Consider the following 56,252-nt stretch of genomic DNA (forward strand, 5'->3'; position numbering starts at 1 on the left):
AGGACGTAGTCGCCGATGGAGACCTCGTACACGGGCAGCCGGGTCGCGTACTCGTCGACGACGCGGCGGTCGATGCCCTCGTAGCGGGCCGGGGTGAAGATCAGCCAGGGGCGCTCGGAGAGTTCGACCGCGAGTTCCTGGGTGAAGGGCCGGCCGCTGGGTGTGGGGACGACCAGGGCGGGGCCGTGCGCGCCGGCCTCGTAGCCCGAGGCCAGGACCTCGTCCAAGGCGTCGCCCCAGGGCTCGGTCTTCATGACCATGCCGGGGCCGCCGCCGTAGGGGGTGTCGTCGACCGTGTTGTGGCGGTCGTAGGTCCAGTCGCGCAGGTCGTGCACCTGGACGCCGAGCTGTCCGCGGGCGCGGGCCTTGCCCACCAGGGAGACGTTCAGCGGCTCCAGGTACTCGGGGAAGATCGTGACGACGTCGAGCCGCATCAGGAGCCGTCCCCGGCCTTGCCGTCGGAGTCCGGGCCGCGGGAGCCCGGGGAGCCTGCCGGGTCCGGGGAGCCCGAGGCGGCCTCGGCACCGGTCTCCGCACCGGCACCGGTGTCCGCGTCGCGCGCGGAGGCGATCTCCGCCTCGCTGTCGTCGATCAGCCCGGGCGGCGGGGTGATGACCGCGCGCTGCTCCTCCAGGTCGATCTCGGTCACGATCTCCGCCACGAAGGGGATCATGACCTCGCTGCCGTCGGGCCGTTCCACGATGAACAGGTCCTGGGAGGGCAGATGGCTGATCTCGGTGATCCGGCCGATCTCCGTGCCGTCCGCCAGGACCACATCGAGGTCCATGAGCTGGTGGTCGTAGAACTCCTCCGGGTCCTCGGGGAGTTCCTCCGGGTCGACCTCGGCGATCAGGAGGGTGTTGCGCAGCGCCTCGGCGGCGTTGCGGTCGCCCACGCCCTCGAAGCGCAGCAGCAGCCGGCCGCTGTGCACCCGGCCCGCCGCGATGGTCAGCGGTCCGGCCGCGGCCGGGTCGGTGGCCAGCACCGCTCCGGGGCCGAGCCGCAGTTCGGGCTCGTCGGTGCGCACCTCGACGGTGACCTCGCCCTTGATGCCATGGGCGCGGCCGATCCGCCCCACTACAAGCTGCACGCTTGCCTCTCCTCACCACGGATGGTCCGCACGGGCACGCCGGACCGCGAAACGACAAGGGCCGGGCAGGACCGGTGGCCCTCCCCGGCCCGAGCCGGTGTTCAACTTCGGATCAGTGGACCTGATCCACGTCGACGAGGTCGACGCGGATACCACGTCCGCCGATGGCGCCCACGACGGTGCGCAGGGCGCGCGCGGTGCGGCCGTTGCGGCCGATCACCTTACCGAGATCGTCGGGGTGCACCCGGACCTCCAGCACGCGGCCGCGGCGCAGATTCCGCGAAGCCACCTGCACGTCGTCCGGGTTGTCGACGATGCCCTTCACGAGGTGCTCGAGAGCCTCCTCGAGCATGCTCAGGCCTCGGTGGACTCGGCGGCCTCGGCCTCGTCCGCCTTCTTCTCGGCCTTCTTGGCCTTCGGCGTGATGGCCTCACCCTTGGCGTCGTCACCCTCGAGGGCCTTGGCGAAGGCGTCGAAGGAGGCGCGCTTGTCCTCCTTGGTCGCCGGGGCCAGCAGCGGCTTCTCCGGGGCGGGCAGGCCCTTGTGCTTCTGCCAGTCACCGGTGAGCTTCAGGATGGCGAGAACCGGCTCGGTCGGCTGGGCGCCGACGGAGAGCCAGTACTGGGCACGCTCGGAGTCGACCTCGATGCGCGAGGGGTTGTACGTCGGGTGGTACAGCCCGATCTCCTCGATGGCCCGGCCGTCACGGCGGGTACGGGAGTCGGCGACGACGATGCGGTAGTGGGGCTGGCGAATCTTGCCGAGACGCTTCAGCTTGATCTTGACTGCCACGGGAGTGGTGTCTCCTGGTGTTGACGTGGTTGGGCACAACGAGATGCCACGTGGGGTTGCGGTACTCGGGTGCCCGATGGACGCGTCAGCCGGAGGCGAGAGGGTTCCTGTGCGGCTGTCGAGTACAGCTAGCCATTGTGCCACACCCCCGAGGCCCCTTCTCACCCGCCCGCGGCGCTCCCGTCAGCCGCCCGCGGCGCCCACGACCTCCGGGATGCGGAACGGTTTTCCGCAGCCGCCGCACATGATCGGGGCCTGTGCGAGGACCGACGGGACGACTCTCACGTTCCGCCCGCAGTCGCACACGGCCTTCACCCGCACACCGCCCCCGGAGGAGCCGTGCCGCGCCGCGGGGCCGCGGAAGCTGCGCTTGGTGTCGGACGCGGTGGCCACGGTGTGCGCCTTGAGGGCGCGCTGGAGCCGCTCGATCGTCTGGCGGTACCGGCGCTTGGCCTCGGGATTGAGCGTGACCAGGGAGAAGCCGCTGCTGGGATGCGGCTCCTCGGGATGGTCCAGGCCCATCTCCTCGGCGATCGCGAGGAAGCGGCGGTTGTGGTAGCGGCCGGCACGCGAGGTGTCACGGACTCCTCGGGCGGCGGCGATGCCGTGGACTGCCTCGTGGAGCAGTCGCTCGAAGGAGAGTTCGGCGCCGCAGGCGGACGACGACTCTCCGATCAGGGACTCGGGCGCGGCAAGATCGGGCAGTTCGGGGTGGTGCCGTTGAATGTCGGCCCACGCCTGTGCCAGCTCTGCGGCGAGGACAGGTGGTGTCGTGCTCACGTCGTGATAACGAGCCGGAGGCCGCCCGGGTTCCATTCCGGGGCATCCCAAATAATTTGCACGTACCAGTCAGTTGCCGTCGATGGACCCGACGGGGGCGGGTGCGCCGAACTGCACAGAAGAGCCGCAGGTCACACCATGGCGGGATACGGGAGGCGGGCGGCGCCGGGGCGGGACGCGGGCCACGACCGCGACAGTACCGGGGCGGCCGCCGCCCGGGGGCACCGCCCCGTCCCCGAGGTGCCCGGCCTCCCGAGTCGGGTCAGACTGGTGGACGGCTCCCGAGGCCGGAGCCGTACGGCACGCAGCCCCGGCGGCGACGCGGACAGGGGCGGGATCCGGCCACGCGACCCGGGGCGCACTCGCCGGGCGCACAAGGAGTGCCGCACGACCCCTGGACGCGGGGGCGCACACGCAGTTCCCTGGCATACGGGGTCGGTGCGAAACGCACACGGGGCGCCCCTTGCGGACATGCACGGCATGCGTCGCACACACGGGCACGCCCGGCGCGCTCGGGCACGCACGGCACACGACTCACTCGGCGGAATGGGGCGTATCGATGGCATCCACGCTCGTCCGGCACCGGCCCCGCGCGGCGTCGGCGTCCTCACCTCGCGCGGACCGGGACTCCCGGGCCTCGGAACGGGCCCGGGACTGGGCCGAGATCCAGGAGCGCATGCTCGTTCCGCTCTACGAGGCGGTCTACGAGCGCCTGGAGGTCGGGCCGCACTCCCGGCTGCTGGGCCTGGGCTGCGGGTCCGGTCTGGCCCTGCTGATCGCGGCGGCGCGCGGCGCGTCCGTGACGGGCGCCGACCCCGACCCCGCCCGGCTGGAGCTGGCCCGCGAGCGCCTGGCGGCGGCCGGCGCGACGGACGCCCGGCTCCACGCGGACGGGCCCGGCGGCACGGGCGAGACGGTCCCGGGCCTCCCCTACACCCTGGTCACCCTCTTCCAGCCGCTCGGCGGCGAGGGGGACGCGGCCGGGCTCGACGAGGCCCTGCGCGAGGCGGCACCGCGGGCCGAGCGCGGCGCCGCCGTGGTGCTCACCGGCTGGGGTCCGCCGGAGCGGTGCGCCACCTCCGGGGTGCTCCGGGTCGCGGACAGGGCCACCGGCCGGGCGCCGTCCCCGCGCGACGAGCTGGAGGAGGTCGCGGCCCGCGCGGGCCTGCGCCCGGACGGCTCGGGTCGGGTCGCCTGCCCCTTCGGCTACGCGGACACCGACAGCGCCGTCCGGGGCCTGATGTCGACCGGCCTCTACGACGCGGCGGTACGCGAGTCGGAGCGCGCCCAGGTGGAGAAGGAGATCGCGGAGGCGCTGCACCCGTATGTCCGCCTGGACGGCACGGTCTGGATGCCGAACGTCTTCCGGTACCTGATCGCCCGCACCCCCTGAGGGCACGTACGGAAGGGGCCCGCGACCGTGGTGGTCGCGGGCCCCTCGCGTGTACGGGCGGGCCGGAGCCGTCAGCCCATGAACTTCTTGAACTCGTCCGGCAGTTCGAAGTCCTGGCCCGGCTGTCCGGCCGGCAGGCCGAACGCGCCGCCCTGCTGGGCCTGCTCGCGCCGGGCGGCCTCCGCCGCCTCCTCGGCCTTCCGCTTCATCGGGTTGCCGCTCTTGCGCTTGCCCTTGGCCTGCTTCTGCTGCTTCTTCTGGCGGCCCGGGCCGCCGCCCATGCCCGGGATCCCCGGCATACCGGGCATCCCGCCGCCCTGCGCCATCCGGGACATCATCTTGCGGGCCTCGAAGAACCGCTCGACCAGGTTCTTCACGGCGCTGACCTCGACACCGGAACCCCGCGCGATACGGGCGCGGCGGGAGCCGTTGATGATCGTCGGGTCCTGGCGCTCGCCGGGCGTCATCGACTTGATGATCGCGGCGGTGCGGTCCACGTCGCGCTCGTCGATGTTGTTGATCTGGTCCTTCATCTGGGCCATGCCGGGCAGCATCCCGAGCAGCTTGCTGATGCTGCCCATCTTGCGGACCTGTTCCATCTGGGCCAGGAAGTCGTCGAGCGTGAACTCCTTGCCCTTGCTGCTCGCCAGCTTGGAGGCCATCTTGGCGGCCTCTTCCTGGCTGAAGGTCTGCTCGGCCTTCTCGATCAGGGAGAGCATGTCGCCCATGCCGAGGATGCGGGAGGCCATGCGGTCCGGGTGGAACGCGTCGAACTCGTCCAGCTTCTCGCCGTTGGAGGCGAACATGATCTGCTTGCCGGTGACGTGCGCGATGGAGAGCGCGGCACCACCGCGGGCGTCGCCGTCCAGCTTGGAGAGGACCACGCCGTCGAAGCCGACGCCGTCGCGGAACGCCTCCGCGGTGTTGACCGCGTCCTGACCGATCATCGCGTCGACGACGAAGAGGACCTCGTCGGGGCTGACGGCGTCGCGGATGTCCGCGGCCTGCCGCATCAGCTCCTGGTCGATGCCGAGGCGGCCGGCGGTGTCGACCACCACGACGTCGTACTGCTTGGTGCGGGCGTACTCGATCGAGTCCTTCGCCACCTGCACGGGGTCGCCCACGCCGTTGCCGGGCTGCGGCGCGTAGACGCCGACGCCGGCGCGCTCGGCGACCACGGAGAGCTGGTTGACGGCATTGGGGCGCTGGAGGTCGCAGGCGACCAGCAGCGGGGAGTGGCCCTGGCTCTTCAGCCAGAGGCCGAGCTTTCCGGCGAGGGTGGTCTTACCGGCGCCCTGGAGACCGGCGAGCATGATCACGGTCGGGGCGGTCTTGGCGAACCGCAGCCGGCGGGTCTCGCCGCCGAGGATGCCGATGAGCTCCTCGTTGACGATCTTGATGACCTGCTGGCTGGGATTGAGGGCCTTGGAGACCTCGGCACCGCGCGCCCGCTCCTTGACGCTCGCGATGAACGCGCGGACGACGGGGAGGGCGACATCCGCTTCCAGGAGGGCGATACGGATTTCGCGGGCCGCCCCGTCGATGTCAGCCTCGGACAGGCGTCCCTTGCCCCGGAGGGTTTTGAAAGTCGCGCTGAGGCGGTCGGAGAGCGTATCGAACACGGTGGTCGCGATTCCTCGGGTGTAGGCGGCGGGCGGACAATCGCCCCCCAGGGTATCCGGACACCGCGAGCGGGGAGCAGCCCCGCGGGTACGGGGACCGCGGGAGGCCCCGGGAGCCCGCCGGGCCGGTCAGCGCAGCGCCTCCTCCAGCGCCGTCGCGAGGGCCGTCGCCGCCGTGGGTGCCAGCGGGGCGCCCTCGGGGCCGGTCACATAGAAGGCGTCGACCGCGTTGGCGCCCAGCGTCGAGACATGGGCGCTGCGTACCCGTACATCGGCCCCCTCCAGGGCGCGCCCGATGTGGTGCAGCAGGCCGGGGGCGTCCTGGGCGCGGACCTCGATCACGGTGGCGCGGTCGGAGACGGCGGGGGCGACCCTCACCCGGGGCGGCGGGGCGGTGAGCCCCCGGCGGCGCGGGTAGGCGGCCTCCCGCTCGGCGAGGCGCCCCCGGATGTCGAGGGAGCCGTCGAGGACGCGGACCAGGTCGGCGCGGAGCCGGGCGGCCTGCGGCAGCGAGCCGTACTCGGCGGCGACCCGCCAGTTCAGCACCAGGACGGTGTCCCGGCCGAGCCCGGTCGGCAGTTGCACCGCGCGCAGTTCGGCGGCGCGGACGGTCAGCCGGTGCAGGGCGAGGACGCCCGCGACGGCGGGCAGGACGCCGGGCTGGTCGGGCAGGGCGATGAGGAGTTCGACGCCGACGGGTTCGGGTGCGTCGTCCTGCGGCGGCTCGGCGGGCTCGGTGCGCAGGGCGAGGACGGGCTCGCCGGTGCGCAGCGCCTCGATGGCGAGCCGTTCCTCCTGGGCGCTGGGCGCGGCCTGCCCGGGGTCGGGCGGCGGGTCCCCGGCGAGGACGGCGGCGACCCGGCGGGCGAGGTCGGCGACGAGGGAGCCGCGCCAGGCGGACCAGGCGGCCGGGCCGGTGGCCAGGGCGTCCGCCTCGGTGAGCGCGTGCAGCAGTTCCAGGGTGCCGGTGGAGCCGACGGCCTTGGCGACGGCCTCCACGGTCGCCGGGTCGTCCAGGTCCCGCCGGGTCGCGGTCTCCACCAGGAGGAGGTGGTGGCGGACGAGGGTGGCGAGGGTGTCGGTGTCGGCGCGGTCGAAGCCGATCCGGCCGGCGATGTCCCGGGCGATGGTCTCGCCGACCTCGGAATGGTCGCCGGGCCAGCCCTTGCCGATGTCGTGCAGCAGGGCGGCGACGAGGAGGAGGTCGGGGCGGCCGACGCGGCGGGTGAGGGCCGAGGCCCGGACGGCGGTCTCGACCAGGTGCCGGTCGACGGTCCAGGTGTGCACGGCGTTGCGCTGGGGGCGGCAGCGCACCCGCTCCCAGTCCGGTACCAGCCGGGTGATCAGGCCCTCCGCCTCCAGGGCCTCCCAGACCGGGACGGTCGCCTCGCCCGCGCCGAGCAGGGTGACCAGTTCCTCGCGGGCCTCGGCCGGCCAGGGCGCGGGCAGCGGGGCGGCGCTCTGGGCGAGCCGGCGGACGGCGTAGCGGGAGAGGGTGAGGCCGGACTGGGCGGCGGCCGCCGCGGCACGCAGCGGGAGCACGGGGTCGCGGTCGGGCCGGGCGGTGCGGGCGAGGACGACCTCGCCGTCCTGTTCGACCACGCCCTCGGCGAGCGGGGTGCGCTCGGGGGCCTGGCCGCGTCCGCCGGAGAGCATGGCGCGCAGCCGGGGCCGGCGGGCGCGGGAGCGCAGCACCCGGCCGACCTCGCGCCAGGTGACGTCGCCCGCGTAGGAGACGGTCCGGGCGGCCTCGTAGACCTGGCGGAGCAGGGCGTCGGCGTCGAGGAGGCCGAGTTCGGCGGCGACCTGGTCCTGGTCCTGGAGGGAGAGGCGGTCGGTGGCGCGGCCGGTGGCGCGGTGGAGGGCGTCGCGGACGTCGAGGAGGACGCGGCGGGCCTCGGCGAGCCCTTCGCGGGGGGCGTCGGCGAGCCAGGAGGCGGCGACGGCGCGCAGCGCGGTGACGTCCCGCAGGCCGCCGCGGGCCTCCTTGAGGTCGGGTTCCAGGAGGTACTGGAGTTCGCCCTGGCGTTCGGCGCGTTCGCGGCAGAGGGCGTCGAGTTCGGGGAGGCGCTCGGGGGCCTGGTTGCGCCAGTCGGCGAGGACGGTGGTGCGCAGGGCGGCGACCTGGCCGAGGTCGCCGGCGACATGGCGGGCGTCGAGGAGGCCGAGCTGCACCTTGAGGTCCTCGGCGGCGGTGGCGCGGGCCTCGGCGGGGGTGCGCACGGAGTGGTCGAGGGCGAGGCCGAGGTCCCACACCGGGTACCAGATCCGGTCGGCGAGGGCGGCGACGGCGCCGGCGTCCGCGTCACCGTCGTGGAGGAGCAGGAGATCGAGGTCGCTGCGGGGGGAGAGTTCGCCGCGGCCGTAGCCGCCGACGGCGACGAGGGCGGCGCCGCGGACCCCGGTCTCGCCGGCCGCGGCGGTGAACAGGGCGGCGAGCCAGGTGTCGGTGAGGCCGGAGAGGGCGGCGCGGCGCGACGGCCCGGAGCCCGTCCCCTCGGAGAGGAGGCGCAGCCGGGCCGCCGCGTAGCCGCCGGGTCCGGAGGCGTCGTTCACATCGGTGGTCTCGGGGCTCGTCACGCCGGCGGCTCCTCTGCTCGGTGCGTGCGCGGTTGCTCGGTGCGTGTGGGGTGTGGGTCGCGGCGGGGGGAACGGGACGCGGCCGGGGCGGCCCCTGGTGGGGCCGCCCCGGCCGGGCGGTTCCTAGAGTGCGTCCGGGCCCCGCTCGCCCGTGCGGACCCGTACCGCGGTGTCGACGGGGACGCTCCAGACCTTGCCGTCACCGATCTTGCCGGTGCGGGCGGCCTTGACGATCACGTCCACCAGCTGTTCGGCGTCGTCGTCCTCGACCAGCACCTCGATGCGGATCTTGGGGACCAGGTCCACGGTGTACTCGGCGCCGCGGTAGACCTCGGTGTGGCCGCGCTGCCGGCCGTAGCCGCTGGCCTCGGTGACCGTGAGCCCCTGGACGCCGAAGGCCTGGAGGGCCTCCTTGATCTCGTCCAGCCGGTGCGGCTTCACGACTGCGGTGATGAGCTTCATGCGTCCACCTTCTTGGATTCTGCCGTCGCTGCCACGGTGTCGGCCGCGGCGGGGGCGGCCTTGCGGGAGCCGGCGCCGCCGCCGGCACCACTGAAGTCGTACGCGGTCTCGGCGTGCTCGACCTGGTCGATGCCCGCGATCTCGTCGTCCTCGTCGACCCGCATCCCGATCGTCTTGTGCAGGACGAGCGCGAGGAGGGCCGACATCACCAGGGAGTAGGCGAGGACCGCGACGACGCCGACGACCTGCTTGCCGAGCTGCTCCAGGCCGCCGCCGTAGAACAGGCCCGCCGCGTCGGACTGTACGCCGCCGGTGGCGAAGAAGCCGACGAGGACGGAGCCGATGACACCGCCGACCAGGTGGACGCCGACCACGTCGAGGGAGTCGTCGTAGTTGAAGCGGTACTTCAGGCCGACCGCCATGGCGCAGACCAGACCGGCGATCGCGCCGACCGCGATGGCGCCGAGCGGGGAGACCGAGCCGCCGGCCGGGGTGATGGCGACGAGACCGGCGACCGCGCCGGAGGCCGCGCCGAGGGTGGTGAACGCGCCGTGGCGGATCTTCTCGTAGGCGAGCCAGGCGAGGACCGCGGCACCGGTGGCGACCTGGGTGTTCACGAACATCACGGCGCCGACGCCGTCGTCGTTGCCCAGCCAGGAGCCGGCGTTGAAGCCGAACCAGCCGAACCACAGCAGGGCCGCGCCGAGCATGACCAGCGGGAGGCTGTGCGGGCGCATCGGGTCCTTCTTGAAGCCGACGCGCTTGCCGATGACGAGGATCACGCCGAGCGCCGCGGCACCCGCGTTGATGTGGACGGCCGTGCCGCCCGCGAAGTCGATGACGCCCATCTCGAAGAGCCAGCCGCCGGAGCCCCAGACCCAGTGCGCGACCGGGAAGTAGACGACGGTGACCCACAGGGCGATGAACAGGGCCCAGGCCGTGAACTTGACCCGGTCCGCCAGGGCGCCGCTGATCAGCGCGGGCGTCAGTACGGCGAACATCAGCTGGAAGACGGCGAAGACGTAGACGGGGATGGTGGTGCCGTCCCACAGCTGGGTGACGCCGATACCGCTGAGTCCGACGTACTCGGAGCTCCAGCCGACGACGGAGCCGATGTCGCTGCCGAAGGCGAGGCTGAATCCGTACAGCACCCACAGGATGCTGACGATCCCGAGGCTGATGAAGCTCATCATCAGCATGTTCAGGGTGGACTTGACCCGGACCATGCCTCCGTAGAAGAAGGCGAGACCCGGCGTCATGAGCATCACCAGGGCGGAACAGATGAGCATGAACCCTGTGTTGGCGGCAGACAGCTCGGGAGCGTCTGCGGCAAGGGTCGAGATGCCTGGGGGCATCGGCGTCTCCTCGTCGTCGTGCGGCCGCGTGCGGGCGGAGCCTTAGCGGACTGCGGGCGGGGCCGTTATGCGCCATGAGGTTGACGCAGCGCGGTTTCCGCAAAGGCCGCTCGATGTTTCGCGGCCGTGACGAAGAGGTCCGGCGTGTTACGCCCCCATGAACGCGCTGATCGTCCGGGGGCCCCGGACGTACCATCTGCCCACATCACCCGCCGGCCGCGGCACTCTCCCGGGTGACCTGGCACGGGGGGAGCCGAGTCGGACAGTACGGGGAGAGGGCCGCGGCCGGGGTGTGCTGCCCCGTCCGCGGGGCCGTGGGGCCCGTGCGGACGGGGGGCTCGTGGGGTCAGACCGCCTCGGCGGTCTCGGGGAGCCGGGCGGCGAGCCGCTCGGTGATGTCGATGACCTGGGGCACGTCGCGGAAGTCCCGGGCGGCGCTGTCGACGGTCTTGCGCAGCCGGGTGTTGACCCGCTCGGAGCGGACCTTGGAGGCGATGCGCAGGGCCTCGTCGGCCAGCGCGGTGGCCGCTTCCGGCTCCCGCTTGAGGAGGTGGACGGTGGCCATGCCGATCAGATTGAGTGCGTACGACCGCTGGTGCTCGCTGTCCTGGCTGAAAAGCTCCACCGCGCGGGCCATCACGGGCTCCGCGAGGGAGGCGTAGGTGGGGCTGCGGCCGGCGACGTAGGCGAGGTCGCGGTAGGAGTGGGCGTTCTCGCCGTTGAGCTCGGCCTCGGAGAAGAAGCGGATCCAATCGGGCTCGGGCCCGCCGTCGAGACCGACGTCGGCGAAGGTGTCCTCGGCCATCCGCACGGCGCGCTTGCACTTGCTGGGCTGGCCCATATTGGCGTACGCGCGGGCCTCCATCGCATACAGCATGGCCTGGGTGCGGGCGGTGGCGCAGTCGCGGCTGCCGTACTGGGCGAGGTGGATGAGCTCCAGGGCGTCGTCCGGGCGGCCGAGGTGGATCATCTGGCGGCTCATCGAGGACAGGATGTAGGAGCCGAGCGGCTTGTCACCGGCCTCCTTGGAGGCGTGCAGGGCGAGGACGAAGTACTTCTGGGCGGTCGGCTGGAGGCCGACGTCGTAGCTCATCCAGCCCGCCAGTTCGGCCAGTTCGGCGGCGCAGCGGAAGAGCCTGCGGCTGGTGGCGGCCGGCTGGGGCTCCTGGAGGAGGTCGGTCACCTCGTGGAGCTGGCCGACGACGGCCTTGCGGCGCAGTCCGCCGCCGCACTGGGCGTCCCACAGGCGGAACATGGCGGTGGTCGACTCCAGGAGCTGGAGTTCCGGCTCGGAGAGCCGGCCGGGCCGCCGGGGCGGGGCGGGCGGCTGGGCCGCGGCCGGTTCGGCGGCGGGTGTGGGGACCAGCCAGCGCTGCATGGGCTCGATGAGGGCGGGCCCGGCGGCGAGGGCGAGGGAGGTGCCGAGGAAGCCCCGGCGGGCGAGCATCAGGTCGCTGCGGGAGAACTCGCCGAGCAGGGCGACGGTCTGGGGCCCGGCCCAGGGCAGGTCGACGCCGGAGACGGAGGGGGCCTGGTGCGCGGTGCGCAGTCCGAGGTCCTCGATCGCGACCACGCTGCCGAAGCGTTCGGAGAACAGCTCGGAGAGGATGCGCGGGATCGGCTCGCGGGGCTGTTCGCCGTCGAGCCAGCGCCGGACCCGTGAGGTGTCCGTGCTGATGTGGTGCGCGCCCATCTGGCGGGCCCTGCGGTTCACCTGGCGGGCGAGTTCGCCCTTCGACCAGCCGCTGCGCAGGAACCACGAACTCAGCTGCTCATTGGGGCGCTTGCCGGTGCTCGAACCGTCTGCGCCGCTGCCGCTCACTGGATTGCCCCCATCCGTCCATGCCCTCGTCGGCCGAACTCTTACCAGAATGCCGCGAATCACGGCTTCCGGTAGCCCACTTGCACTGTCCGCTCGCCCGCACGGTCTCCGTTCCCCGGTTGCCCGGGGCATACCCACCGCGGACTGCAATTGCAGGCTCGCGTACCGAAAGTAGTCCCGCGATCACGCCCTCCGCGAGTGGGATTGCAGAAACGCCACCATTCGCCACCCCTCCGAGTGAACTCACTTGCGGCCGGGCGCGATTCACTTGACACAGCACGATCCAGGGGTGGTGCACCGTTGCACACGCGGGCGCGTGTCGCGCCACGCACTCCCCCGTACGCATCCACGCGCCGCCGGAGACGGAGCAGCGACCACGGAGCGTCACGCTCGCGCTCCTTCACGTAACCACCGGCGTACTCGACCCGTTGGAGGGGGCATGGGCTTCACGATCGGCGGCACCCGGGGGATCGGTCAGATCCGGCCCGGCACCAGGCGCCGCGGGCGCACGACGGAGGCCACCGCGGTGGCCGAGTACACCGGCCTCTGGGGCTGGGCGGTGACGCCGGGCGCGCGCGCCTCGGCCGGCCGCTGCTCCTGCGGCGCGGACGGCTGCCCCGCGCCGGGCGCCCACCCGCTGGACTTCGCCCGCGAGGTGCCGGCCGGGGCCACCCTGGACGAGGCGGGGCGCGCCTGGGCCGAGGTCCCCGGCGCCGCGCTGATGCTCCCCGTCGGGCGGGCCTTCGACGTCCTGGACGTCGCGGCCCCGGCCGGGCGGCGGGCGCTGGTGCGGATGGAGCGGATGGGGGTGCGGCCGGGCCCGGTGTGCCTCACCCCGGACGGGCGCTGCCAGTTCTTCGTCGCCCCCGGCGCGGCGGCCGGACTGCCCCGGCTGCTCTACCGGATGGGCTGGGACGACGCGGACCTGGACCTGCGCTGCCTGGGCCCCGGCGCGTACATCACGGCCCCGCCCTCGGACCGGGGCGGGCTGGGCCCCGTCCGGTGGCTGCGCGCCCCGGCACCCGACACGGCGACCTCGCCCCCGGAGGCCCGGCTACTGGTGGGCACCCTGGCGTACATCTGCCACCGCTCCGCCGGCCGCCGGCCGTAACGACAGGCGGCCGTAGCGCCGAACACTGTAGCGCCCGCCGGCCGTAGCACCCCGGCGACCGCGCGCCCGGTAGCCGTAACGACGCGCGAGGGCCCCGCGACCCGGTCGGGTCGCGGGGCCCTCGTACGCGCGGTGGCGCGGCCCGCCGGCTCAGTCGCCGATGAGCGCGTCCACGAACGCCTCGGGCTCGAACGGCGCCAGGTCGTCCGGCCCCTCGCCCAGGCCGACCAGCTTCACCGGGACGCCCAGCTCGCGCTGGACGGCGATGACGATGCCGCCCTTGGCGGTGCCGTCCAGCTTGGTGAGCACGATGCCCGTGATGTCCACGACCTCGGCGAAGACGCGCGCCTGCACCAGGCCGTTCTGCCCGGTGGTGGCGTCCAGGACGAGCAGCACCTCGTCCAGCGGCCCGTGCTTCTCCACGACCCGCTTGACCTTGCCCAGCTCGTCCATGAGCCCGGTCTTGGTGTGCAGCCGGCCGGCGGTGTCGATCAGGACGACGTCCGCGCCCTCGGCGATACCCTCCTTGACCGCGTCGAAGGCGATCGACGCCGGGTCGCCGCCCTCGGGGCCGCGGACCGTGCGGGCGCCGACGCGCTCACCCCAGGTCTGGAGCTGGTCGGCGGCGGCGGCGCGGAAGGTGTCGGCCGCGCCCAGCACCACGGACCGCCCGTCGGCGACGAGGACCCGGGCGAGCTTGCCGGTGGTGGTGGTCTTGCCGGTGCCGTTGACGCCGACGACCATCACGACGCCCGGGGTGTCGAGGCCGCTCTCGGTCTTCACGGCGCGGTCCGCGTCGGTGCCGATGAGGGCGAGCAGTTCCTCGCGCAGCAGGGTGCGCAGCTCGTCGGGGGTGCGGGTGCCGAGGACCTTCACGCGCTCACGCAGCCGCTCGACCAGTTCCTGGGTGGGCGCCACGCCCACGTCGGCGGTGAGGAGGGTGTCCTCGATCTCCTCCCAGGTGTCCTCGTCGAGGTGCTCGCGCGACAGCAGGGTCAGCAGCCCCTTGCCGAGGGAGTTCTGGGAGCGGGCCAGACGGGCGCGCAGCCGGACCAGGCGTCCGGCGGTCGGCTCCGGGATCTCGATCTCGGGGGCCGGCGGTTCGGCGACGACGGGGTCCTCGACGGCCGCGGGGGTCTCGACGGCCTCCTCGGCCGTCGGGAGTCCGACCTCCTCGATGGTGCGGCGGGACTCGTCGCATGGTGTCTCCGCCTCCTCGCCGACACGGGGTTCGGCGGGCGGGGCGGTGATGGTCGGCGTGCTCGGCGGTGCCGATGGCGGCAGCTTCTGCTTCTTGCGGCTGCTGACCACGAGCCCGCTGATCGCGCCGATCGCGACCAGGGCGATGACTACGGCAAGGATGACGATTTCCATGGTCCGTCCAGTATGCGCGACGCCCGAGGGGCCGGTCCGGCTCCCCGGAGCACGGTGTCGTCACGGCCCGGAGCACGGTGTCGTCACGGCCCCCGGAACGCGAGCACTGCCCCGGCTCACGCGCTGAGCCGGGGCAGTGAAGAGGAGCGGGGCAGCGGGGTTCAGCCCATCTCCTCCAACGCCTTGCCCTTGGTCTCCTTCACGAACTTGAGCACGAAGGGGATCGAGAGCACGGCGAAGATCGTATAGATCACATAGGTGCCGGACAGGTTCCAGTCGGCGAGGCTCGGGAAGCTCGCGGTGATGGCCCAGTTGGCGATCCACTGCGCGGAGGCGGCGACGCCCAGCGCGGCGGCGCGGATCCGGTTGGGGAACATCTCGCCGAGGAAGACCCAGACGACCACACCCCAGGAGAGCGCGAAGAAGAGCACGAAGACATGGGCCGCGATCAGGGCCACGGCCCCCTGGGTCTCCGGCAGCTTCCCGTCAACCAGGTCGGCGGAGAAGGCCCACGCCTCCACGGCCAGGGCGATCGCCATACCGGTCGAGCCGATCAGGGCGAGCGGCCGGCGGCCGATCCGGTCCACGAAGATCATGGCGATCACGGTGCCGATGATGTTGATGATCGATGTGGTGAACGAGTAGAAGAACGAGCCGCTCGGGTCCACGCCCACCGACTGCCACAGGGTCGCGGAGTAGTAGAAGGCGACGTTGATGCCGACGAGCTGCTGGAAGAGGGAGAGGCCGATGCCGATCCAGACGATGGGCAGGAAGTAGAAGCGCCCGCCGAGCAGGTCCTTGAAGGTGGACTTGTGCTCACGGCGCATGGCCGTGCGGATCTCCTCGACACGGGCCGTCAGGTCGATCTTCTTGCCCTCGACCTCCTCCAGCACGGCCTTCGCCTGGTCGATCCGGCCGGCGGAGACGAGGAAGCGCGGGGACTCGGGGATCACGAAGGAGAGCAGCCCGTAGAGCACGGCCGGGACGACCATCACGCCGAGCATCCACTGCCAGGCCTCCAGGCCCGCGATGTCGCCGCGCTGGTCGCCGTCGGCGATCTGGAGGATGCCGTAGTTGACGAGCTGGGAGACGGCGATGCCGATGACGATGGCGCCCTGCTGGAAGGAGGCCAGACGCCCCCGGTAGGCGGGCGGGGAGACCTCCGCGATGTACGCGGGGCCGATGACGGAGGCCATGCCGATGGCGAAGCCGCCGATGACCCGCCACATCGCCAGGTCCCAGAGGGCGAACGGGAGGGCGGAGCCGATGGCGCTGACGGTGAAGAGCACCGCGGCGATCTGCATACAGCGGATGCGGCCGATCCGGTCGGCGATGCGGCCGGCGGTCGCGGCGCCGACGGCGCAGCCGATCAGGGCGATGGCGATGACCTGGGCCAGGGTGCCCGACCCGATGTCGTAGCGGTCGCGGATCGCCTCGACGGCGCCGTTGATCACGGAGCTGTCGTAGCCGAAGAGGAACCCGCCCATGGCGGCGGCTGCCGTGATGAAGACGACGTGCCCGAGGTGTTCGGGGTGTGCCGCGCGGGCTCCCGATCCCGGGGGCTGGGCAGTGCTGGTCACGAATAACTCCTGGGGCCACCGGCAGCGTCGCCGGGTGTGGGGGGCGAGCGAGCCCTTCAAGTGGTGCACAGGTTCCCGCCGCTCACCACTTGAAGGTAAAAGCAACGTTGCAGAGACTATGCCTTCAAGTTTCGAAGTCAAGAGGCGGCCCATGCTCGACGGGAACCACATGGATCACCTAAAGAATTCAAGTCTTGAAGAACTGGTGCAGGGACGGTGACCGTCTACCCCGTTGCACTCAGCGCAGTCGCTGGCTGATGACCTTGGACACGCCGTCCCCCTGCATCGACACCCCGTAGAGCGCGTCGGCGACCTCCATCGTCCGCTTCTGGTGCGTGATGACGATGAGCTGGGAGCTCTCCTGAAGCTCCTGCATGATGCGGATCAGCCGCTGGAGGTTGGTGTCGTCGAGGGCCGCCTCCACCTCGTCCATCACATAGAACGGACTCGGCCGGGCCTTGAAGATCGACACCAGCATGGCCACGGCGGTCAGCGACCGCTCCCCGCCCGACAGCAGGGACAGGCGCTTGACCTTCTTGCCCGGCGGACGCGCCTCCACATCCACGCCGGTGGTGAGCATATTGTCCGGATCGGTGAGGATCAGGCGCCCCTCGCCGCCCGGGAAGAGCCGGGAGAACACCCCCTCGAACTCCCGCGCGGTGTCCCGGTACGCCTCGGTGAAGACCTGCTCGACGCGCTCGTCGACCTCCTTCACCACCTGGAGCAGATCGGCGCGGGTCTTCTTCAGGTCCTCCAGCTGCTCCGACAGGAACTGGTGGCGCTCCTCCAGGGCGGAGAACTCCTCCAGGGCCAGCGGATTCACCTTCCCGAGCTGCTGGTACGCCCGTTCGGCCGCCTTGAGCCGCTTCTCCTGCTCGGCGCGGACGAAGGGCCGGGGCCGGTTGCGGGGGTGCTCCGGGTCCTCGGGCAGCTCCTCCCCCTCGGCGGGCAGGGAGGGCGGCACGAGCTGGTCGGGGCCGTACTCGGCCACCAGTCCGGCCGGTTCCACGCCCAGCTCCTCCAGGGCCCTGGTCTCCAGCTGCTCGATCCGCAGCCGCTTCTCGGCGCCCAGCACCTCGCCCCGGTGCACCGAGTCGGTGAGCTTGTCCAGCTCCCCCTTGAGGTCGCGGCCCGCCGACCGGGCGGCCGCCAGCTCCCGTTCGCGCTCCGCTTTGGCCGCGTCGGCCGCGGCCCGTTCCGCCTCGGCGCGGACGAGGGAGACCTCGACGTGCGCCAGCAGCTGGCGGGCGCCGCTCGCCACGGCCGCCGCGACCTCCGCCTCGTGACGCAGCCGGGCGCGTACGCGCTCGGCGCGCGCCCGTGCCTCGCGCTCGGCGCGCGCTCCCCGGTCGAGTGCGTCGGCCCGGCCCGCGAGCCCCTTCACCCGCTCCTCGTGGGTGCGGACCTGGAGGCGGGCCTCCATCTCCGTCTGGCGGGCGTTGGCGCCGTCGGCGGCGAGCCGGTCGCGCACATGGGTGTCCGGCTCCTCCTCGACGGGCGTCTCCTCGGCGACGAGCAGGCGCTCGGCCAGCTCCTCGACCTCCTCCAGCGCCCGCTCCAGGGCCTCCTGCGCACGCGCCGCCGCCGTCCCGGCCCGCTCGGCCTCCCCGGCGGCCGCCCGGGCCTGACCGGCGAGGCTGCCCAGCCGGCCGGAGACCGCGGACTTCTCCCGGTCGGCGGCCCGCCGCCGCTCCCCCAGCTCCTCCACCAGCGCGGCCCGGGCGCGGCGGTCCTCGGCCGCCCGCTGCTGCGCCCCGGCCAGTTCCTCGCAGGTGGCGTCCAGCCGCTCCAGCTCCGCGGTGGCCTCGTCGACGGAGGCCTGCACCTCCAGCAGGCTGGGCGCGCCCGCCGAACCGCCCTGGGCGAAGTGGGCGCCGAGGACGTCCCCTTCGGCGGTGACCGCGGTGAGCGCGGGCCGGGACCGGACCAGGCTCTCGGCGTCCGCCAGGCTCGCCACGACGACGGTGGTGCGCAGCAGCGCCCGGACGGCGGGCATCAGCTCCTCGGGGCCCCGGACCAGGTCCGCGGCGCACGGGTGGCCGTCGCCGCCCGCGGGGGGTGTGGGCGTGTCCGTCTCCGGGCCGCCCGCGAGGAGCAGGGCCGCCCGGCCGCCGTCCTGCTTGCGCAGCAGGCGGATGGCCTCGGCCGCGGTGGCCGGGTCGGCGACGGCCACCGCGTCGGCGGCGGCACCGAGCGCGGCGGCGACGGGGACCTCGTGGCCGGGGGTCACCGTGAGCAGGGCGGCGGCCGGTCCGAGGAGTCCGTCGAGCCGGTCGCCGGCGGCGAGCAGGGCGCCCGTGCCGTCCTTGCGGCGCAGGCCGAGGGCGAGGGCGTCGCGGCGGGCGGTCACGGCGGCCCGGCCGCGTTCGGCGGCGGTGAGGGCGTCCCGGGCCGCGGTCAGCCCGGCCTCCGCCTCGGCGAGTTCGCGCTTGGCGGCCTCGTGCCGCTCGGCGAGGGCGGTGTCGTCGGCGTCGAGCCCGTCGACCTCCGCCCTGAGCTGTTCGTACTCCTCCTGCGCGGCGGCGGCGCGCTCGTGTGCCTCGTCGCGCGCGGCGGCCAGCCGGTCGATCTCGGACTGGGCGGCGGCGGCACGGGAACGGGCCGCGCCCACCTGCCCGTTGAGCCGGGCCAGCCCCTCGCGCCGGTCGGCGATGGCCCGGGCGGCGTCCTTGAGCCGGCGTTCCTCGGCGACGAGTTGCCGCTCCAGCTCGGCCCGGTGGGCGACGGTGTCCTGCAGCGCGCGTTCGGCGGCCTCCAGCGCGGCCTCCAGTTCGGCCTCCTGCTCCCGGATCCGGGCGGCCTCGCGCTCCATGTCCTCGGGGTCGCGGCCCCGGCGCTCCTCGGCGGGCCGGTCGGTGGCGCTCCTGACCCGGGCGTCGGCCAGCGAGACGGTGCCGCGGATCCGTTCGGCGAGCTGGGAGAGGTCGTACCAGGTCTGCTGGGCGCGCTGGAGACGCGGGGCGAGGCGGCGGACCTCGTCCTCCAGGTCGGCCTCCCGGGCGAGGGCCGCCTTGAGTTCGGCCTCGGCGGCCTCCTTGCGCTCCTTGAGGGCGGCCTCGTCGGCGATCTCGGCGCCGAGGGCCTCGCGCAGCCGTACCAGGTCGTCGGCGAGCAGCCGCAGCCGGGCGTCGCGCAGATCGGCCTGGATCACGGCGGCCCGGCGGGCGACGGCGGCCTGGCGGCCCAGTGGCTTGAGCTGGCGGCGCAGTTCGTCGGTGAGGTCCTGCACGCGCGCGAGGTTGGCCTGCATCGCGTCGAGCTTCCGCAGCGCCTTCTCCTTGCGCTTGCGGTGCTTGAGGACGCCGGCGGCCTCCTCGATGAAGGCCCGCCGGCCCATCGGGTCGGCGTGCAGCACGGAGTCGAGCTGCCCCTGCCCGACGATGACGTGCATCTCGCGGCCGATGCCGGAGTCGGAGAGCAGTTCCTGGATGTCGAGCAGCCGGCAGGTGTCGCCGTTGATCTGGTACTCGCTGCCGCCGTTGCGGAACATGATCCGCGTGATGGTGACCTCGGCGTACTCGATGGGCAGGGCGCCGTCGCTGTTGTCGATGGTGAGGGAGACCTCGGCCCGGCCGAGCGGCGGGCGGCCGGTGGTCCCGGCGAAGATGACGTCCTCCATCTTGCCGCCGCGCAGCGACTTGGCGCCCTGTTCGCCCATGACCCAGGAGAGCGCGTCGACCACGTTGGACTTGCCCGAGCCGTTCGGGCCGACGACGCAGGTGATTCCCGGTTCGAAGCGCAGCGTCGTGGCGGACGCGAAGGACTTGAAGCCGCGCAGGGTCATGGCCTTGAGGTGCACGCCGCCGGACTCTACCTTTCCCCCGCGGTTTCGCCCCCGAAGGCGCAGGGCATCTCAGACGGTACGAGCACGCGCGCACGAGGGTGGGGCCTGGCAGAGGCTACGGAAGCCGCAGAAGCGGGGGAAAGAAAGAAGGGACGCCGTGGCGTCCCTTGCATATCCTGGTGCGCGGTGAATCTCCGGCGACGCGCCGCTCAGGTGAGCGCGGGCTCCGCCTGGGGAACGTCGATGTCGATGCCCTCGAGCAGCGACTCTCCCGGGTGCTTGGCGACGGCAGCGCTCAGCGCGTCGTTCTCGGACTGGATCCGTACGAGCTCGGATTCGAGGTCCTGGACGCGCTGCTGAAGCCGTCGCATCTCGGCGAGGAGTCGCGGGTCGGAACCGCCGACGTAACCGAGAAGCGCCTTTGCCATGATGAGTGGTCCTCCACAATGAGTGACCGACCGATGCGGTGTGGGTCGTGAGGGATTTTCGCACCCGCGGTGTGCGACAGCTCTTGTGGTGCTTGCGGTTCCAGCTGCCGGACAGCTCAGGTGCGCGGGGATTCCAGAGTCTCACCAAAAAGTTTGACGGTCAACACGATCACACCCCGTATCCGCGGGCGTCCCGGGGGCACACGCCCGTCGCCTCGGCGCGGGGTGCCTGACCTGCGGGGCCCTGGGGGCGTCGCGATCTTTGGTTCCGCCGCAGCCTGGCACGGGACGGCCCGTCTTGGCAACCACCAGGTGCTTTCCGTCTCCGCGCACATACGCGGGGCGACGCGGGGACGTTCCGCGGGACGGCCCGCGCCCGGCGTGTCGGGGCGGGCCGTGGCGCTCGTCAGCGGATCGCGAAGTCCGGATATCCGCCCCTCGGCGTGGCCCAGATCTCAGTGACGCCGTCGACGCGGCCGGGTGTGTCGGAGGACCGCAGCCAGTCCAGGAGACGGTGGCAATTCTCACGCGGCCCCTCCGCCACGACCTGGACCCGGCCGTCGTCGAGGTTGAGGGCGAAGCCTTTCAGCTCCCCGATCGCCATGGCGTTCTCCCTGGTGAACCAGCGGAAGCCCACTCCCTGTACCCGGCCGCGTACCCACGCCGTGAGGCGCGCATCGTCGTTCATGCTCATGACGGTAACGGGCGGAATACGGATGGATCACCCCACCCCCGGGATGCTTTGGCGTACAGTCCGGACGCAATGCGCCTCACTCGTTCGGGTGAGACCGCCGAGTCGGCGCCGCGATCAGCGGGCCGGGAACCGGGATCAGGAAGGCACATCACATGGGTCGCCATGGGAAGAAGCGGGCGGGCACGCCTGTGCGCACCGGCCTGCTCGGTGTCTCCGCCGCCGCGGCGGTCGGCGCCGTGGCCGTCGCGACCGGGCTGCTGCCGGGTGGCGACACGTTCACCATCGGTTCCTCGGGCAACTCCTCCCCGGTGTCCGAGATACGCACCGACGGACCGCCGAAGCTCCAGCCGTACGGGGACACCGGCGCCGAGGCGACGCCGTCGCCGAGCCGGACGGCCGAGCCGTCGAAGGCCCCGGCCCCCTCGGCCCCGTCGAAGAAGGCGGCCGAGCCCTCGAAGAAGCCGAAGCCGTCGGCGACGCCCTCGAAGAAGCCCGCCGCGAAGCCGAAGCCGACCGAGCGGGCCGCCGAGAAGCCCGCGCCGAAGTCCAAGGCCCCCGAGGCGAAGCGCCCGAGCCCGTCCCCGACGCGCGAGAAGGCGCCCGCGCCGAAGAAGCCCTCCGCCGAGCCGGCGGCACCGAGCACCTCGGCGCCCTCGCCGTCCCTCACCTCCGCCGTCTTCACCCTCGTCAACGAGGAGCGCGCCCTGGTGGGCTGCGCCCCGGTGAAGGAGAGCGACGCCCTGTCGAAGCTGGCCCGCGCCCACTCCGACGACATGGCGGCCCGCAACTACTTCGACCACACCTCCCCCGACGGCGCGAGCCCCTGGACCCGCGCCGACGCGGCCGGTGTCACCAGCCTCGGCGCCGAGAACATCGCCCGCGGCCAGGCCGACGCCGGCGCGGTCATGAACGCCTGGATGGAGAGCGACGGCCACCGCGCGAACATCCTGAACTGCGACTTCACGACGATGGGCATCGGGGTGCACGAGGGAGACGGCGGGCCCTGGTGGACGCAGAACTTCGGCTACTGAGCCGGCCGTAGTTCAGCGGGTGCGTTCGTAGTGGCGACGCGCCAGTTCCGCCGGCAGTACCTGCACGGCGTGCCCGACCCGAGTCCGGTCAGCCCGGACACCGCGGAGGTCCACCTGATCGACGGCGGCCGCTTCCTGCTGGAGAGCCACCTGCACGTCGTCGCGGGCTACGTGCGCGGCTACCTCGGGCGCGTCCTCGGGTAGCGGGGGCGCGATCCTGACGATCCCCTGCCCGGCCGGGCCCCGGCGGGGGATCATGGTGGGGACAGCGCAGGGCCTGGTCGCTCGGGGGGCCACATGACCGACGGCACACAGCAGTTCTTCGTCAGCTACGCGGGACCGGACCGCCCCTGGGCGGAGTGGGTGGCCTGGCATCTCGGGGACGCCGGGCACCAGGTGATCCTGGACGTCTGGGACTGGCGCACGGGCGACGACTTCGTCCAGCACATGGACCACGCGCTGGAGACCTCGGACGCGGTGGTCGCCCTGTTCTCCCGGTCCTACTTCGAGCCCGACCGCTGGACGCGGGAGGAGTGGACCGCGGCCGTGGCGCGCCGGGACCGCGTGATTCCCCTCGCGCTGGAGCCCGTCGCGACCGCGGACGTCCCGGCGCTGCTGGCCGCGAAGCTGCGCAAGGATCTGCACGGCCTGGACGAGGAGGCCGCGCTCGCGGCGCTGACCGAGGCCGTGGAGGGCACGAAGCGGCCGGACGCCCCACCGCGGTTCCCGGGCGGACGGCCCGGCGGGTCGCGGGCGGCGGCCCGGCCGCGCCGAGGGGCGGACGCGGTGCCCAGACCCCGGCTGCCCCGGGACGGCGACCGCCCCGACGTGTGGCGGGTCCCCCGCCGCAACCCCGACTTCTCCGGCCGCGAGGCAGAGATCGCCGAGCTGCGCGAAGGACTGCTCCGCGGCGGGCAGGCCGTGGTGCACGCCCTCCACGGCATGGGCGGGATCGGCAAGACCCAGATGGCACTGGAGTACGCGCACCGCTTCGCCGGCCAGTACGACCTGGTGTGGTGGATCGACGCCGAGCAGGCCGACCAACTGCCCGTCCACTACACGGAACTCGCCCACCGCCTGGGCATCGCGAAGCCCGAGGCGGGCTCCGAACAGAACGCCTACGCCGTCCTCCAGCACCTGCGCACGCACGACCGCTGGCTCGTCGTCCTCGACAACGCGGAGAACCCGAAGCTGGTCGGGACGTGGCTGCCCGAGGGGCGGGGCCACGTGCTGATCACGTCCCGCAACCCGGAATGGCGCGGCATCGCCCACCGCACCGGGCTGAACGTCTTCACCCGGGCGGACGCCGTCGCCTATCTGACGGCCCACATCCCGGGGCTCGGAGCCGAGGACGCGGACCTGCTCGCCGACGACCTGGGTGAACTGCCCCTCGCGCTGGCGCAGGCGGCGGGAGTGATCGTCAACGGGATGACGCCGGCCCGCTACCGGCAGATCCTCGGTACGAGCACCGCGGCGATCATGCGGGAGGGCGAGGCACCCGGCTATCCGGTGTCACTGGCCGCCACAGTCGCCATCTCCACCGACCGGCTGACCGAACAGGACCCGGAGGCGGCGGCCCTGCTCTTCCTGTGTGCCTTCTTCGGTCCGGAGCCCGTCCCCACGGTCTGGCTGGAACGGGCCCGCGCCCGGCTCGGCACCATCGCGGGCGATCCGGACGACTTCATGTGGCCGCAGAGGGCGCTGCGTTCGCTGAGCCGGTACGGGCTCGCGCGGGTGGACCACGAGTCACTCCAGATCCACCGCCTCACGCAGGCGGTGCTGCGCGACCGGGCGGAGGCGGCGCGCACCGAGGCGTACCGCGCCGACATCGGTGCGGTCATCACGTCGGTCTCGCCGGGTGACCCCGACAGCCCGGAGTCCTGGCCCGCGTGGGCGGCCCTCACCGCACACCTGAACGCGACCGGGCACTTCCTGCGGGATCACGAGGAGCTGAGGCCGGTCCTGCTGAACGCCGCGCTCTTCCTGATCCGCAGCGGTCAGCCTCGCAGTGCGCACGCCCTGACCGCTTCCCTCGGCGGGGCCTGGACGCGCTCTCTGGGCGAGGACCATGCGGACACCCTCAACTGTATGCAGTTCCTCGCGCACGCGATGGTGGACCTCGGGGACTTCGGGAACGCGCAGTCACTGATCGAGGACACCCTCGAACGACGGCGGCGGACACTCGGCGACGACCACCGCAAGACGCTGCAATCCGCCAACGACCTCGCTGTCACCCTCAACCACCTCGGCAGCAGCACCGCCTCACATGAACTGGACAGGGACACCTACTCGCGACGGCGACGGACGCTGGGGGACGACGACCCCGACACCCTGCAGTCCGCCCACAACCTCGCGGCCAGCCTGTTCTCTCTGGGAAGGTTCGAGGAAGCACGGCGCATGGAGGAGGACACCCTGGCGCGCCGCAAGCGCATCCTCGGCAACGACCACCCCAACACCCTCCAGGCCGCCCACAGTCTTGCCATCAGCATGCACCAGCTGGGCCATCTCGAAGAGGCACGGCGGATGAAGGACGACACCCTGGCGCGCCGCCGACGCGTCCTCGGCAACGACCACCCCGACACTCTCCTGTCGGCGCACACCTTCGCCGTGACCCTGCGGGCACTGCGCCGGCGCGAGCGGGCGCTGCTGCTGTTCGAGGACACGCTCGCGAGAAGCAGACGCGTCCTCGGCCACGACCATCCGGACACGGTCTCGGTCACCGAAGTCCTCGCGGGTCTGCTGATGGAGATGGGCCACAAGTACCGGGCGCAGCAGTTGCTGGGGCGCTCGAAGAAGGACCGGGGGCGCCAGAAGCGCAAGCGGCGCTAGGGAGTGTCCGGAACGTCGCCCCGTTCGCCCGGACGTCGTGGACCAGGCGAGACTTTGCGGACGCCTCCTAGGCGCGCGGCGCCCGCTGGCACCTCGGGCAGAAGTAGCTCGACCGGTTCATCCACGGGCGGCGGCGGATCGGGGTCCCGCAGCGGCGGCAGGGTTCGTTCTCGCGGCCGTAGGCGTCGAGGGAGCGGTCGAAGTAGCCCGATTCGCCGTTGACGTTGACGTAGAGGCTGTCGAAGGTGGTGCCGCCCACGGCCAGTGCCGCGGTCATGACCTCGCGGACGTGGGCCAGGAGTTCGGTGGACCTGGGGCGGGTGAGGGTGGCCGTCGGGCGGTCGTAGTGGAGGCGGGCGCGCCAGAGGGCCTCGTCGGCGTAGATGTTGCCGACGCCGCTGATCAGGGACTGGTCGAGGAGGGCACGCTTCACGGTGGTGCGGCGGGCGCGCAGGGCCGTGTGGAAGGCGGCGTCGTCGAAGAGGGGGTCGAGCGGGTCGCGGGCGATGTGCGCGATGACGTCGGGGAGGCCCTCGGGGGTGTCGTCGTGGACGGACAGGCCCCCGAAGGTGCGCTGGTCGACGAAGCGGAGCTCGGTGCCGAGGGTGTCGTCGAAGCGGAGGCGGATCCTCAGGTGCTTCTCGGAGACCGCGGTGACCGGCTGGACCAGGAGTTGTCCGCTCATGCCGAGATGACCGAGGACCGAGCTGCCGGTGCCCTCCAGGGGGAGCCAGAGGTACTTGCCGCGGCGGCGGGCGTCGGCCACGCGCCGTCCGCGCAGGCGCGCGGCGAAGTCCTCGCCGCCGGCGAGGTGCCGGCGGACCGCGCGGGGGTGGAGGACCTCCACCTCGGCGATCGTGCGGCCGGTGACCCAGGTGGCGAGTCCTCGGCGGACGACTTCGACCTCGGGCAGCTCGGGCAACGGGTCTCCTTCGGGGAAGGGGCGGGCGGCAGGGTGCCGTAGGGCCCCTCGCACGGGAGCGCGAGGGGCCCTAGGGACTGGACGGAACGGAAGGACGGATCAGGCGGACGCCCGGTCCGACTCCGTGACGGACTCCGGCTCCGTGACGGACTCCGGCTCCGTGACGGATTCCGGGTCCACGGCGGCAGGGGTGTCGGCGGCCCCTCCCCCGGCGGACGGCGCATCCGCGACGGCCCCGTCCGGACCGGCGGACCCGTCCGGCGCAGCCGACGACGCCTCGGCGGCCGCGGCCGCCTTGGCCCGGTCCTCCGCGGCGGCGCGGATCTCCCGCCAGGCGGACTCCGCCGCCTGCTGCTCCGCCTCCTTCTTGCTGCGGCCGGTGCCGGTGCCGTACGAGACACCACCGACGCGGGCGGCAGCAGTAAAGGTCTTCTCGTGGTCGGGCCCGGTCTCGCTGACGAGGTACTCCGGGACGCCGAGCCCCTCGGCGGCGGTGAGTTCCTGGAGACTGGTCTTCCAGTCCAGGCCCGCGCCCAGGTTCGAGGACTTCTCGATCAGCGGGTCGAAGAGCCGGTGCACCAGCTCGGACGCCGCTTCGAGGCCCTGGTCGAGATAGACCGCGCCGATCACCGCTTCCAGGGTGTCGGCGAGGATGGACGCCTTGTCCCGGCCGCCCGTGCCCTCTTCACCCCGGCCGAGCCGGATGAACGAGCCGAGTTCGAGGCCGCGGCCGACCTCCGCCAGCGCACGCGAGTTGACCACCGCGGCCCGCAGCTTGGCCAGTTGGCCCTCGGGCAGGTCGGGGTGGGTGCGGTACAGCGTGTCGGTGACCACCAGGCCGAGCACGGAGTCCCCGAGGAACTCCAGCCGCTCGTTGGTGGGCAGACCGCCGTTCTCGTACGCGTAGCTGCGGTGCGTCAGCGCACGCACCAGAAGGGCGGACTCGAGTCGGTACCCGAGCCGCCCTTCCAGAAGCGTGTGGGACGAGGCATTGTCCGTCTTGTTGGACTCAGACATGGCGCCTCTCACCAGCCGCTCAGACCTCGAGGACCTGGCGCTTGTTGTAGGTGCCGCAGCTCGGGCACGCGATGTGCTGCTGCTTCGGCTCCTGGCAACGCTCACACGAAACCAGGGTGGGGACCGCAGCCTTCCACTGCGACCGGCGGTGGCGCGTGTTGCTGCGCGACATCTTCCGCTTCGGAACAGCCACGGCTACTTCTCCTGCTTCTCGTCGACGCCCGCTTCGGCGCCGCCCATGTTGTCCTTCTCGCCGTCCTGAATGGTCTCGGCGAGTCCCTGCAGTGCCGCCCAACGGATGTCGACGGCGTCGTGGTGGTGGTCCGGGTCGTCGTTCAGGTCGGCCCCGCACTCGGAGCACAGACCCTCGCAGTCCTCCCGGCACACCGGCTGCATCGGCAGTGCGAGCACCACCGCGTCACGCAGCACGGGTTCGAGGTCGAACATGCCGTCCTCGAGATAGAGGATGTCCTCGTCCTCGGCGTCGTCGGCGGGCTCCGCAGTGCGGCCCCGGTCGTCGGCGTCGGGATACGTGAACATCTCCTGGAAGTCCGCCGCGACATCGACGCGCAGCGGCTCCAGACACCTTACGCACTCCCCCTCGGCGATCGCACGGGCGGTACCCGTGACGAGCACCCCTTCCATGACGGACTCCAGGCGGAGGTCCAGCTCGACCGGCTTGCCCTCGGGCACTCCGATGACCCCGTCGATACCGAGGACGGCCGGCGGCGCGGGTGCGTCCACCGTGCGGGAGATCCGCTGGAGCGCACCGGGCCGCCGTCCCAGCTCGTGTGTGTCGAACACGAGGGGGTTGCGGTGGTCGAGGCGCGTGCTCAGGGGTCTTCCTGCTTTCGGATCGTGGGGTGTGCCCGGTTCGCGGGGCGAAGCGGGCAGGCGGAATCGCGGAACTGGGCGCGACCGAAGAGCCAGGATACTTCAACGGCCACCGTAGACCCAATCCGGTCCGGGACGGGACGGGCCCCCGGTCCGGGACGGGCAGACGGTCCCGCCCGGGCCGCCCGGAACCGGGCGCGAGCGACGCGAAGCGCGGCCGTGGCGAGCGGCCGCCGGCGGCCGCTCGGCTCAGCGGCCCTGCTCGTAGCGCCGCAGCTGCTCCATGTCGATCATGCTGGTGTCGAAGAGGCTGGTCTCGTCCAGCGCGGCGGCCTGCTGGGGCGGGTTCGCCGGCTGCGGGGGCGCGTAGGCGTAGGGGTCCTGGTGACCGTATCCCTGCTGGTCGTAGCCCTGCTGGGCGCCGTAGCCGGCCGTGGCGTACGGGTCGGGCTGCTGCTGCCCGTAGCCCCCGTAGGGGTCCTGGGACTGGGCGGGGTATCCGTACGGGTCGTGCTGGGCCGGGATCTGGGGGGCGGCGGCGCCGGTCCCGCCGTAGTCCGCGGCGGGCGCGTACGGCTGGTGCTCGGGGTGCTCGGCGACGGGGGCGGCCTGCTGCGGGACCGGGGCCCGGGCCGGGGCGGGCGCCGGGTCGGCCAGTTCCGCGAGGCCCGCGAGGTAGTCGGCGTCGCTGGTGTGCAGCGGGTTCCCGGCGGCGTCCTGGGCGGCCATGTGGTCGCCCAGGTCGTCGCCGGCGGTCCGGCCGTGCAGCTTCTGCCGGCCGCGGCCGACGGCGTCCAGGGTCTTGGAGAGGACCGCCTCGAAGGCGCCGAGCTTGGCGTCCACGTACTCGTCCGCGCGGTGGATCAGGGTGGCGGGGTCGCTGCTGTGCTCGGGGGCGTCCTCGTCCGCGTAGCCCTGCTCGTCGAGGCCGGGGCCCCGGCCGAGGAGCTTCTCGCGGCCGCGGTCGACCGAGCCGATGGTCTTGGTGAGGACGACCTCGAAGTTGGCGAGCTTGGAGTCCACGTAGTCGTCGGCCTCCGCGCGGATCTCCTCGGCCTCCCGGCGGGCCTCGGCGAGGATGCGGTCGGCCTCGTCCTGCGACTGGCGGGCGACCTGGGTGTCCGAGATCAGGGAGCCGCGTTCGGCGTGCGCGGACTCGATGATCCGCTCCGCCTCCCGGCGGGCCTGCTCCACCATCTCCTCCCGGCCGCCGATCAGCTCCTGGGCCCGGGCCAGGGAGCCGGGCAGCGCGTCGCGGACCTCTTCGAGCATGGCCAGCAGTTCGGCGCGGTTGACCACGCAGGAGGCCGACATGGGCATCGACCGGGCGCTGGTGACCGCCTCGACGATGTCGTCGAGCTTCTTCTGCACATCCACGGTGGTTCGCCACTCTCCCGGTGAATCGGAGCCCCTGCTCCCCGTGTCCGTCCGGGGGCTGCGGAGGGACGGACGGGACGACTGTACGGCCAGTCGCCGGTCCGCGGACACCGGATGACGGACCGTCAGCGGACCGGGGTCCGGTCCCGGCGGGCCGGGGGCGGCCGGACCGGGCGGCCCCGGGTGCTCAGCCGCGTTCGCCGAGCCGCCGGACGAGGGCACGGTGGACGGCCTCGGGCAGCAGGTGGGAGACGTCCCCGCCCCAGGCCGCGACCTCCTTGACCAGGCTGGACGAGAGGAAGCTGTAGGTCGGGTTGGTCGGGACGAACAGGGTCTCGACGCCCGAGAGCCCGTTGTTCATCTGGGCCATCTGGAGCTCGTAGTCGAAGTCGCTGACGGCCCGCAGCCCCTTGACGATGGCGGGGATGTCGCGCTCCTTGCAGAAGTCGACGAGCAGACCGTGGTGGGACTCGACGACGACGTTCCCGTACTCCCCGGTGACCTCGCGGATCAGGTCGATCCGCTCGTCCACGGTGAACAGGCCCTGCTTGGACTTGTTGATCATCACCGCGACATGCACCACGTCGTACAGCTTGGAGGCGCGGGCGATGATGTCGAGGTGTCCGTTGGTGATGGGGTCGAACGACCCCGGACAGACTGCGCGGCGCAACTGAAGTCCCTCGCTCTCCGGTCCGGTCATGGTGCGTCTTCGCACGTAGAGGCGGCGCGACCGTACCAAAGCGTTCCCTCGCCGTAGCGACGGGCCCGTACGGCCTCGAAGCCCCCGGGCCAGTCGAACTCCCCGCCCCTGGTGCTGCGCTCCACGGTGGCGAGCGCGTCGTCCGCGAGCCAGCCCCCACGGCGGAGTGTGAGCAGAATCTCGCGAAGATCGTCGTCGGTGACCGCGTACGGCGGGTCCAGGAAGACGATGTCGTAGGGCTGCTCGGGGGCCTCTCCCGCGGCGACCTGTTCGGCCCGGCCGGTGCGCACCTCGGCGCCGGGCAGGCCGAGGGCGCGGACGTTCTCCCGGACGGTACGGGCGGCCCGGGCGTCCGCCTCGACCAGCAGGGCGTGCGCGGCCCCCCGGGACAGGGCCTCCAGTCCGACGGCCCCGGAGCCGGCGTACAGGTCGGCCACCCGGACGCCGTGCAGGGTGCCGAGTTGCGCCTGCCAGCTGGAGAACAGCCCCTCGCGGGCGCGGTCGGAGGTGGGACGGGTGCCGTTGCCGGGCGGTACGGCGAGCCGGCGTCCGCCGGCAGCGCCGGCGATCACGCGGGTCATGGAGGGCCTTCCTGTGGTCCGTGCCCCGCCCGGCCGCGCGGGGCGTGCGGGGCCGGTGGCGGGGGCCGGGGCGTGTGCGACCAGTGTCTCAGCCCTTGTCGAGGTACTGCTCCCGCTCCTTGTCGAGCAGGGCGTCCAGGGCGGTGCGCAGCCCGGGCAGGTGCTCCAGCTCCGGGTCCTCGCGGACGACGGCGACGGCCTCCTCCCGGGCCGCCGCGATGATCTCCTCGTCCTCGATGACGGCGAGCATCCGCAGCGAGGTGCGCACCCCGGACTGGGCCTGGCCGAGGACGTCGCCCTCGCGGCGCTGCTCCAGGTCGATACGGGAGAGTTCGAAGCCGTCCAGGGTGGCGGCGACCGCGCCGAGCCGGGCGCGGGCGGGGCTCGCCTCGGGCATCTCGGTGACCAGCAGGCACAGTCCGGGGGCGGAGCCGCGGCCGACCCGGCCGCGCAGCTGGTGGAGCTGGGAGACGCCGAACCGGTCCGCGTCCATGATGACCATGGCGGTGGCGTTGGGGACGTTGACGCCGACCTCGATGACGGTGGTGGCGACCAGCACATCCGTCTCGCCGGCGGCGAAGCGGCGCATCACCGCGTCCTTGTCGTCGGGCTGCATCCTGCCGTGCAGCACCTCGACGCGGAGGCCGGCGAGGGGGCCGCGGGTGAGCTGTTCGGCGACCTCCAGGACGGCGAGCGGCGGGCGCTTCTCGGCGTCGTCGGCGGCCGGGGAGGACGCGGGGGCCTTCTTCGCGGCGGCCTTCTTCTCGTCCTCCTCGTCGCCGATGCGGGGGCAGACCACGTACGCCTGGTGCCCGCTCTCGACCTCCTCCCGCACCCGTTCCCAGGCGCGGGCCAGGAAGTGGGGCTTGTCGGCGGCCGGGACGACATGGCTGGCGATGGGCGAGCGGCCGGCCGGGAGCTGGTCGAGGACCGAGGTCTCCAGGTCGCCGAAGACCGTCATGGCGACGGTGCGCGGGATGGGGGTGGCGGTCATGACCAGCAGGTGGGGCGGCTGCTTGCCCTTGGAGCGGAGGGCGTCGCGCTGCTCGACGCCGAAGCGGTGCTGTTCGTCGACGACGACCAGGCCGAGGTCGTGGAACTGGACCTTGTCCTCGATCAGGGCGTGGGTGCCGATGACGATGCCGGCCTCGCCCGTCACCAGGTCGAGCAGGGCCTGCCGGCGGGCGACGGCACCCATGGAGCCGGTCAGCAGCACGACCTTGGTGCCGTGCTCCGAGCCGCCGAGCAGTCCGGCCTCGGCGAGGTCGCCCATCATCTCGGTGATCGAGCGGTGGTGCTGCTGGGCCAGGACCTCGGTGGGCGCGAGCATCGCGGCCTGTCCGCCCGCGTCGACGACGGCGAGCATGGCGCGCAGCGCGACCATGGTCTTGCCGGAGCCCACCTCGCCCTGGAGGAGGCGGTGCATGGGGTGGGCCGTGGCGAGGTCGTCGAAGATCTCCTTGCTGACCGTGCGCTGGCCCTCGGTGAGGGTGAAGGGCAGCCGGGCGTCGAAGGCGGTGAGCAGGCCGTCCTCGGCGGGGACGCGGGGGACGGCGGGGAGCTGGGTGTCGGCGAACCGGCGGCGGGCCAGGGCGACCTGGAGGACGAACGCCTCGTCCCACTTGAGCCGTTCGCGGGCCCGCTCGATGTCGTCCTTGGTGCGCGGGCGGTGGATCAGGCGCAGCGCCTCGGGGAGGGTGACCATGCCGCGGCCCTCGCGCAGGGCGGCGGGGAGCGGGTCCACGGCGTCGGCGGCCCGGTCGAGGACGGCGTCGACGGCCTTGGAGATCTTCCAGGACTCCAGTTGCTTGCAGGCCGGGTAGATCGGGATGAGCCGCCCGGCGAAGGCGTCCACGGCGTCGGCGGCGGAGGCGTCGCCGGTCAGTGGTTCGTACGCCGGGTGGGAGAGCTGGAGCCGGCGGTTGAACATCGACACCTTGCCGGCGAACATCGCGCGGGTGCCGGGGAGCAGGTCCTTGTGCGGCTTGTGGACGCCCTTGCCGAAGAAGACCAGCTGGAGCCTGCCGTAGCCGTCGGTGATGGTCACCTCCAGCCGTCTGCCGCGGCCGCCGTTGAAGGTGTGCACCCGGGCGTCGGCGACCTGGGCGACGACGGTGACGTGTTCGTCGAGCGGGAGGTCGGCGAGGGAGGTCAGCTCGCCGCGCTCCGCGTACCGCCGCGGGTAGTGGTGCAGCAGGTCGCCGAGGGTGTGGAGGTCCAGATGCTCGGCCATCACCTTGGCGGTGGCGGCGCCGAGCGCGTTCTTGAGGGGTTCGTCGAGCGCGGGCACGCCCTCCATTGCACACCACACCGCCGACAGCGGGGTCATTCGACGCCGATGAGCAGCGGGGTGGGCCCGCCTCCCGGGTAGCTGACGGTGTCCACGGCCAGGTAGCCCTCGCGCACATGGTCCTCCAGCCGGGCGGCGAGCCCGTCGGGGGCCGGGTCGCCGAGGACCAGGGTGACGAGTTCGCCGCCGGAGGAGAGCATGCGGTCGAGGACGGCGGTGGCGGTGGCGGCGAGGTCCTCGCCGATGACGGCGACGTCCCCGTCGATCAGGCCGAGGACGTCACCGGCCTGGCAGACGCCTGCGGAGGTCCACGACTGGCGTTCGGCGACGGCGAGTTCGGCGTACCGGGTGGCGCCCGCGGCGGCGGTCATGGCGACCACGTCCTCGTCGAAGCTGCGGCCGGCCTCGTGCACGGCGAGGGCGGCGAGGCCCTGGACCGGGGAGCGGGTCGGGATGAGGGCGACGCGCACGCCCTCCGCGCGGGCCTGTTCGGCGGCCGCGGCGGCGGTGTGGCGCAGGGCGGGGTCGTTGGGCAGCAGGACGACCTCCCGGGCGTGGGCCCGGCGGATGGCGTCGACGAGTTCGCCGCTGGCGGGGGGTTCGCCGGGCCGGGTGGGCACAGCCGTCGCCCCGGCCTCGGCGCAGAGGGCGGGCAGCCCGTCCCCGGGCACGACGGCGACGACGGCGCGCTGCACCTGCTCGCGGGGCGGGGCGGTGTCGGAGGCGAAGTGGGTGATCCGGATGCGGTACGGGCGGCCGGCCTCCACGCCTGCCTCGACGGCCGCGCCGGCGTCGTCGACATGGACGTGGACGTTCCACAGCCCGTCGCCGCCGACGACGACGAGGGAGTCCCCGAGGGCGTCGAGCCGCTCCCGCAGCCGTGCGACGGGGGCCTCGTCCGCCTCCAGGAGGTAGATCACCTCGTAGGCGGGCCCTCCCTCGGCGCAGGGTTCGGGGACTTCGGGGGCACGGGTCACGGCGGCGGGCCGGGCCCGGCGGGGGGCGGCGGGCTCGGGGGCCTCTCCCGTCAGCGCCTCGACGAGCGCCCCGAGCACGGCAAGGAGCCCCCGCCCGCCCGCGTCCACCACCCCGGCCCGCCCGAGCACCGCGAGCTGCCCGGTCGTCGCGGGCAGCGCCTCCTTGGCCCCGGCCCACGCGGCCCGCGCGACCGCGCCGTCCCCGACGGCGGGTGCGGAACCGGGCCCCTCCGTCCCGGGCCCGGCGGACCGGTCCGGGCCGGAGGCGGCCGCGGACCCGGCGCGCCCCTCGGCGGCAAGGCCGGGCCCGGCGGCCCCCGCGTCGGGAGCGCCTGCCGGGCCGGCCTGGGCGGGCCCGGCAGGACCGGCGACGGATGCGTCCGACCCGGCCCCGGGTCCGGACGCGGCGGCAGCGGCGGGCGAGCCGGCCCCCGGGCCGGTGACGCCGTCCGCCTGGACGGTCACAGGCCCGGCGGCCCCCGCGTCGGGAGCGCCTGCCGGGCCGACGGGCCGCCCCGACGCACAGCGCCCCGCCGCCGTCGCCGCCGCGTCCGCGACCGTGAGGATCGTGCCCTCGACGGGGTGGGCGACCGCCTGGCGGGCCAGGGTCGCGGCGCGGGACAGGGCCGGGGCGAGGCCCGTGCCCGCCGCGAGGCGTTCGGACATACCGCGCAGCAGCTGCGCCAGGATCGTGCCGGAGTTCCCCCGGGCGCCCAGCAGCGCGCCGTGCGCCATCGCGCGGATCACGTCACCGAGCGCGGGCTCGGTGCGCCCGGTCTCGTGGGCGGCGAAGACCGCCTCCACCGCCTGGACCGCCGACTCGGCGGTCAGATAGAGGTTGGTGCCGGTGTCCCCGTCCGCGACGGGGTAGACGTTGATCGCGTCGATCTCCTCGCGCTCCCGGCCGAGGGCGTCCAGCGCGAGCGAACACCAGGCGCGCACCGCTGCGGCGTCCATCGTCTGCGGCACCTGGTGGTCCTCCTCGGTGGCGTACGGGCCGTGGGGGCGGCGGGCTGCACCGCAGCGTAGACCGGGTGCCGGTCCCGGGCCGGGGCGGGGGCCGGAGATCCCGTGGTAGTTTCGTATCTCCGAAGCAGCCGTTGTATGCTGCTCCGGTTGCCCGATGAGAATCGGGCCATTCCCCCGGCAAGCCACTCAGATCACTGATCCGGCACGCCGGATTTCACTGTAAGTGCATCTGAAGTCTTTGGAGTGACCCGTGGCTGCCAACTGCGACGTCTGCGGCAAGGGGCCGGGCTTCGGCAACAACATTTCGCACTCGCACCGCCGTACGTCCCGTCGCTGGAACCCGAACATCCAGCGCGTGCGTGCCGTGGTCGGTCGGACGCCGAAGCGGCTCAACGTCTGCACCTCGTGCATCAAGGCCGGCAAGGTCTCGCGCTAAGTGTTGCTCCCCCGCGTCAGCGGGGAAGCTCCCGCCGACGTCTCGTCGTAGCGCAGCCCCTGCGGTTGCCTTGAGAAGCCGGTCCACCTCGGTGGACCGGCTTCTTGCCGTACCCGGCCGGGGACGGCGGGAAGCCGGTGGGCAGCCCGCCGGCTCAGGCCCGCTGCCGCCAGCCGTGGTCCACCGGCCCGATCCCCGCCCCCAGGGCGAACCCGGCCGCGATCGCCCCGGTGACGTACTCCTTCGCCGCCCGTACCGCCTCCGGGACCGCCAGGCCCCGCGCGAGGCCCGCCGCGACGGCCGACGCCAGGGTGCAGCCCGTGCCGTGCGTATGGCGGTTGTCCAGCCGCGGGGCGCGCAGCCAGTGCTCCTCGGTGCCGTCGGTGAGCAGGTCCACCGCGTCGCCCGCGAGATGGCCGCCCTTGATCAGCGCCCAGCGCGGCCCGAAGTCCAGCACGGCCCGGGCAGCCTCCCGCATGCCGTCCTCGTCGTGCACCGTGATCCCGGTGAGCTGGGCGACCTCGTCCAGGTTCGGGGTGGCCACGGTGGCTGTCGGCAGCAGTTCCCGGCGCACCGAGTCCAGGGCGGAGGCGGCGAGCAGCGAATCGCCGTGCTTGGAGACGCCCACCGGGTCGACGACGACGGGGGCGTCCGTCGTGGCGAGCAGCCCGGCGACGGCGGAGACCAGGGCGGCGGAGGCGAGCATCCCGGTCTTCACCGCCTGGACGCCGATGTCGTCCACCACACTGCGGTACTGGGCCGTCACCGCCTCGACGGGCAGCTCCCACGCGCCCTGCACCCCGACGGAGTTCTGCGCGGTCACGGCGGTCAGCACGCTCATGCCGTGGACGCCGAGGGCGAGCATGGTCTTCAGGTCGGCCTGGATGCCTGCGCCGCCGCCGGAGTCGGAACCGGCGACGGTCAGCACACGCGGGGGCGGTGACAGCGGGGGTATCTGCATGCCGGTGAATCTACTGCCCGCCCCCGGCGCACCCCGGGGCCGCCCACCGCCCCCGCCGGACCGGGCCCGGACCCGGCTCACCGGGCGCGCCCGGCGGGGCGGTCAGCCCCGCCCGTCCTCGATGTCCCCGAAGTGGTCCCAGCCGCTCTTGCTGGTCCACGGGGCGCCGTCCACGGTCACCTGCGGCAGCGCGGAGGGGTTCAGCACCTCGCCGATGACCTTCCAGCGGGCGGGCAGCTTGGCGTCCGGCGGGAAGGTCGCCACGATCGCGTGGTCCTCTCCCCCGGTGAGCACCCACTGGATCGGGTCGACGCCCACGGCCTGGCCGATGTCGTTCATCTGGGTCGGGATGTCGATCAGCCCCGAACGCAGGTCGATCCGGACCTTGCTCGCCCGGGCGATGTGCCCCAGGTCGGCCACGAGCCCGTCGCTCACGTCGCACATCGCGGTGGCCCCGAGCCCGGCCGCGGCGGGCCCCGCGTGGTACGGCGGCTCGGGCCGGCGGTGGGCCTCGACGAAGGCGCGCGGCGAGCGGAAGCCGCGCGAGAGCACCGCGTGCCCGGCGGCGGACCAGCCGAGCCAGCCGGTGTACGCGACGACGTCCCCGGGCTGTGCCCCGGCCCGGGTGACCGGCTCGTGGTTGCGCAGGTCGCCGAGGGCCGTGATGGCGAGGGTGATCAGGTCGCCGCGCACCACGTCCCCGCCGACCACGGCCGCCCCGGCGACCTGGCACTCGTCGCGGATGCCGTCCATCAGCTCGGAGGCCCAGGTGACGGGCAGCTCGGCGGGGACCACCAGGCCCAGCAGCAGCGCCGTGGGGACCGCGCCCATGGCCGCGATGTCGGCGAGGTTCTGGGCGGCGGCCTTGCGGCCGACGTCGTAGGCGGTCGACCAGTCCCGGCGGAAGTGCCGGCCCTCCAGCAGGATGTCCGTGCTCGCCACGACCCGCCGGTCGGGGGCGGAGACGACCGCGGCGTCGTCGCCGGGCCCGATCCGCACCGCCGGGGTGGAGGTGAGCCGGGAGGTGAGCTGCTCGATGAGCCCGAACTCCCCCAACTCGCCCACAGTGCCCTTCACCGAGGTTCACCTCTCCATGCGTCGGTGGTACGCGGGGCTCCGGTCCGCGCCCGTCTGCTGCGGTCGCGGCCCCTCACCGCCCTCGGTACCGTCAAGAGAAACGTCAACTTCTGTTCTGTGTACGCCACACCGCGAGCGGCCCCGGCCGCGAGGGTCTCCCCGCGGCCCGCGGCGACGCGATACCGTGGCGACCCTTCTCCTTGGGATCTCTCCGCCGACGGCAGGGGGCGAGATCCTGCTGCCGCCCTGGAGGCTCCGTGGTACAGGCGTACATCCTCATCCAGACCGAAGTGGGCAAGGCGTCGGTGGTCGCCGAGACCATCAACTCCCTTCCCGGTGTGATCCAGGCCGAGGATGTGACCGGCCCCTACGACGTGATCGTGCGGGCGCAGGCCGACACGGTCGACGAGCTGGGACGCATGGTGGTCGCCAAGGTCCAGCAGGTGGACGGCATCACCCGCACCCTGACCTGCCCGGTCGTTCACCTGTAGGACCCCCTCGCCCCCGTCTGCGCTGTGCCGCGCCCGGCCGACGCGCTGCCGCGGTCGGTCGCGATCGTACTGCGCCGCGCGGTGGCCCGGTCCGGGCGGACAGGCCTCCCCGGGCGCGGGCCGTGCGCCCCGGGTCCGCTCACGCGTCCGGCCGGGCCCGTCGTCAGGACGGGCCCGGCCGCTTTCCTGTCCCCTCCAGCGGGCGCGGGCCGACAGGCGTGCTTCCCCCGGCCGGTCCCGGCGCGGGCCGGGCTCAGCGCAGGCCGGTCGGCCGGCGCAGTGCCGCCTGGATGAGCCGGTCCACCAGCTCGGTGTAGGGCACCCCGCTCTCCTGCCACATCCGCGGGTACATGCTGATCGGCGTGAAGCCGGGCATGGTGTTGATCTCGTTGATGACGAAGGTGCCGTCCTCGGTGAGGAAGAAGTCCGCGCGCACCAGGCCCTCGCAGGCCGCCGCCTCGAACGCGGCGACCGCGAGCCGCTGCACCTCGGCGGTCTCCTCCGCGCTCAGCGGGGCGGGCACCAGACCGGCGGCCGAATCGATGTACTTGGCCTCGAAGTCGTAGAACTCGTGGGCGGTGACGGGCGGGATCTCGGCGGGGACGCTGGCCCGGGGCCCGTCCTCGAACTCCAGCACACCGCACTCGATCTCGCGTCCGCGCAGCAGCGACTCGACCAGGATCTTGGGGTCGTGGCGCTGCGCCTCGGCGACGGCCTCGTCCAGCCCGGCCAGGTCGTCGACCTTGGTGATGCCCATGGACGAGCCGCCGCGGGCGGGCTTCACGAAGAGCGGCCAGCCGTGCTCGCCCGCGAAGTCCACGATCTTCTTCCGGGCGGCCGCCGGGTCCCGGTCCCACTCGCGCGGCCGGATCACCACGTACGGCCCGACGGGCAGGCCGAAGGAGGTGAAGACGCGCTTCATGTACTCCTTGTCCTGGCCGACGGCCGAGGAGAGCACACCCGAGCCGACGTACGGCACCCCGGAGAGCTCCAGCAGCCCCTGGAGGGTGCCGTCCTCCCCGTACGGGCCGTGCAGCATCGGGAAGACGACGTCGACCTCGCCCAGCGCCTTGGGCACGGAGCCCGGTTCGCTGTAGACGACCTCGCGGCTGCCGGGGTCGACGGAGAGCACCACGCCGCCCTCGGTGGACTCGGCCAGTTCCTCGACGCTGGGCGTGCGCCGTCCGGTGATCGCCATCCGCTCGGGCTCGTCGGCGGTGAGCGCCCAGCGCCCGTCGGCGGTGATACCGATGGGCAGCACGTCGTACTTGGACCGGTCGATGGCCCGCAGGACGGCGCCGGCCGTGACCACGGAGATCCCGTGTTCGGAGCTGCGGCCCCCGAAGACGACGGCTACGCGCGGCTTGCGGAGCTGCTGCTCGGGGCTCTGGGGGAGGTTCTCGGTGCTCATATCGCGATGAGCGTACCTGCTGGTACCCCGGGCGTCAGCGCCGCTCGGACTTGGCGGCCCGGGACATCAGCTCCTTGAGCGCGACGACCGGCGGCTTCCCCTCGTGGACGATCCCGACGACGGTCTCGGTGATGGGCATGTCGACGCCGTGCCGGCGGGCCAGGTCGAGCACCGACTCACAGGACTTGACGCCCTCGGCGGTCTGCCGGGTGACCGCGATGGTCTCCTGGAGGGTCATGCCCCGGCCGAGGTTGGTGCCGAAGGTGTGGTTCCGGGAGAGCGGGGAGGAGCAGGTGGCCACCAGGTCGCCGAGGCCCGCGAGTCCGGAGAAGGTCAGCGGGTCGGCGCCCATGGCGAGTCCGAGGCGGGTGGTCTCGGCGAGGCCGCGGGTGATGAGGGAGCCCTTGGCGTTGTCGCCGAGCCCCATCCCGTCGGCGATACCGACGGCCAGCCCGATGACGTTCTTGACGGCGCCGCCCAGTTCGCAGCCGACCACGTCGGTGTTGGTGTAGGGGCGGAAGTACGGGGTGTGGCAGGCGGCCTGGAGGCGCCGGGCGACGTCCTCGTCGGTGCACGCGACCACGGCGGCGGCGGGCATCCGGGAGGCGATCTCCTTGGCCAGGTTGGGCCCGGTGACCACGGCGACCCGCTCGGCGGTGACGCCGGCGACCTCCGCGACCACCTCGCTCATCCGCTTGGCGGTGCCGAGTTCGACGCCCTTCATCAGGGAGACGAGCACGGTGTCGGGGGCGAGCAGGGGCGCCCAGCCGGCGAGGTTGCCGCGCAGGGTCTGCGAGGGGACCGCGAGGACGGTGAAGTCGGCGCCGTCCAGGGCCTCGGCGGCGTCGGTGGTGGCGCGGAGGTTCTTGGGGAGTTCGATCCCGGGCAGGTAGTCGGGGTTGGTACGGGTGGTGTTGACGGCCTCGGCGAGTTCGCCGCGCCGCCCCCACAGCACGACCTCGCAGCCGGCGTCCGCGAGGACCATGCCGAACGCGGTGCCCCACGAGCCCGTTCCGAGGACTGCCGCCTTGACGGGCCGGTTCACTTCGCTTCCTCCCCGGCGCCGTTGCGGCGCAGCTCGGCGCGGGCTTCGCGCAGGTCGTACGGCCTCTCGGGGGCCTTCTCGCCGCGGATCTCCTCCAGCTGGCGGGTGATCGCGGCCATGATCTCCTCGGTCGCCGCCTTGAGGACCTCGGGCGTGGGCTCCTGCCCGTAGTAGTGGCTGAGGTCCACCGGTGGACCGGCCTGCACCTGGAGGGTCTTGCGGGGGAAGAGACGGACCTTCTTCTCCTTGGCGTACGGCGGCATCGCCAGGTTGGCGCCCCACTGGGCGACGGGGATGACGGGCGCCTTCGTCTGGAGCGCGGCCCGTGCCACACCGGTCTTGGCGGTCATCGGCCACATACCGGGGTCGCGGGTGAGGGTGCCCTCGGGGTAGAAGGCGACGCACTCGCCGTGTTCGACCGCGTCGACGGCGGCGCGGAAGGCGCCGACGGCGTTGGAGGACTCGCGGAACACGGGGATCTGGCCGGTGCCGCGCAGCAGCAGGCCCACCCCGGGGGTCTTGAAGAGCACGGCCTTCGCGAGGAAGCGGGGCATCCGTCCGCTGTTGTACTGGAAGTGCCCGTAGGAGAACATGTCCAGATACGAGTTGTGGTTGATGGCGGTGATGAATCCGCCTTCGGCCGGAATGTTCTCCATTCCCCGCCAGTCCCGCTTGAACAGAAGCAACAGCGGCGGCTTTGCGATGACCGCGGCCAGGCGGTACCAGAAGCCGATTCTACGGCGGGACACTCGGACACCTTCCTCTACGACCGGGCCACGGCCCGGCTGCTGGGGGTCAAGTGTCGCCCCAGGCCCCTGGTCTGTCGAGGACACCGTACGCCCAGGGCGCACCCCCGGGTCCCGGACCCTTCCGCGTTCCGGGCGAGAATGGGGCCGACGCGCACGGAGGGAGGGCTCGCCACGGACACCGACACGCACTTCGGCTGGTCCCTCGTCGTGCCGCTGAAGCCGCTCGCGCGGGCCAAGAGCAGGCTGGCGGACGCCGCCGGCGCGGAACTGCGCCCCCGTCTCGCCCTGGCGTTCGCCCAGGACACGGTGGCCGCGGCACTGGACTGCCCGCTGGTGCGCGATGTGGTGGTCGTCACGGACGATCACACGGCCGGTGCCGCGTTGTCCGCGCTGGGCGCGCGGATCGTGCCGGACGCCCCGGCGGCCGGCCTGGACGCGGCGCTGGCGCACGGCGCGGCGAGCGTCCGGGCGCTGCGCCCCGGAGCGGCGGTGGCGACGCTGAACGCGGATCTCCCGGCATTGCGCCCGCGGGAATTGGCCCGGGTACTCGGTGCGGCATCGGTATTGGGGCGGGCATTTCTGGCGGATGCGGCGGGAATCGGCACGACAATGCTGTGCGCACTGCCGGGGGTCGAATTGCGTCCCGCATTCGGGGGGCCTTCGCGCCGCCGCCATTTGGCGTCCGGGGCGGTGGAAATCGTTCTCGACGGCGTCGATTCGGTGCGCCGGGACGTGGACACGGGAGCGGATCTGGCGGCGGCGCTGGCGCTCGGGGTGGGGCCGCGTACGGCCGCACGGGCGGCGGCGCTGCGGCTGCCGGGCGCGCGTGATCCGCGTGCCCCCGGGGCGGCCGCGCGCGAGGTCCGGGCGCGGGGGCCCCAGGCGCGGGAGCCGGACCCCGCCTGAACCGGCGTTCGCGGGGCGTTCACGCGGCGGGCGGCGGGCGGCGGGCGGCGGGCGGCGGCATAGTCTGGGCGCATGCAGGCGACCTCGTACACCTACGACCCCGACACCCGCTGCGGCAGTGTGCTGCTCGACGACGGGACCCCGGTCGCGTTCGACGCCGACGCGTTCGACGCCGGCGGCCTGCGGCTGCTGCGGTCCGGCCAGCGGGTGCGGATCGAGACCGAGGGGTCGGGCGCGGAACTGCGCATCACCCTGGTGACGCTCCAGACCTTCTGACCCCTCCCCCACCTCCCCGCGACGCCGCCGTCCGCGGACATGCCGCGGGCCGGTCTCCCCGAGGAGACCGGCCCGGCGTGTGGGTGGCTGGGAGGGACCGGGGCCGCCTACTTCCGGCGGGCGGTGGTCTTCTTGGCGGCGGTCTTGCGAGCCGTCGCCTTCTTGGCCGGGGCCTTCTTGGCGGTGGTCTTCTTGGCGGGCGCGGTCTTCTTGGCGGTGGTCTTCTTGGCCGCCGTCTTCGCCGTGGTCGACTTCTTCGCCGCCGTCTTCTTGGCGGTGGTCGCCTTCTTGGCGGTGGTCTTGGCCGCCGTGGTCTTCTTCGCCGCCGTCTTCTTGGCGGTGGTCGCCTTCTTGGCGGCGGTCTTGCGGGCGGTGGCCTTCTTGGCCGCGGCCTTGGCCGTCGTCCGGGTGGAGGAGCCGCCCGAGAGGCTGCCCTTGGGCGCCTTCTTGACGGAGACCTCGCCGCCCTTGGGGAGCTTCTTCGAGCCGCTGACCAGGTCCTTGAAGCCCTGACCGGCACGGAAGCGCGGGACGGACGTCTTCTTGACCCGGACGCGCTCGCCCGTCTGCGGGTTGCGGGCGTAACGAGCGGGGCGCTCGACCTTCTCGAACGACCCGAAGCCGGTGACCGAGACCCGGTCTCCTCCGACAACCGCCCGGACGATCGCGTCCAGCACCGCGTCGACAGCGTCAGCGGCCTGCTGGCGGCCGCCGAGCTTGTCGGCAATCGCTTCTACGAGCTGCGCCTTGTTCACGTCTTCCCCTTCGGAGACATTGGGCCGGAACGATTGCGTCCAGGCTTTTTCGCACGTTAGGCAGATATATACCGCAAATCAAACACGAAACGGGCTAATCACCCTAGTGCCGCAACGAAGTCGGCCGTGGCGGAGAGTTCTGCGGTCAGTCACCTCGAGGGAATCGGCCCTCGTCGAGGTCCTTCATCAACTGGTCCAGACGCCTTGCCGCATCCGGGAGATCGTGCTTTGCCGCCGCCGTCACGACGAGCAGCTTCCGGGACAGCGCCATCCTCACGCCCTCCGGTACGTGCAGTGCGCGCACTCGCGAGTGCGCTTCCTTCAGTCGGGCCGCGACCGCCTCGTAGAGCTCGAGTTGGCTGTCACGTTCCATGCACCGATTGTGCCATCTGGGGCGAGTTGTCGCCCGACAGGGTCTCAACAAGCGACTGCGCCCCCCACCGGGCGGTGGGGGGCGCAGTACGGGAAAGCCGCTGATCAGACCTGAATCGTCCGCGGTTTGAAGGAGGGACGGGCGGCCTCGTAGGCCGCGATGTCCGGTTCGTTCTGAAGGGTGAGGCTGATGTCGTCGAGACCGTTCAGCAGCCGCCAGCGGGCGTTCTCGTCGAGCTCGAAGTCGGCGTCGACGCCCGGGGCGAGTACCTTGCGCTGCTCCAGGTCCACGGTGATCTCGACCTCGGGGTCGGCCTCGGTCAGCTCCCACAGCCGGTCCACGACCGCCTGGTCGAGGACCACCGTCAGGAGGCCGTTCTTGAGGGAGTTGCCGCGGAAGATGTCGGCGAAGCGGGCCGAGATCACGGTCTTGAAGCCGTAGTTCTGCAGGGCCCAGACCGCGTGCTCGCGGGAGGAGCCGGTGCCGAAGTCGGGTCCGGCGACCAGGACCGAGGCGCCCCGGCGCTCGGGGCGGTTGAGCACGAACTCGGGGTCCTTGCGCCAGGCCTCGAACAGACCGTCCTCGAAGCCGTCGCGGGTGACCTTCTTCAGCCAGTGCGCGGGGATGATCTGGTCGGTGTCGACGTTGCTGCGGCGCAGCGGGACGGCACGGCCGGTGTGCGTGGTGAAGGCTTCCATGGTTCCTCAGACCCCCGCGGGAGTGGAGACGTCGGCGTCGGACAGGTCGGCCGGGGAGGCCAGGTGGCCGAGGACCGCGGTGGCGGCGGCGACCTGCGGGGAGACCAGGTGGGTGCGTCCGCCCTTGCCCTGCCGGCCCTCGAAGTTGCGGTTGGAGGTGGACGCGGAGCGCTCACCGGGGGCCAGTTGGTCGGGGTTCATGCCCAGACACATGGAGCAGCCGGCGTGGCGCCATTCGGCTCCGGCGTCCTTGAAGACCTTGTCCAGGCCCTCCTCCACGGCCTGGAGGGCGACCCGCACCGAGCCGGGGACCACCAGCATCCGCACGCCGTCGGCGACTTTGCGGCCGCCGATGACGGAGGCGACCGAGCGCAGGTCCTCGATGCGGCCGTTGGTGCAGGAGCCTACGAAGACGGTGTCGACCCTGATGTCCCGCAGCGGCTGCCCGGCGGTCAACCCCATGTACTCCAGGGCCTTTTCGGCGGCCAGGCGCTCCGAGGCGTCCTCGTACGAAGCGGGGTCGGGGACGTCGGCGCCCAGCGGCGCGCCCTGGCCCGGGTTGGTGCCCCAGGTGACGAACGGGGAGAGTTCGGCGGCGTCGATGAACACCTCGGCGTCGAAGACGGCGTCGTCGTCGGTGCGCAGGGTGCGCCAGTAGGCGACGGCCTCGTCCCAGTCCTTGCCGCGGGGGGCGTGGTCGCGGCCCTGGAGGTAGGCGAAGGTGGTGTCGTCCGGGGCGATCATGCCCGCGCGGGCGCCGGCCTCGATCGACATGTTGCAGATGGTCATCCGGGCCTCCATCGACAGCTTCTCGATGGCGGAGCCGCGGTACTCCAGGATGTAGCCCTGGCCGCCGCCGGTGCCGATCCTGGCGATGATCGCCAGGATCAGGTCCTTGGCGGTGACGCCGTCGGGCAGTTCGCCCTCGACCGTGATGGCCATGGTCTTCGGGCGGGCCATCGGCAGGGTCTGGGTGGCCAGCACGTGCTCCACCTGGGAGGTGCCGATGCCGAAGGCCAGCGCGCCGAACGCGCCGTGGGTGGAGGTGTGGGAGTCGCCGCAGACCACGGTGGTGCCGGGCTGGGTCAGTCCGAGCTGCGGTCCGACCACGTGCACGACGCCCTGCTCCACATCGCCCAGCGGGTGCAGGCGCACGCCGAACTCGGCGCAGTTCTTGCGCAGGGTCTCCAGCTGGGCGCGGGAGACCGGGTCGGCGATGGGCTTGTCGATGTCGAGGGTCGGGGTGTTGTGGTCCTCGGTGGCGATGGTGAGGTCCAGGCGGCGCACCTGCCGGCCGCCGAGACGCAGGCCGTCGAACGCCTGGGGGCTGGTCACCTCGTGCAGCAGGTGCAGATCGATGAAGAGGAGGTCGGGCTCGCCCTCGGCGTGCCGGACGACATGGTCGTCCCAGACCTTCTCCGCGAGTGTCCTACCCATCGCTTTCCCTCCGGCCGACTGTGCCGCCGACGCAACTAGAGATCGTGTGCGGTGCCCGTTGGTCCGCGGGCCGCACCTACAGCGTGACAAGTTCCATGGAAAATTGAACTTGCGTTTCACAGAGTGAGACGTGAGTATCGTTGCATGGACAACTCTAGCGGCGTGGGTGTTCTCGACAAGGCGGCCCTTGTCCTGAGCGCCCTGGAGTCCGGCCCGGCCACCCTCGCGGGGCTGGTCGCGGCCACCGGACTCGCACGACCCACGGCCCACCGGCTGGCCGTGGCACTGGAACACCACCGTATGGTGGCGCGGGACATGCAGGGCCGGTTCATCCTCGGCCCGCGGCTGGCGGAGCTCGCCGCCGCGGCGGGCGAGGACCGGCTGCTGGCCACGGCCGGGCCCGTGCTGACCCACCTGCGGGACGTGACGGGCGAGAGCGCGCAGCTCTACCGCCGGCAGGGCGACATGCGCATCTGCGTGGCCGCCGCCGAGCGGCTGTCCGGACTGCGGGACACGGTGCCCGTGGGCTCCACGCTCACCATGAAGGCGGGCTCCTCGGCCCAGATCCTGATGGCCTGGGAGGAGCCCGAGCGTCTGCACCGCGGCCTCCAGGGCGCGCGCTTCACCGCGACCGCGCTCTCGGGTGTGCGGCGGCGCGGCTGGGCCCAGTCGATCGGCGAGCGGGAGCCGGGCGTGGCCTCGGTCTCCGCGCCGGTGCGCGGCCCGTCGAACCGGGTGGTCGCGGCCGTCTCGGTCTCCGGACCGATCGAGCGGCTGACCCGCCACCCGGGCCGGATGCACGCCCAGGCGGTCATCGACGCGGCGGCCCGCCTCAGCGAGGCCCTGCGCCGCTCCGGCTGATCCCGCTTCCCGCCTCACGCCTCACCCGTCCGTGACCGGCCGGCCCCTTCAACGCCGCAGGGGCCGGCCGTCGGCGTTCCCCTGGGCGCTCCCGGGGCGCGGATGTCCGCGCGGAGGCCCGGGTGCAGCATGGAAGTACCTGCCGACCGATGGAGGTGCAGGAGCGATGGCCGAGTTCATGGACGTACACCGCGGCATGAAGGGCATCACGGACGACCAGTTGATGGAGGCGCACCGCGCGGACCTCGCGATCGAGGGCGAGGAGGGCGTGCACTTCAAGCACGCCTGGGCGGATCCCGAGTCGGGGACGGTCTACTGCCTCTCCGAGGGGCCGTCCGCGGACGCCGTGCAGCGCGTCCACCAGCGCGCCGGACACCCGGCGGACGAGATCCACGCGGTGCCGGTCGCGGTGTGACCGCGGCGGCGCGCAAACCGCCGGGCCCGTCACGGGCGGGGGCCCCGCCGACCGGCGGGGCCCCTGCCCGTCAGCCCGCCGGGCCGGGCCCGTCTCAGACCCGCAGCCGGTCCCGCGCCTGGACGCCGTCGCCCAGCGGGACCGCGCCGTACGCCCGGCCCAGGCCGGACGGCGGCATGTCCCCGTAGATCGACTCGTACGCGCCCGCCGGGACCACATAGGTCTCGTGCCACATGCCCACATGCCCGCCGCCCTTGCGGACAAGGCGGTTGACCCTCCCCCACCACGGGCGGTGCAGGCGGTCGGGCGCGGCCGCGTAGGCGAGGAGCCGCTCCTTGGACTCCCAGTACTGGACGACGCAGTACGTCCGCGGGGAGCCGGTCAGCATCAGGTGGTGGAGCATCCCGAGGGACCGGTCCCGGGCGAGCTCCCGGAGCATCATCGGCATGGCGAGGAGCACGGGCAGCCAGCGGTGCACCGCCCAGAAGTGATTGATCCGCATGCCGATCAGGAAGACCACGGCCTCCCCTTCGGCGGCGGTCGTGGTCCGGCCGGGCAGTACCTTCGCGCGCATCGGAGCCCCCTCGATGTCCTCGCAGCATTGGATAGTGCCACTCTCCTGATGAGATAGCGCCACTATCCAAGAAAGGTCACAAGGGATTTGCGCCTGAAGGAACTGAGCGAACGCAGCGGTGTCCCCACCGCGACGATCAAGTACTACCTGCGGGAGCGGCTGTTGCCGCCCGGCCGGCGGGTCACCGCCACCCAGGCCGAGTACGACGAGTCCCACCTGCGTCGGCTGCGCCTGGTGCGGGCGATGATCCAGGTCGGCCGGGTGCCGGTGGCCACCGTCCGGGAGGTTCTCGGGCATGTCGACGACGAATCCCTCGGGCTCACCGCCCGGCTCGGCGCGGCTACCTGGGCGCTGCCCCAGCCGCCCGGGGCGGACGAGGGCGACGAGGAGTCCGCCGCGGCGCGGGCCGAGTTGGACCGGCTGCTGACGGAGCTGGGCTGGGAGACCGCCCGCGAGATCGGGGACCTCTCCCCCGTCTACCGGGGGCTGGTCGCCTCGCTCGCCGGCCTCGACCGGCTCGGCTTCCCACTGACGGTCACCGAACTGGCGCCGTACGCACGGCAGATGGAGGCGATCGCGACACACGACATGGATCTGCTGGACACGCATCCGGCGGAGGCGGAGCAGGTGGAGGCGGCCGTGGTGGCGGCGGTGCTGTACGACCCGCTGCTGCTGGGGCTCCGGCGGCTGGCGCAGGAGGTGGAGTCGGCCCGGCGGTACGGCCTGGAGTGAGCCGGCGGGAGCCGCGGGCGGACGCGGAAACGCCGGAGGGGCCCTTCTGCTGAAGGGCCCCTCCGGACTCGTACCCCCGACCGGATTCGAACCGGCGCTACCGCCTTGAGAGGGCGGCGTGCTAGGCCGCTACACAACGGGGGCGAGATCATGATCCCTTGCGGGGATCCGCTGGCCTACCTGGACTCGAACCAAGACTAACTGAACCAGAATCAGTCGTGCTGCCAATTACACCATAGGCCACTGGTGGTCTAGACCAGCTGGTACCCCCGACCGGATTCGAACCGGCGCTACCGCCTTGAGAGGGCGGCGTGCTAGGCCGCTACACAACGGGGGCCCTGGCGATCCTGCATCAAGGTCATCGGGAGCGACCCTGATGACCTCGCGAGAAGGATCTGTACCCCCGACCGGATTCGAACCGGCGCTACTGCCTTGAGAGGGCAGCGTGCTAGGCCGCTACACAACGGGGGCTTTGCAGATGAGCTCTGCGAGCTGGCCTACCTGGACTCGAACCAAGACTAACTGAACCAGAATCAGTCGTGCTGCCAATTACACCATAGGCCACCAAAACGCAACCCCCGGTGGGGATCTTGTTCGGGTTTACGCTTCCGGTTCCGGGCTTTTCGGCCCGCTCCCCTTGGCGCAGGAAGAACATTACCCGAAGGTGGACGACGCTCCAAAACGGGTATCCCCGCGCAGCAGAGGGGCCAGCTGGTCCAGGCCGGTGATCCGGGTGAGCTCGGGCCGGCCGCCCAGCCCGGCGCGGTCGAGCCACACCCCGGTCAGGCCCGCCTCGGCGGCACCCCGGGCGTCGATGTCCGGCTGGTCACCGACGTAGGCGACCTCCTGAGGGCGCAGGCCGAGGATCTCGCAGGCGGCGAGGAACGCCCGGGCCTCGGGCTTGTGGACGCCCATGTCGATCGCGCAGACCACGGCCTCGAACCGGTCCCGCACCCCGAGGGCGCGGAGCTTGCGCTCCTGGTTGGCCAGGCTGGAGTTGGAGAGGACGGCGTGACGGTAGTCACCCGCGAGGAGGTCCAGCGCGGGCAGGGTGTCGGGGAACAGGGCCCAGGCGGCCTCGTAGTGGACGAGGTGGCGGCCGAACCAGTCGTCGGCCTCGGCGTCGGTCATGGCCGGGCGCCCCAGGAAGTCGCGCACCCGGTCGCGGCGCTGGCCCTGGAAGTCGGTGAGCCCCCGCGCGACCCGGGCCCAGTGCACCTCGGTGATCCGCTTCCACGCGGCGAGCGCCTCGCCGACGTCCCGGTACGCGTCGGGCAGGCCCTCCCCGGCCAGGTGGGCGCTCATGCCGGCGCGGTCGGCGCCCGCGTAGTCGAAGATCGTGTCGTCGATGTCCCACAGGACCGCGCGGATGGGCATGGGGCCGAGGGTACGCGGCGAGGGGCCGGGCCCGGGACGCGCGGAGGGGCCGCCCCGGCGGTACGGGACGGCCCCTCGCAGCGGACGGCCGCGCGGCTGTGCGCGGCTGTGCGGCTTGAGCGGCTACGCGGCGAGCTTCGCCAGGGCCGCGTCGATCCGGGTCAGGGACGTCTCCTTGCCCAGGATCTCCAGGGACTCGAAGAGCGGCAGGCCGACCGTGCGGCCGGTGACGGCGACGCGGACCGGGGCCTGGGCCTTGCCCAGCTTGAGGCCGTGGGCCTCGCCGGCGGCCAGGACCGCGTTCTTCAGCGACTCGGGGTCGCTCCAGTCGGCCGCCGCCAGGTTGGCGCGGGCGGTGGTGAGCAGCGGAGCGGGCTCGCCCTTCATCGCCTTGGTCCAGGACGCCTCGTCCTCGACCGGCTCGTCGCGGAAGAGGAAGTCGACGTTGGCGGTGATGTCGGAGAGGACGGTCAGCCGGGTCTGGGCGTGCGGGGCGATGGCCTCCCACTTGGCCCGGTCGAAGTTCTCCGGGGCCCAGTTGGCGTGCGGGGCCGTGAGCCAGGGCTCGCAGGCCTCGGCGAAGGTCTTCACGTCGAGCATGCGGATGTGGTCCGCGTTGATCGACTCGGCCTTCTTCAGGTCGAAGCGGGCCGGGTTGGCGTTGACGTCGGCGACGTCGAACTTCTCGATCATCTCGGGGATCGTGAAGACGTCCTGGTCGGCGGAGAAGGACCAGCCGAGCAGGGAGAGGTAGTTGAGCAGGCCCTCGGGGAGGAAGCCGCGCTCCCGGTAGAGGTTGAGGGAGGACTGCGGGTCGCGCTTGGAGAGCTTCTTGTTGCCCTCGCCCATCACGTACGGCAGGTGGCCGAAGGCGGGGATCTCCTTGGCCAGGCCCAGCTCGATCAGCGCCTTGTAGAGGGCGATCTGGCGGGGGGTGGAGGAGAGCAGGTCCTCGCCGCGCAGGACGTGGGTGATCTCCATCAGGGCGTCGTCGACCGGGTTCACCAGGGTGTACAGCGGGGCGCCGTTGGCGCGCACGATGCCGTAGTCCGGGACGTTGTCCGGGGTGAAGGTCAGCTCGCCGCGCACCAGGTCGGTGAAGGTGATCGGCTCGTCGGGCATCCGGAAGCGGACGATCGACTCGCGGCCCTCGGCCTCGAAGGCCGCGCGCTGCTCGGCGGTCAGCTCGCGGCACTGCCCGTCGTAGCCGGACGGCCGGCCGGCGGCGCGGGCGGCGTCGCGGCGGGCCTCCAGCTCCAGGGCGGTGCAGTAGCAGCGGTAGGCGTGGCCGGCGTCGAGCAGCTTGGCGGCGACGTCGCGGTAGACGTCCATCCGCTGGGACTGGCGGTAGGGGGCGTGCGGGCCGCCCTTCTCCGGGCCCTCGTCCCAGTCGAGGCCGAGCCAGCGCAGCGAGTCCAGGAGCTGCTGGTACGACTCCTCCGAGTCGCGGGCCGCGTCGGTGTCCTCGATGCGGAAGACCATGGTGCCGCCGGTGTGCCGGGCGTAGGCCCAGTTGAACAGGGCGGTGCGGACCAGGCCCACATGGGGGTTGCCGGTCGGCGAGGGACAGAAACGGACGCGGACGTCTGCGTTAGCCACGCTTGATCACCTTGTTGGTGAGAGTGCCGATGCCTTCGATGGTGACGGCGACCTCGTCGCCGACGTTGAGCGGGCCCACCCCCGCGGGGGTGCCCGTGAGGACGACGTCGCCGGGGAGCAGCGTCATCGCCTCGGTGATGTGCACGATCAGGTCCTCGACGGAGCGGACCATCTCGCTGGTGCGCCCGAGCTGGCGCTGTTCGCCGTTGACCGTGCACTGGATGACGGCGTCGGCCGGGTCGAAGTCCGTCTCGACCCAGGGGCCGAGCGGGCAGGAGGTGTCGAAGCCCTTGGCCCGGGCCCACTGCTTCTCGCGCTGCTGGGCGTCGCGCGCGGTGACGTCGTTGGCGCAGGTGTAGCCGAGGACCACGTCCTTGACGCGCTCGCGCGGGACCTCGCGGCACATCCGACCGATGACGACGGCGAGCTCGGCCTCGTGGTGGAGCTCCTGGGAGAACGAGGGGTACTCGATGGCGTCGCCGTCGCCGATGACCGAGGTGGTCGGCTTGAAGAAGGCGACGGGCACCTCGGGGACCTCGTGGCCCAGCTCGGCCGCGTGGTCCGCGTAGTTGCGGCCGATGGCCACGACCTTGTTGGGCAGCACGGGCGGCAGGAGCCGGACCTTTCTCAGCGGGACCTTGGTGCCCGAGAGCTCGAAGTCGGCGTACGGGATGCCCTTGATGATGTCGAGGAGGAGGCCGTCGGGGCCGTCCTCGACCGCGCCGAAGGCGACATTGCCGTCGATGGAGAACCTGGCGATGCGCACGGGATGCTGTCGCCCCTCATTTCTGCGTGCTCACGGAGCCGGCCGGGTGCTCGCTGAGCGGGCCGGAGACTGACGCTCCAGGCTAACCGCCGCAGGGGGCCGTCCGGTGTCCGGACAGCACGGTGCCCGGGTACGGGACCCGGGCACGGTGGGGACTGCGGAAGCTTCGGGGCCGTCGTCAGGCCGACACGTCGGAGACCGGGGCGTCCATGAGGACGGTGCGGCGGGGGTTCGCGGTCTGCGTGGGAAGATCGGCCGAGTGCTCCGGCAGTTCCGGCGTCTGCAGCTCCTGCGCCCCGTTCAGATGGGCGAGGGTGGTGCGGCGGGGGTTGGCGGTGCTGCGGGACGTCATGGTCGTCTTCATCGGTGGTTTCAGACCTTGTCGGCGTAGGGACGCTCACGGGGAGCGTGGTTGACGGGGTGGCCATCCTTGTAAAGCGTCAGGCTAAACATCGGATTCCCATGGAATGCCAGAGGAACTCAAGGATCATCATGTGAGTTTGCTCACGGAGACACCGACAATACGGTCACACCGGACCGCACTACTCGGTCACGGGAACGGACATTCCGCCACTGAACCCTCCATTCCGCTCCTGATCATCGCGACTGGGACACCCCCTACCCGTACGGGACTCGTACCGTAACGTCCGTTTTCTCCGCGATCACTTTCTACGGCTCGTGACGCGATGCTCACAAAGTGTCACTCAGGTCACAGCCCGGTACACGGGCCTTGTTGGAGATCCGGCACTGTGCTGGAATTCCACGCACCGCCGCTGGTTCGACCGGCGCGCAAGGGCGCAACGCAGCGCCGAGCGGCGGCGGGAAAGGGGGAGAAGCGCCGGTCACTCACGACCACCAGGGGCTCGATCGATGCCCCGAGACGCCGACACCGTCCCGCCGCACTGCGGAGGGACGCCTGGTCCAGAGGTTGCGACGCTAGTGCAGGGACGTTTCAAGAGGGATGGCATGGGGCGTCCCCAGGCCCGTCAGGGCCAAGGGGAAGCTGCAGCGGAACAGGAGCAGCGCGGCAACGCCGACCGCGGCTCCTCGCCCCAGCACACCCACAACCAGGGACCGGCCACGTCCGGCGACAACGGTGACCGCGCCCGCCCCGGGGCATCGGGCACCGCTTCCGACGGTGCGAAGGGGACCTCCGCCACGGGCGGTTCCTCCCCCTCCGGCACCGGTTCGCGAATAGCCCTCCGCAACTGGCGCATCAGCACGCGCCTGGTGTCTCTCCTCACCCTGCCCGTCGTCGCGGCGACCACGCTGGGCGGACTCCGTATCCAGGAGTCCATGGACGACATGAAGCAGCTCGACCACATGCAGCTGCTCACGGAGATGACCCGGGCCGCCACCGACCTCGCGCAGGCGCTCCAGTCCGAGCGCGACCTGTCGGCCGGCCCCCTCTCCAACGGCTCCGCCGTCACCGACTTCAAGGTCTCCGGTCCCCGCACCGAGACCGACCGCGCCCGGGACGCCTTCCTCGACACCACGCTCGACATCCCCAACACGGATGACGACGAGACGCTCGAGAGCATCCGCGCCAACGCCAACCAGATCGCCGTCCAGGTCAAGAGCCTCGCCAAGATCCGCGAGTCGGCCTACGAGTCGGGCACCCCGACCTCGCAGACGGTGGAGTCGTACAGCCGCCTGATCGAGTCGCTGCTCAGCCTCTCCCAGGACATGGCCCAGGCGACCAGCAACCCGGACATGATCAAGCGCACGCGTGCGCTGGCGGCGTTCTCGTCCGCCAAGGAGTACGCGTCGATCCAGCGCGCGATCATCGCCGCGGCCCTGCCCGGCGGCGCCGACGCCAAGGCCCCGGGCCTCAAGGAGACCGACCGCCTCTACGGCAAGGCCGCCGTGGAGAACGGCGACTCCGAGCTCAAGGCGTTCAAGGCCCTCTACGAGTCCACCGGCGGCGACGCCGAGGACCTCACCGCGGCCCTCGACGGCGGCAGCAACCCGACCATCGCGGCCTCCGAGCTGTACGCCAAGCGCGTCCTCGACAACCAGGACAGCTTCAGGAAGCGCCCGCTGCGCTCGCACCTGGACTGGACCGACGACTACTCGGTCCGCATCAACGCCATGAAGCAGATCGAGTTCACGCTGCTCGGCGAGATGGAGGCCAAGGCCCGCGAGCTGCGCGAGGAGTCCCAGCGCGACGCGATCATCAACGGTGCGCTGATCCTCGTCGTCCTCGGTGTGTCCCTCGTCGGCGCCTTCGTCGTCGCCCGGTCCATGATCCGCTCGCTGCGCCGGCTCCAGGACACGGCCACCAAGGTCGCCCAGGACCGGCTGCCCGAGCTGGTCAAGCAGCTCTCCGAGTCGGACCCGCAGGACGTCGACACCTCCGTCGAGTCCGTCGGTGTGCACTCCCGGGACGAGATCGGCCAGGTGGCCGCGGCCTTCGACGACGTGCACCGCGAGGCGGTCCGCCTCGCCGCCGAGCAGGCCCTGCTGCGGGGCAACGTCAACGCGATGTTCACCAACCTCTCGCGCCGGTCCCAGGGCCTCATCCAGCGTCAGCTCTCGCTCATCTCCGAACTGGAGTCCCGCGAGGCCGACCCGGACCAGCTCTCCTCGCTGTTCAAGCTGGACCACCTCGCGACGCGTATGCGCCGGAACGGCGAGAACCTCCTCGTCCTCGCGGGCGAGGAGCCCGGCCGCCGCTGGACCCGCCCGGTCCCGCTGGTCGACGTCCTGCGCGCCGCCGCGTCCGAGGTGGAGCAGTACGAGCGCATCGAACTGGCGGCGGTCCCCGCGACCGAGGTCGCCGGCCGCGTCGTCAACGACCTCGTGCACCTCCTCGCCGAGCTGCTGGAGAACGCGACCTCGTTCTCCTCCCCGCAGACCAAGGTCCGGGTCACCGGTCACGCGCTGCCCGACGGCCGGGTGCTGGTCGAGATCCACGACACCGGCATCGGCCTCTCCCCCGAGGACCTGGCCGCGATCAACGAGCGGCTCGCCTCGCCGCCCACCGTGGACGTCTCGGTCTCGCGCCGCATGGGTCTGTTCGTGGTCGGCCGCCTGTCCCTGCGGCACGGCATCCGCATCCAGCTCCGGCCCTCCGACTCCGGCGGCACCACCGCGCTGGTCATGCTCCCCGTCGACGTCGCCCAGGGCGGCAAGAAGGCGCCCGGCAAGCCCGGCCCCGGCGGCCAGGGCGGTCCCGGTGGCGGAGCCTCCGGCGGCGGCGCCGGTGCGGCCATCGCCGGCCGCGCGGCGGCCCAGGCCGGTGGCGGCAGCCGTCCGGGCGGCGCCCCGGCGGGCGGCGGCGGTCTGCTGGGCGCGGGCGCGCCCCGCGGACAGGTCGGCGCCGGCAGCGGTGGCGGACAGCGTCCGGCCCTCCCGGGCCGCGACGGCGGCCCGCAGCAGGGTCCCCGCGGCGGCCAGCAGGGCCCCGGCGGCGCTCCCCAGCAGGGCCAGGGCGGCGACGCCTTCGGCGCGGGCCGCGGCCAGGGCGCCCCGGCGCCCGCGCGGGCCGAGTCCGCCCCGGCGGGCTTCCGTCAGGGCGCTCCGGCCGGCGGCGACCGCGGACGGCAGCTGCCGCCCACCGGCGGGCCCCGGGCCGAGCTGCCGGGCAGCGGCCCCCGCCGTCCCGACGAGCAGCGCCCGCAGCGTCCCGGCACCACGAGCTGGGGCAACGGGCAGGGCGGCGCTCCGCAGCAGCCGCGCCGTCCGGACGCCCCGCGCGGCCACGAGGACCACGACACCTCCCGCGGCGCCGGTGCCACGGCCGAGTTCCCCCGTCCGGACCTCGGCTCCCCCGCCGGCGGTCAGACGGGCCAGTACACCCGTCCCGATGTGTACGGCACCCCGGGCGACGCCTCCACCACGGGCCAGTTCGCCCGGCCCGAGGCGCCCGCGCCCCGCCACCACGGCCAGGACCCGGCCTCGACGGGCCAGTTCGCCCGCCCCACGCAGCCGCCGGCGCAGGACCCGGCCGCCACGGCCCAGTTCGCGCGCCCCGACTACCGGGTGCCGCCGCAGCCGGCCCCGCAGCAGCACGGCCACGACGCGGGCTTCGCCCCGCAGCGTTCCGCCGCGCCGCTGCCCGCTCCTCAGCAGCCCGAGGCCCTGCCTCCGGCGTCCGGCCCGGGGGACGGCCGCACGCCGCTGTACGACACGCTGGAGACCAACTGGTTCCGCGGCGGACAGGGTGGCGGGCAGGGCGGTGGCCAGCCCGGCGGTCAGGGCGGCGAGGACCGTCCCGCCGACCGCCTGCCGGAGCGTTCCGCCCCGCAGGCCCCCCGCGCCACGCCTCCGGCCGCTCCGGCGGGCCCGGGCGGCGGAGCGGGCTCCGCGACGAACGGCGCCGGCTGGCGCACGTCGCCCAACGACGAGCTGGTGCGGCAGGCCGAGCGGGTGCGCAAGCCCGCCGCGGGCGGCATCACCACCTCGGGTCTGCCCCGCCGGGTCCCGCGTGCCAACCTGGTGCCGGGGACCGCGCAGGAGCAGAACCACCAGTCCGGCCCCCAGGTCTCGCGTGCCCCGGACGACGTCCGCGGGCGGCTCACCAACCTGCGCCGCGGCATCCAGCAGGGCAGGCAGCAGAACAGCACAACCGGCAGCTTCAACGTCGGCCCCACTCACCAGCAGGAGCGTTAGTTGAGCCAGATGAGCCAGGCGGCGCAGAATCTGAACTGGTTGATCACCAACTTCGTGGACAACACCCCCGGGGTGTCGCACACGGTGGTGGTCTCCGCCGACGGACTCCTGCTGGCCATGTCCGAGGGCTTCCCGCGGGACCGCGCCGACCAACTGGCGGCCGTGGCTTCCGGGCTGACCTCGCTCACGGCGGGGGCGTCCCGGATCTTCGAGGGGGGCCAGGTGAGCCAGACGGTCGTGGAGATGGAGCGGGGGTTCCTGTTCCTGATGTCCGTGTCCGACGGCTCCTCACTGGCCGTGCTCGC

52 protein-coding genes and 5 tRNA genes (2 of these 57 running past the window's edge) are annotated in these 56,252 nt (G+C 72.8%); 14 read left to right on the forward strand and 43 right to left on the reverse strand.

Annotation, left to right across the window (positions count from 1 at the left end):
* From trmD to ABZ457_RS14595, 5 genes are all read right to left on the reverse strand, one after another.
* Positions 1 to 434, reverse strand: the 5' portion of a protein-coding gene (gene trmD / locus ABZ457_RS14575) for a tRNA (guanosine(37)-N1)-methyltransferase TrmD (RefSeq protein ID WP_359157691.1). 388 nt of this gene lie to the left of the window's left edge; 434 of the gene's 822 nt are visible here — the first part of the coding sequence; its start codon is at positions 432 to 434; its stop codon lies beyond the left edge, outside the window.
* On the reverse strand, positions 434 to 1,090 hold the full coding sequence (gene rimM / locus ABZ457_RS14580; RefSeq protein ID WP_359157693.1) for a ribosome maturation factor RimM: 657 nt from the start codon (positions 1,088 to 1,090) through the stop codon (positions 434 to 436). The genes trmD and rimM overlap by 1 nt, the downstream gene beginning before the upstream one ends.
* 112 nt (positions 1,091 to 1,202) lie before the next feature.
* Complete coding sequence (locus ABZ457_RS14585) at positions 1,203 to 1,442, reverse strand: RNA-binding protein (RefSeq protein WP_018850017.1); 240 nt, start codon at positions 1,440 to 1,442, stop codon at positions 1,203 to 1,205.
* A gap of 2 nt (positions 1,443 to 1,444) precedes the next feature.
* Positions 1,445 to 1,882 (reverse strand): 30S ribosomal protein S16, encoded by a 438-nt coding sequence (rpsP, locus tag ABZ457_RS14590; protein ID WP_018850018.1) that lies wholly within the window; start codon positions 1,880 to 1,882, stop codon positions 1,445 to 1,447.
* Positions 1,883 to 2,065: 183 nt separating this feature from the next.
* The gene (locus tag ABZ457_RS14595) at positions 2,066 to 2,698 is read right to left on the reverse strand and encodes a hypothetical protein (protein ID WP_359157696.1); all 633 of its coding nucleotides are present in this window, start codon (positions 2,696 to 2,698) and stop codon (positions 2,066 to 2,068) included.
* Between the two features lie 523 nt (positions 2,699 to 3,221).
* On the opposite strand from ABZ457_RS14595, the gene ABZ457_RS14600 reads away from it, so the two are divergent.
* The gene (locus ABZ457_RS14600) at positions 3,222 to 4,055 is read left to right on the forward strand and encodes a methyltransferase domain-containing protein (RefSeq protein WP_359157698.1); all 834 of its coding nucleotides are present in this window, start codon (positions 3,222 to 3,224) and stop codon (positions 4,053 to 4,055) included.
* A gap of 71 nt (positions 4,056 to 4,126) precedes the next feature.
* Here the strand turns inward: ABZ457_RS14600 and ffh are convergent, their stop codons facing one another.
* From ffh to ABZ457_RS14625, 5 genes are all read right to left on the reverse strand, one after another.
* Entirely contained in the window at positions 4,127 to 5,677 is a 1,551-nt protein-coding gene (gene ffh / locus ABZ457_RS14605; RefSeq protein WP_359157700.1) for a signal recognition particle protein, read from the reverse strand.
* A 129-nt stretch (positions 5,678 to 5,806) separates the two neighbouring features.
* Entirely contained in the window at positions 5,807 to 8,257 is a 2,451-nt protein-coding gene (locus ABZ457_RS14610) for a [protein-PII] uridylyltransferase (protein ID WP_359157702.1), read from the reverse strand.
* Positions 8,258 to 8,380: 123 nt separating this feature from the next.
* Positions 8,381 to 8,719, reverse strand: coding sequence for a P-II family nitrogen regulator (locus ABZ457_RS14615; RefSeq protein WP_005311372.1), 339 nt, complete (start codon positions 8,717 to 8,719; stop codon positions 8,381 to 8,383).
* Positions 8,716 to 10,074: an ammonium transporter gene (locus ABZ457_RS14620; RefSeq protein WP_359157705.1), complete on the reverse strand. Its 1,359-nt coding sequence runs from the start codon at positions 10,072 to 10,074 to the stop codon at positions 8,716 to 8,718. The genes ABZ457_RS14615 and ABZ457_RS14620 overlap by 4 nt, the downstream gene beginning before the upstream one ends.
* A gap of 346 nt (positions 10,075 to 10,420) precedes the next feature.
* Positions 10,421 to 11,896, reverse strand: a complete 1,476-nt coding sequence (locus ABZ457_RS14625; RefSeq protein WP_359157707.1) for a hypothetical protein — start codon at positions 11,894 to 11,896, stop codon at positions 10,421 to 10,423.
* Positions 11,897 to 12,335: 439 nt separating this feature from the next.
* On the opposite strand from ABZ457_RS14625, the gene ABZ457_RS14630 reads away from it, so the two are divergent.
* The gene (locus ABZ457_RS14630; protein ID WP_359157710.1) at positions 12,336 to 13,007 is read left to right on the forward strand and encodes a bifunctional DNA primase/polymerase; all 672 of its coding nucleotides are present in this window, start codon (positions 12,336 to 12,338) and stop codon (positions 13,005 to 13,007) included.
* Between the two features lie 150 nt (positions 13,008 to 13,157).
* Here the strand turns inward: ABZ457_RS14630 and ftsY are convergent, their stop codons facing one another.
* The 5 genes from ftsY to ABZ457_RS14655 all read right to left on the reverse strand — a co-directional run bounded on the left by ftsY (position 13,158) and on the right by ABZ457_RS14655 (position 20,861).
* On the reverse strand, positions 13,158 to 14,381 hold the full coding sequence (gene ftsY / locus ABZ457_RS14635) for a signal recognition particle-docking protein FtsY (RefSeq protein ID WP_359157712.1): 1,224 nt from the start codon (positions 14,379 to 14,381) through the stop codon (positions 13,158 to 13,160).
* A 161-nt stretch (positions 14,382 to 14,542) separates the two neighbouring features.
* Positions 14,543 to 15,961, reverse strand: a complete 1,419-nt coding sequence (locus tag ABZ457_RS14640) for a sugar porter family MFS transporter (RefSeq protein WP_359157714.1) — start codon at positions 15,959 to 15,961, stop codon at positions 14,543 to 14,545.
* 238 nt (positions 15,962 to 16,199) lie between these two features.
* A complete protein-coding gene (gene smc, locus ABZ457_RS14645) occupies positions 16,200 to 19,760 on the reverse strand; it encodes a chromosome segregation protein SMC (protein ID WP_359157716.1) in 3,561 nt (1,186 codons plus the stop codon).
* Positions 19,761 to 19,954: 194 nt separating this feature from the next.
* On the reverse strand, positions 19,955 to 20,173 hold the full coding sequence (locus ABZ457_RS14650) for a hypothetical protein (RefSeq protein WP_018850030.1): 219 nt from the start codon (positions 20,171 to 20,173) through the stop codon (positions 19,955 to 19,957).
* A 406-nt stretch (positions 20,174 to 20,579) separates the two neighbouring features.
* Positions 20,580 to 20,861, reverse strand: coding sequence for an acylphosphatase (locus tag ABZ457_RS14655; protein ID WP_026278047.1), 282 nt, complete (start codon positions 20,859 to 20,861; stop codon positions 20,580 to 20,582).
* A gap of 158 nt (positions 20,862 to 21,019) precedes the next feature.
* Between ABZ457_RS14655 and ABZ457_RS14660 the strand changes: the two genes are divergently transcribed.
* The 3 genes from ABZ457_RS14660 to fxsT all read left to right on the forward strand — a co-directional run bounded on the left by ABZ457_RS14660 (position 21,020) and on the right by fxsT (position 24,727).
* Positions 21,020 to 21,898: a CAP domain-containing protein gene (locus ABZ457_RS14660; protein WP_359157720.1), complete on the forward strand. Its 879-nt coding sequence runs from the start codon at positions 21,020 to 21,022 to the stop codon at positions 21,896 to 21,898.
* A 30-nt stretch (positions 21,899 to 21,928) separates the two neighbouring features.
* Complete coding sequence (locus tag ABZ457_RS14665) at positions 21,929 to 22,102, forward strand: hypothetical protein (RefSeq protein WP_359157792.1); 174 nt, start codon at positions 21,929 to 21,931, stop codon at positions 22,100 to 22,102.
* A gap of 93 nt (positions 22,103 to 22,195) precedes the next feature.
* Complete coding sequence (gene fxsT, locus ABZ457_RS14670) at positions 22,196 to 24,727, forward strand: FxSxx-COOH system tetratricopeptide repeat protein (RefSeq protein WP_359157722.1); 2,532 nt, start codon at positions 22,196 to 22,198, stop codon at positions 24,725 to 24,727.
* A 67-nt stretch (positions 24,728 to 24,794) separates the two neighbouring features.
* Here the strand turns inward: fxsT and mutM are convergent, their stop codons facing one another.
* The 9 genes from mutM to ABZ457_RS14715 all read right to left on the reverse strand — a co-directional run bounded on the left by mutM (position 24,795) and on the right by ABZ457_RS14715 (position 34,382).
* Positions 24,795 to 25,649: a bifunctional DNA-formamidopyrimidine glycosylase/DNA-(apurinic or apyrimidinic site) lyase gene (mutM, locus tag ABZ457_RS14675; RefSeq protein WP_359157724.1), complete on the reverse strand. Its 855-nt coding sequence runs from the start codon at positions 25,647 to 25,649 to the stop codon at positions 24,795 to 24,797.
* Positions 25,650 to 25,748: 99 nt separating this feature from the next.
* Positions 25,749 to 26,666 carry a ribonuclease III gene (gene rnc, locus ABZ457_RS14680; RefSeq protein WP_359157726.1) on the reverse strand — a complete coding sequence of 306 codons (918 nt, stop codon included), beginning with the start codon at positions 26,664 to 26,666 and terminating at the stop codon, positions 25,749 to 25,751.
* 19 nt (positions 26,667 to 26,685) lie between these two features.
* Positions 26,686 to 26,859 (reverse strand): 50S ribosomal protein L32, encoded by a 174-nt coding sequence (gene rpmF / locus ABZ457_RS14685; RefSeq protein ID WP_026165248.1) that lies wholly within the window; start codon positions 26,857 to 26,859, stop codon positions 26,686 to 26,688.
* A gap of 2 nt (positions 26,860 to 26,861) precedes the next feature.
* Entirely contained in the window at positions 26,862 to 27,503 is a 642-nt protein-coding gene (locus tag ABZ457_RS14690) for a DUF177 domain-containing protein (RefSeq protein WP_359157787.1), read from the reverse strand.
* A 246-nt stretch (positions 27,504 to 27,749) separates the two neighbouring features.
* Positions 27,750 to 28,877, reverse strand: a complete 1,128-nt coding sequence (locus ABZ457_RS14695; RefSeq protein WP_359157729.1) for an ATP synthase F0 subunit B — start codon at positions 28,875 to 28,877, stop codon at positions 27,750 to 27,752.
* A gap of 187 nt (positions 28,878 to 29,064) precedes the next feature.
* Positions 29,065 to 29,547, reverse strand: coding sequence for a pantetheine-phosphate adenylyltransferase (gene coaD / locus ABZ457_RS14700; protein ID WP_018850038.1), 483 nt, complete (start codon positions 29,545 to 29,547; stop codon positions 29,065 to 29,067).
* 26 nt (positions 29,548 to 29,573) lie between these two features.
* Positions 29,574 to 30,158, reverse strand: a complete 585-nt coding sequence (gene rsmD / locus ABZ457_RS14705; RefSeq protein ID WP_359157732.1) for a 16S rRNA (guanine(966)-N(2))-methyltransferase RsmD — start codon at positions 30,156 to 30,158, stop codon at positions 29,574 to 29,576.
* 88 nt (positions 30,159 to 30,246) lie between these two features.
* Positions 30,247 to 32,457, reverse strand: a complete 2,211-nt coding sequence (gene recG, locus ABZ457_RS14710) for an ATP-dependent DNA helicase RecG (protein ID WP_359157734.1) — start codon at positions 32,455 to 32,457, stop codon at positions 30,247 to 30,249.
* 26 nt (positions 32,458 to 32,483) lie between these two features.
* Positions 32,484 to 34,382, reverse strand: a complete 1,899-nt coding sequence (locus ABZ457_RS14715; RefSeq protein ID WP_359157789.1) for a DAK2 domain-containing protein — start codon at positions 34,380 to 34,382, stop codon at positions 32,484 to 32,486.
* Between the two features lie 262 nt (positions 34,383 to 34,644).
* Between ABZ457_RS14715 and rpmB the strand changes: the two genes are divergently transcribed.
* Entirely contained in the window at positions 34,645 to 34,830 is a 186-nt protein-coding gene (gene rpmB, locus ABZ457_RS14720; RefSeq protein WP_003957616.1) for a 50S ribosomal protein L28, read from the forward strand.
* Between the two features lie 154 nt (positions 34,831 to 34,984).
* Here the strand turns inward: rpmB and thiD are convergent, their stop codons facing one another.
* Entirely contained in the window at positions 34,985 to 35,791 is an 807-nt protein-coding gene (gene thiD / locus ABZ457_RS14725) for a bifunctional hydroxymethylpyrimidine kinase/phosphomethylpyrimidine kinase (RefSeq protein ID WP_359157736.1), read from the reverse strand.
* Positions 35,792 to 35,893: 102 nt separating this feature from the next.
* A complete protein-coding gene (locus tag ABZ457_RS14730) occupies positions 35,894 to 36,868 on the reverse strand; it encodes a thiamine-phosphate kinase (RefSeq protein ID WP_359157738.1) in 975 nt (324 codons plus the stop codon).
* A 257-nt stretch (positions 36,869 to 37,125) separates the two neighbouring features.
* Here ABZ457_RS14730 and ABZ457_RS14735 point away from each other — a divergent pair, with 257 nt between their 5' ends.
* Positions 37,126 to 37,359 carry an Lrp/AsnC ligand binding domain-containing protein gene (locus tag ABZ457_RS14735; RefSeq protein WP_359157740.1) on the forward strand — a complete coding sequence of 78 codons (234 nt, stop codon included), beginning with the start codon at positions 37,126 to 37,128 and terminating at the stop codon, positions 37,357 to 37,359.
* 253 nt (positions 37,360 to 37,612) lie between these two features.
* Here ABZ457_RS14735 and ABZ457_RS14740 read toward each other — a convergent pair whose 3' ends face one another.
* The 3 genes from ABZ457_RS14740 to ABZ457_RS14750 are packed head-to-tail and all read right to left on the reverse strand — an operon-like array spanning position 37,613 to position 40,564.
* Positions 37,613 to 38,770 carry a D-alanine--D-alanine ligase family protein gene (locus tag ABZ457_RS14740; RefSeq protein ID WP_359157742.1) on the reverse strand — a complete coding sequence of 386 codons (1,158 nt, stop codon included), beginning with the start codon at positions 38,768 to 38,770 and terminating at the stop codon, positions 37,613 to 37,615.
* 34 nt (positions 38,771 to 38,804) lie between these two features.
* Positions 38,805 to 39,815 carry an NAD(P)H-dependent glycerol-3-phosphate dehydrogenase gene (locus ABZ457_RS14745; protein ID WP_359157744.1) on the reverse strand — a complete coding sequence of 337 codons (1,011 nt, stop codon included), beginning with the start codon at positions 39,813 to 39,815 and terminating at the stop codon, positions 38,805 to 38,807.
* The gene (locus ABZ457_RS14750; RefSeq protein ID WP_359157746.1) at positions 39,812 to 40,564 is read right to left on the reverse strand and encodes a lysophospholipid acyltransferase family protein; all 753 of its coding nucleotides are present in this window, start codon (positions 40,562 to 40,564) and stop codon (positions 39,812 to 39,814) included. The genes ABZ457_RS14745 and ABZ457_RS14750 overlap by 4 nt, the downstream gene beginning before the upstream one ends.
* Before the next feature lie 138 nt (positions 40,565 to 40,702).
* On the opposite strand from ABZ457_RS14750, the gene cofC reads away from it, so the two are divergent.
* Together cofC and ABZ457_RS14760 are read left to right on the forward strand one after the other, a co-directional pair.
* Entirely contained in the window at positions 40,703 to 41,470 is a 768-nt protein-coding gene (cofC, locus tag ABZ457_RS14755; RefSeq protein ID WP_359157748.1) for a 2-phospho-L-lactate guanylyltransferase, read from the forward strand.
* Positions 41,471 to 41,542: 72 nt separating this feature from the next.
* A complete protein-coding gene (locus ABZ457_RS14760; RefSeq protein ID WP_359157750.1) occupies positions 41,543 to 41,746 on the forward strand; it encodes a hypothetical protein in 204 nt (67 codons plus the stop codon).
* 107 nt (positions 41,747 to 41,853) lie between these two features.
* Here the strand turns inward: ABZ457_RS14760 and ABZ457_RS14765 are convergent, their stop codons facing one another.
* The 4 genes from ABZ457_RS14765 to leuC all read right to left on the reverse strand — a co-directional run bounded on the left by ABZ457_RS14765 (position 41,854) and on the right by leuC (position 45,009).
* Positions 41,854 to 42,501: an HU family DNA-binding protein gene (locus ABZ457_RS14765; protein WP_359157752.1), complete on the reverse strand. Its 648-nt coding sequence runs from the start codon at positions 42,499 to 42,501 to the stop codon at positions 41,854 to 41,856.
* Positions 42,502 to 42,646: 145 nt separating this feature from the next.
* Complete coding sequence (locus ABZ457_RS14770) at positions 42,647 to 42,874, reverse strand: hypothetical protein (RefSeq protein WP_359157754.1); 228 nt, start codon at positions 42,872 to 42,874, stop codon at positions 42,647 to 42,649.
* Positions 42,875 to 42,978: 104 nt separating this feature from the next.
* Positions 42,979 to 43,572, reverse strand: a complete 594-nt coding sequence (gene leuD / locus ABZ457_RS14775; protein ID WP_359157757.1) for a 3-isopropylmalate dehydratase small subunit — start codon at positions 43,570 to 43,572, stop codon at positions 42,979 to 42,981.
* 6 nt (positions 43,573 to 43,578) lie between these two features.
* Complete coding sequence (gene leuC / locus ABZ457_RS14780; protein WP_359157759.1) at positions 43,579 to 45,009, reverse strand: 3-isopropylmalate dehydratase large subunit; 1,431 nt, start codon at positions 45,007 to 45,009, stop codon at positions 43,579 to 43,581.
* 144 nt (positions 45,010 to 45,153) lie between these two features.
* On the opposite strand from leuC, the gene ndgR reads away from it, so the two are divergent.
* Positions 45,154 to 45,870, forward strand: coding sequence for an IclR family transcriptional regulator NdgR (ndgR, locus tag ABZ457_RS14785; RefSeq protein WP_026278050.1), 717 nt, complete (start codon positions 45,154 to 45,156; stop codon positions 45,868 to 45,870).
* A gap of 166 nt (positions 45,871 to 46,036) precedes the next feature.
* Positions 46,037 to 46,285: an SCO4226 family nickel-binding protein gene (locus ABZ457_RS14790; RefSeq protein ID WP_359157762.1), complete on the forward strand. Its 249-nt coding sequence runs from the start codon at positions 46,037 to 46,039 to the stop codon at positions 46,283 to 46,285.
* A gap of 94 nt (positions 46,286 to 46,379) precedes the next feature.
* Here the strand turns inward: ABZ457_RS14790 and ABZ457_RS14795 are convergent, their stop codons facing one another.
* Positions 46,380 to 46,859, reverse strand: coding sequence for a DUF4188 domain-containing protein (locus ABZ457_RS14795; RefSeq protein ID WP_359157765.1), 480 nt, complete (start codon positions 46,857 to 46,859; stop codon positions 46,380 to 46,382).
* An 87-nt stretch (positions 46,860 to 46,946) separates the two neighbouring features.
* Here ABZ457_RS14795 and ABZ457_RS14800 point away from each other — a divergent pair, with 87 nt between their 5' ends.
* Positions 46,947 to 47,591 carry a MerR family transcriptional regulator gene (locus tag ABZ457_RS14800; RefSeq protein WP_359157767.1) on the forward strand — a complete coding sequence of 215 codons (645 nt, stop codon included), beginning with the start codon at positions 46,947 to 46,949 and terminating at the stop codon, positions 47,589 to 47,591.
* Positions 47,592 to 47,662: 71 nt separating this feature from the next.
* On the opposite strand, the gene ABZ457_RS14805 is transcribed toward ABZ457_RS14800, so the two are convergent.
* The 9 genes from ABZ457_RS14805 to ABZ457_RS14845 all read right to left on the reverse strand — a co-directional run bounded on the left by ABZ457_RS14805 (position 47,663) and on the right by ABZ457_RS14845 (position 51,697).
* Positions 47,663 to 47,735: transfer RNA gene (locus ABZ457_RS14805), tRNA-Glu, on the reverse strand.
* Between the two features lie 27 nt (positions 47,736 to 47,762).
* Positions 47,763 to 47,834, reverse strand: a tRNA-Gln gene (locus ABZ457_RS14810).
* 18 nt (positions 47,835 to 47,852) lie between these two features.
* Positions 47,853 to 47,928 (reverse strand) — tRNA-Glu (locus ABZ457_RS14815).
* A gap of 61 nt (positions 47,929 to 47,989) precedes the next feature.
* Positions 47,990 to 48,062 (reverse strand) — tRNA-Glu (locus ABZ457_RS14820).
* Positions 48,063 to 48,083: 21 nt separating this feature from the next.
* Positions 48,084 to 48,155: transfer RNA gene (locus ABZ457_RS14825), tRNA-Gln, on the reverse strand.
* Positions 48,156 to 48,245: 90 nt separating this feature from the next.
* A complete protein-coding gene (locus tag ABZ457_RS14830; protein WP_359157770.1) occupies positions 48,246 to 48,968 on the reverse strand; it encodes an HAD family hydrolase in 723 nt (240 codons plus the stop codon).
* A 123-nt stretch (positions 48,969 to 49,091) separates the two neighbouring features.
* Positions 49,092 to 50,567: a glutamate--tRNA ligase gene (gene gltX / locus ABZ457_RS14835; protein WP_359157772.1), complete on the reverse strand. Its 1,476-nt coding sequence runs from the start codon at positions 50,565 to 50,567 to the stop codon at positions 49,092 to 49,094.
* The gene (locus ABZ457_RS14840; protein ID WP_359157774.1) at positions 50,560 to 51,333 is read right to left on the reverse strand and encodes a fumarylacetoacetate hydrolase family protein; all 774 of its coding nucleotides are present in this window, start codon (positions 51,331 to 51,333) and stop codon (positions 50,560 to 50,562) included. Before ABZ457_RS14840 ends, gltX begins: the two co-directional genes overlap by 8 nt.
* Positions 51,334 to 51,511: 178 nt before the next feature.
* Positions 51,512 to 51,697: a hypothetical protein gene (locus ABZ457_RS14845; protein WP_359157776.1), complete on the reverse strand. Its 186-nt coding sequence runs from the start codon at positions 51,695 to 51,697 to the stop codon at positions 51,512 to 51,514.
* A 602-nt stretch (positions 51,698 to 52,299) separates the two neighbouring features.
* Between ABZ457_RS14845 and ABZ457_RS14850 the strand changes: the two genes are divergently transcribed.
* Both ABZ457_RS14850 and ABZ457_RS14855 read left to right on the forward strand, forming a co-directional pair.
* Positions 52,300 to 55,947, forward strand: a complete 3,648-nt coding sequence (locus tag ABZ457_RS14850; protein ID WP_359157778.1) for a nitrate- and nitrite sensing domain-containing protein — start codon at positions 52,300 to 52,302, stop codon at positions 55,945 to 55,947.
* Positions 55,948 to 55,956: 9 nt separating this feature from the next.
* Positions 55,957 to 56,252: the 5' portion of a roadblock/LC7 domain-containing protein gene (locus ABZ457_RS14855; RefSeq protein WP_037747490.1), read on the forward strand. The gene runs 118 nt beyond the window's last position; only the first 296 of its 414 coding nucleotides appear in the window; the start codon lies at positions 55,957 to 55,959; the stop codon falls past the right edge of the window.

The sequence above is a fragment of the Streptomyces sp. NPDC005805 genome (genome assembly GCF_040630445.1).
GTDB lineage: Bacteria > Actinomycetota > Actinomycetes > Streptomycetales > Streptomycetaceae > Streptomyces.

Coding starts and splice junctions, on each gene's coding strand:
- ABZ457_RS14585 (WP_018850017.1), bottom strand. CDS start 1,442: ATGCTCGAGGAGGCTCTCGAGCACCTCGTGAAGGGCATCGTCGACAAC.
- ABZ457_RS14595 (WP_359157696.1), bottom strand. CDS start 2,698: ATGGAACCCGGGCGGCCTCCGGCTCGTTATCACGACGTGAGCACGACA.
- ABZ457_RS14600 (WP_359157698.1), top strand. CDS start 3,222: ATGGCATCCACGCTCGTCCGGCACCGGCCCCGCGCGGCGTCGGCGTCC.
- ABZ457_RS14615 (WP_005311372.1), bottom strand. CDS start 8,719: ATGAAGCTCATCACCGCAGTCGTGAAGCCGCACCGGCTGGACGAGATC.
- ABZ457_RS14620 (WP_359157705.1), bottom strand. CDS start 10,074: ATGCCCCCAGGCATCTCGACCCTTGCCGCAGACGCTCCCGAGCTGTCT.
- ABZ457_RS14630 (WP_359157710.1), top strand. CDS start 12,336: ATGGGCTTCACGATCGGCGGCACCCGGGGGATCGGTCAGATCCGGCCC.
- ftsY (WP_359157712.1), bottom strand. CDS start 14,381: ATGGAAATCGTCATCCTTGCCGTAGTCATCGCCCTGGTCGCGATCGGC.
- ABZ457_RS14650 (WP_018850030.1), bottom strand. CDS start 20,173: ATGGCAAAGGCGCTTCTCGGTTACGTCGGCGGTTCCGACCCGCGACTC.
- ABZ457_RS14655 (WP_026278047.1), bottom strand. CDS start 20,861: ATGAACGACGATGCGCGCCTCACGGCGTGGGTACGCGGCCGGGTACAG.
- ABZ457_RS14660 (WP_359157720.1), top strand. CDS start 21,020: ATGGGTCGCCATGGGAAGAAGCGGGCGGGCACGCCTGTGCGCACCGGC.
- fxsT (WP_359157722.1), top strand. CDS start 22,196: ATGACCGACGGCACACAGCAGTTCTTCGTCAGCTACGCGGGACCGGAC.
- rnc (WP_359157726.1), bottom strand. CDS start 26,666: ATGTCTGAGTCCAACAAGACGGACAATGCCTCGTCCCACACGCTTCTG.
- rsmD (WP_359157732.1), bottom strand. CDS start 30,158: ATGACCCGCGTGATCGCCGGCGCTGCCGGCGGACGCCGGCTCGCCGTA.
- recG (WP_359157734.1), bottom strand. CDS start 32,457: ATGGAGGGCGTGCCCGCGCTCGACGAACCCCTCAAGAACGCGCTCGGC.
- ABZ457_RS14715 (WP_359157789.1), bottom strand. CDS start 34,382: ATGGACGCCGCAGCGGTGCGCGCCTGGTGTTCGCTCGCGCTGGACGCC.
- thiD (WP_359157736.1), bottom strand. CDS start 35,791: ATGCAGATACCCCCGCTGTCACCGCCCCCGCGTGTGCTGACCGTCGCC.
- ABZ457_RS14740 (WP_359157742.1), bottom strand. CDS start 38,770: ATGAGCACCGAGAACCTCCCCCAGAGCCCCGAGCAGCAGCTCCGCAAG.
- cofC (WP_359157748.1), top strand. CDS start 40,703: ATGGGGCCGACGCGCACGGAGGGAGGGCTCGCCACGGACACCGACACG.
- ABZ457_RS14760 (WP_359157750.1), top strand. CDS start 41,543: ATGCAGGCGACCTCGTACACCTACGACCCCGACACCCGCTGCGGCAGT.
- ABZ457_RS14770 (WP_359157754.1), bottom strand. CDS start 42,874: ATGGAACGTGACAGCCAACTCGAGCTCTACGAGGCGGTCGCGGCCCGA.
- leuD (WP_359157757.1), bottom strand. CDS start 43,572: ATGGAAGCCTTCACCACGCACACCGGCCGTGCCGTCCCGCTGCGCCGC.
- leuC (WP_359157759.1), bottom strand. CDS start 45,009: ATGGGTAGGACACTCGCGGAGAAGGTCTGGGACGACCATGTCGTCCGG.
- ndgR (WP_026278050.1), top strand. CDS start 45,154: ATGGACAACTCTAGCGGCGTGGGTGTTCTCGACAAGGCGGCCCTTGTC.
- ABZ457_RS14790 (WP_359157762.1), top strand. CDS start 46,037: ATGGCCGAGTTCATGGACGTACACCGCGGCATGAAGGGCATCACGGAC.
- ABZ457_RS14795 (WP_359157765.1), bottom strand. CDS start 46,859: ATGCGCGCGAAGGTACTGCCCGGCCGGACCACGACCGCCGCCGAAGGG.
- ABZ457_RS14830 (WP_359157770.1), bottom strand. CDS start 48,968: ATGCCCATCCGCGCGGTCCTGTGGGACATCGACGACACGATCTTCGAC.
- ABZ457_RS14845 (WP_359157776.1), bottom strand. CDS start 51,697: ATGAAGACGACCATGACGTCCCGCAGCACCGCCAACCCCCGCCGCACC.
- ABZ457_RS14850 (WP_359157778.1), top strand. CDS start 52,300: ATGGGGCGTCCCCAGGCCCGTCAGGGCCAAGGGGAAGCTGCAGCGGAA.